This is a genomic window from Microbacterium sp. AC145 (genome assembly GCF_979258505.1).
Map to the genome: position 1 here is coordinate 2,999,781 of NZ_OZ409859.1, position 55,808 is coordinate 3,055,588.

The following is a 55,808-nucleotide window of genomic DNA, read 5'->3' on the forward strand; positions in this document are numbered from 1 at the left end:
CCTCGAGGCATCCGTCCCCGACCTGACCGTGCCCGACCTGACCGTGCTGCTCGTGCTGGGCGACCCGACGAACCTGCACTTCGTCGACGAGGTGCAGGGCCTCTCGGGCTTCGGCGGCATCAGCGGATACATCAGCTTCACCCTCTGGCCCACGCCCCGAGTGCTCGACCAACTCGAAGCCATCGCCGTGCACGAGCTGCACCACAACGTGCGCTACTCGCCCGGCGGGGTCGTGTGGGATCCGGCGACCGTGACGGTCGGCGAGCACGTCGTGTCCGAAGGTCTCGCCGACGTGTTCGCGACCGAGCTCTACGGCGATGCCGGGTACACCCACTTCGTCGCCGACGAGACCCGCACTGACGACGCTGTGCTGGCGAAGGTCGCGAGCGGACTCGACGTCACCGGCATGCAGGACTTCGCCGCGTGGGTGCTGGGCGACGCGACGGCCCGGATGTTCGACTCCGCGCCCGTCGGGCTGCCGACCGGTGCCGGTTATGCGGCGGGCGCCCGGATCGTCGAGGCATACCGCGACGAGACAGGGCGGAGCGCGGCCGAGGCGGTGCACGTTCCGGCATCCGAGATCCTGGCCATCGCGTTGCCGAGGCTAGGACTCGGGCCCGGAGGATCCCGCACCGTCTGACCACCATCCGACCTCTGGAGCGCTCGATGGAGTGGACCGTCAACGAACTCGCCGAACGGGCGGGCATCACCGACCGCGCCCTGCGGCACTATCACCGCATCGGGCTTCTCCCTCCCGACCGCATCGGCGCGAACGGTTACCGCTACTACGGACCCGACGCGGTCGCGCGGCTGCAGCGCATCCTGCTGCTGCGAGACACCGGCATGGGTCTTGCCGAGATCGCCTCGGCGCTCGACGCACCGGCTCAGCCCACGAGCGAGGTCGCCGCACTGCGGTCGCATCTCGACCAGCTGGCGGCGGAACGGGATGCGGTCGACCGCCGCATCGCCGCAGTCGAGCACACCCTGTCGATGCGCGAGCAGGGACTCGAGCCTCGCATGGACGTGATGCTGCAGGGGTTCAACGACGCGTACGAATCAGAGGTCGTCGAACGGTGGGGGCGTGACGCCTTCGATGCGTCGAATCAGTGGTGGCACGGCAAGTCCGTGCGCGCGCAGCGCGAGTGGAAGGAACGGGCCGAGGCGCTCGTCGCCCGGTGGCGCGAGCTGGAGGAGGCGGGACACCCGGCGGATGCTCCGGCTGCTCGAGAGCATGCCGCCGCGCACCTCGCCTGGTTCGCCGAGATCCCCGGAACACCCACGCACGCCGGCGATGCCGAGAACTCCCGAGCGATGGTGCTCGGCATGGCCGAGATGTACGAGAGCGACCCCGCGTTCCACGTCACCTTCGGGACGGCCGCCGCGGCGCGTTTCGCGGCGGAGGCGCTGCGCCGCGCTCTCGAGTCGGATTGATCCGGTCGTTGAGCGAAGACGACGACGTCGATTGAGACGAAACGTAGAGAGCCGACCCCGGAAGGTCACCACGTTTCGTCTCGCTCGGCTCCGCCGGGCTCGCTCAACGACCGGGGAACGCACGGTCGTTGAGCGAAGACGACGCAGTCGACTGAGACGAAACGTCGCGAGCCGACCTCGGAACCTCACCACGTTTCGTCTCGGGCCGCTCCGCGGTCCTCGCTCAACGACCGACGCACGGTCGTTGAGCGAAGACGACGAGGTCGACTGAGACGAAACGTCGCGAGCCGACCCCGCAACCTCACCACGTTTCGTCTCGCTCGGCTCCGCGGGCCTCGCTCAACGACCCGGGAACGCACGGGCGTTGAGCGAAGACGACGAAGTCGACTGAGACGAAACGTCGCGAGCCGACCTCGGAACCTCACCACGTTTCGTCTCGCTCGGCTCCGCCGGGCTCGCTCAACGACCGGGGAACGCACGGTCGTTGAGCGAAGACGACGAAGTCGACTGAGACGAAACGTCGCGAGCCGACCCCGGAAACCTCACCACGTTTCGTCTCGGGCCGCTCCGCGGTCCTCGCTCAACGACCGGGGAACGCACGGTCGTTGAGCGAAGACGACGACGTCGACTGAGACGAAACGTCGCGAGCCGACCCCGGAAGGTCACCACGTTTCGTCTCGCTCGGCTCCGCCGGGCTCGCTCAACGACCGACGCCCGGTCGTTGAGCGAAGACGACGAAGTCGACTGAGACGAAACGTCGCGAGCCGACCCCGGAAACCTCACCACGTTTCGTCTCGGGCCGCTCCGCGGTCCTCGCTCAACGACCGGGGACGCGCGGATGTGAGAAGAACGTAACGCGGGGAGTACGACGCAGATACACCGCGGAAACATGGATACCGAACGATGTCCATCAATGGATACATCATTGGCCACATCGCAGGATCCGGGCTCCGAGCGCCGGCGTCCCGCCCGCATCCGCGTCTATGAGCAGCTGCGGGCCGAGCTGCTCACCGCGGCGTATTCGCCCTTCCACCGGTTCACCGAAGAGAACGTCGCCGAGCGCTTCGAGCTGTCTCGCACCCCGGTGCGCGACGCCCTGGCGCGACTCGAAGCAGACGGCCTCCTCGTCAAGCGCGACGGAGCGCTGTACCGCTACATGCCCACGCTCGAGGAGTTCACCGACCTCTACGAGCTGCGCATCCTGCTGGAGTCGCAGGGCATCGATCGCGCCCTCGACGACCCGACGATCACGCATGAGCGGGCTCAGCTCACCGCCGAGCAGGACCTCTGGATCTCTCGGCTCGAGGCGGGCATCACCCCCGATCCCGGTTTCGTCGACGCCGACGAGCACTTCCACCTCGCGCTCCTGGGCGCCGCGGGAAACCGCGAGCTGGTCGGTGCGCTGGAGCGCGTGAACCGCCGCATCCGCCCGATCCGCATGCACGACTACCTCACCCAGGACCGGGTCGACGCGACCATCACCGAGCACCTCGAGATCCTCGAGCTCGTGCTCACCGGGCGCCTCCGCGAAGCCCGAGACTTCCTGCGCACACACGTCGGCCAGTCGCAGTCGATCGTCGAGGCCCGCGCAGCCCGCGCCATGCAGATCTCCCACATGAACCCCGGATTGGACCCGCACCGATGATCACCCTCTCCTCTTCCGAATCCGTCTCCGCAAACATCGCGGCACTCGAGACCGCGCTGGACGCGGCGCCGGCCAGCATCTGGATCACCCGCCGCAGCGCCGAGGAGATCCAGGCGGATGCCGAGAGCGTGCGCGCCCGCGTCGCCGAGGGAACGGCTCTCCCTCTCGCCGGTCTGACGTTCGCCGTCAAGGACAACATCGACGTGGCCGGCATCCCGACCACCGCCGCACACCCCGCCTTCGCCCGGGTCCCGGCGAAGAACGCGACCGTCGTCGCTCGGCTGCTCGACGCGGGTGCCGTCCTCGTCGGCAAGACCAACATGGATCAGTTCGCCACGGGACTCGTCGGCACACGCAGCCCCTACGGCATCGTCACGAGCGCGCTCGACCCCCAGCGTGTCTCCGGCGGATCGAGCTCGGGATCCGGCGCCGCCGTCGGGCACGACCTCGTCGACTTCTCGCTCGGCACCGACACCGCGGGCTCGGGGCGGGTCCCGGCCGCCTTCAACGGCATCCTCGGTGTGAAGCCCACCCTCGGACTGCTGCCCCTCGACGGAGTGCTGCCGGCATCCCCCTCGTACGACACGGTCTCGGTCTTCACCCGCACCACCGGCCTGGCCGCCCGCGTGATGTCGGTCGTCGCAGGCCCGTCGTCGAGTGATCCGAAGAGCAGGCCGTGGGCGCTCGACGCCCCGCAGGCGGCACCTCCGCGACCGGTGATCGCCGTGCCCCGACGCGCCGACCTCGCCTCTCTCTCACCGGCGGTCCTGACCGCGTTCGACGAGACGATCGCGCGCTTCGAGGCGCTGGGCGCCGAGACCCGCACGATCGACATCGCTCCGTTCCTGGCCACCGCCCGGCTCCTCTACGGCGGCGGCCTGGTCAGCGAGCGGGCCTGGTCGTACGGCGCCTTCCTCGCCGCACATCCGGAGGAGGCCGATCCCTCGGTCGCCACGATCGCCGCCCGCGCCGGAGAGATCGACGGCACGACGGTGATCGATGCCCAGCAGGCCGTCGCCGCCGCGACGCTCCTCGCCCGGGAGGTGCTCGACGGCACGGATGCCCTGATCATCCCGACCGCGCCGATCCACCCGACCGTCGCCGAGGTCGCGGCCGACCCGCTCGGCGTGAACAGCGCCGTCGGCACCTTCACGAACTTCGTGAACCTCATGGACATGGCGGCCGTCGCCGTGCCGACGGGCGAGGTCGCCGGCGAGGGCCACTTCGGCATCTCGATCGTGACGCCGACCTTCCACGACCAGGTCGCACTCGATCTCGCAGCCCGCCTGCTCGGCGAGTCGGAGCCGGATGCCGCGCTCGACGTCCCGGGCGTCGACGTCGCCGTCTTCGGTGCGCACCTCAGCGGCGAACCGCTCAACCCGCAGCTGCAGGCTCTCGGCGCCCGGCTCATCGGCGAGGTGCGCACCTCGGACAGGTTCCGGATGCTGCTGGTCGAAGGCGCTGTCGACCGACCGGCGGTCATCCGCTCGACCGAGGGCGCAGAGCTCCCCGGCGAGCTGTGGCGCCTGTCGCCCCTCGCGCTGTCGACGCTGCTGCGCAGCATCGCCGCTCCTCTCGCGCTCGGCGAGATCGAGCTCTCCGACGGCTCGTCGGCACTCGGCTTCACCGCATCCGTCGACCTCACCGAACGAGACATCACCGCCTTCGGCGGCTGGCGCGCCTATCGCGCGGCATCCGCACTCCCCGTGACCGCCTGACCCCTGCACCAGACCGCCCGACTCTGCACCAGACGTCCTGCCTGACCCCGCCCACACCAGGAGAACACATGACCTTCCGCACTCCCTCCCGCGCTTCCTTCCGCACGCCGTCGCTCGCCGTCGCCTCCCTCGCCGCCGCGGCGCTCGCGCTCACCGGCTGCTCCGCCGCATCCTCGTCCGCCGACTCCGAGAGCGGCGACGGCGGCGGACAGTCCGTCACCATCGGGACGCTGCGTGCGCAGCCCCACCTGTTCAGCCCGTTCTTCTACGAGGAGGTCGCCGAGGAGGGCATCGACGTCGAGATCGTGCTCTTCGACACCTCCAGCGACATCAAGAACGCGATCGTCTCGGGCTCCGTCGACTTCGGCGTGACCGGCGCGGCATCCGTCATCTCCGGCGTCGCCGAGAAGCAGGATGTGCGCATCGTCGCCTCGGCCGCCGACGGCGGCACCCGCATCGTCGCCACGGAAGACATCGAGACGGCAGACGACCTCATGGGGGCGAAGGTCGGCTTCCCGATGGGCGCCACCCAGGAGATCCTCCTCAAGCGCACGCTCGAGGCACAGGGCATCGACCCCGCGAGCGACGTCGAGCTGGTCAATCTGCCCTTCGCCGACATGGCCACCGCGTTCGCCTCCGGGCAGATCGACGCGTTCATCTCCGCCGAGGTCGGCCCGTCGATCGCGATCGAGGGCGGCGCTCACGAGCTGATGTCGGCCTACGACACCCCGATCGGACAGACGAACATCGTGCTCGCCACGAGCAACAGCCTGATCGAGTCCGACCCCGAGCTCGTGCAGTCCGTCGTCGACACCCACGTCGCGGCGGTCGAGCACATGGCAGACGACACCGCAGCCTGGGCCGACGGCCTCGTCGAGGAGTTCGCCCTCGACCCCGCGATCGTCGACCTGGCCATCGAGAACATCTGGCCGCGCTGGGATCTCGACGCCGACTACCTCTCGACGCTGGCCGCGATGAGCGAGGAGATGCTCGCCTTCGACCAGGTCTCGGCCGAGGTCGACCAGGATCTCCTCACCGACGCCAGCTTCGTCGAGACCGCACGGACGGAGTGATCGTGACGACGACCGCACTCGCCGATCCGCCCCAGGGCGTCGCGAACTCCGAGACACCGCCCGACGGCATCCGCACCGCCCGGCCGCGCCGCCGCCTGTCGTTCGGATGGGCCATCGCGCTTCCCGTTCCGATCCTCATCCTCATCGGCTGGCACCTGGGCGTGCAGAACGCCTGGACGCTGCCGTTCGACATCAAGATGACGTTCCTGCCCACCCCCGGAGAGGTCGCGCTGAGGGGTGTTGACTTCGCCATCGGCGGCGTCTACGACGACTCGTTCAGCGGAACTCTGTGGGGCCACCTCGGCGCCTCGACGCTGCGCGTGCTGCAGGGCTTCGGCCTCGCGGTCGCCGTGGCCGTGCCGCTCGGCGTGCTGATGGGCCGATCGAAGCTCCTGTTCCGCATGCTGGAGCCGACGATCAACCTCGTGCGCCCCATCCCGGTCACCGCCTGGGCGCCGCTGACACTGCTCATCATCGGCTTCGGCGACCGCTCCACCGTGTTCCTCGTGTTCATCGCCGCGGTGTTCCCGATCCTGCTGAACACCATCAGCGGGGTCCACCAGGTGCCGGGGCGTCTGCTCGAAGCCGCCGCGATGCTGGGCACACCCCGCCTGCAGTCGCTCTACAAGGTCGTCATCCCGGCTGCCGCACCGCAGATCATCAGCGGCATGCGCATCGCGATGGGGCTCGCGTGGGTGATCCTCGTCGTCGGCGAGACGGTGGGTATCAGCACCGGTCTCGGCGCGCTCATCACCCAGGCCAGGGAGCAGTCGCGCACCGACCTCATCATCGTGGGCATGGTCGTCATCGGCCTGGCCGGCTTCATCGCCGACCGCCTGCTCACGCTCATCTTCGCCATCGCCTTCGGGCGCCGACCGATCCAGAAGTGAGAGATCGCATGAGCATTCCTCCCCAGCACGCCGCCGACATCGTCATGACCGGTGTGGGCAAGAGCTACCCCGGCTCGCCGATCGCCGCCGTCGACGGTGTCGACATCACGGTCGCTGCCGGCGAAGTGGTCTGCATCGTCGGCGCCTCCGGATGCGGCAAATCGACGCTGCTGCGCATGGTCGCAGGCTTCGAGACGATCACCGAGGGCTCCCTCACCGTCGCAGGCACCGAGGTCACCGGCCCCGGCCCCGACCGGGGCGTCGTCTTCCAGGACTACGGGCTGTTCCCCTGGCTGACGGTGCGCGAGAACATCGAGTACGGCCCGAGGCAGGCTCGCCTCCCCCGCGCGGTCGTGAAGGAGCGAGCGACCGCCGCGCTGGACTCGGTCGGACTCAGTCGCGTCGCGGCATCCTTCCCGCACCAGCTGTCGGGCGGCATGCAGCAGCGCGTCGCGATCGCGCGGCTGCTCGCGAACACTCCGTCGGTGATGCTCATGGACGAACCGTTCGGCGCACTCGACGCGCTCACGCGCACCGAGATGCAGCACGAGCTGCAGCGCATCCAGCGGGATGCCGGCATCACCGTGCTGTTCGTGACGCACAGCATCGAAGAGGCCGTCTACCTCGGCGACCGCGTCATGGTCATGGCGGGCGGCACGGCCCACGGCATCTCGGGGCACGTGCGAGAGATCGTGACAGTCGACCTCCCCGGCGAGCGCGACGTGAACTCCCCGGAGTTCAACGCCATCGAGCGCCGGATCGACGCCCTCGTGCACGCCGGCAACGATCACCGGGTGGATGCCGCGCTGGTCTGAGTCCGGTACCCGGTCGTTGAGCGAAGACGACGAAGTCGACTGAGACGAAACGTCGAAAGCCGACCTCGACCCGTCACCACGTTTCGTCTCGCTCGGCTCCGCCGGGCTCGCTCAACGACCGCCGCCTCCCGGTCGTTGAGCGAAGACGACGAAGTCGACTGAGACGAAACGTCGAAAGCCGACCTCGAAACCTCACCACGTTTCGTCTCGCTCGGCTCCGCCGGGCTCGCTCAACGACCGGGGAGGAGCCGCTCCGCGGGCCTCGCTCAACGGACCGGAAGAGTCCCGGTCGTTGAGCGAAGACGACGAAGTCGACTGAGACGAAACGTCGAAAGCCGACCTCCGACACCTCACCACGTTTCGTCTCGCTCAACGACCGGGGAGGAGCCGCCCCGCGTGCCACGCTCAACGACCGAAGCCCGGTCGTTGAGCGAAGACGACGAAGTCGACTGAGACGAAACGTCGCGAGCCGACCTCGAAACCTCGCCACGTTTCGTCTCGCTCGGCTCCGCCGGGCTCGCTCAACGACCGGGAAGTAGCCGCTCCGCGGGCCTCGCTCAACGACCGGGAAGGAGCCGCTCCGCGGGCCTCGATCAACGACCGGGGGCCGTCACTCCGACTCGGCCTTGCGCGCACCCGCCTCCAGCACATCGCCGGCAGGCAGCTCCTGGTGTCCGCCGAACTGCAGGCGCATCGCCGACAGCACCTGGTTCGCGAAGTGGTCTTCATCGCGAGACGCGAAGCGCTCGAACAGTGACGCCGCGAGCACCGGAACGGGCACTCCCACATCGACGGCGGCCTTGACCGTCCAGCGCCCTTCCCCCGAGTCCGAGACCCGACCGGCCAAACCGTCGAGCTTCGGGTTCTCGGCGAGCGCGGCGGCGGTCAGGTCGAGCAGCCACGACGAGATGACCGAACCCCGGCGCCACAGCTCCGCGACCTTCGAGGTGTCGATCGGGAACTGGTAGAACTCCGGCTCTTCGAGCGGGGCGATCTCGGCCGAGTGCTCGGCCTCGCGCACTCCGGCATCCGCATTGTGCAGCAGGTTGAGCCCTTCGGCGATCGACGCCATGATGCCGTACTCGATGCCGTTGTGCACCATCTTCACGAAGTGTCCGGCACCCGAGGGACCGCAGTGCAGGTAGCCCTCCTCCTCGGGGGTGAGGTCGCCGCTGCGACCGGGCGTGCGCTCGATCTCGCCGACGCCCGGGGCCACCGAGCGCAGGATCGGCTCGATGCGCTGCACCGCGGCATCCGGTCCTCCCACCATCAGGCAGTAGCCGCGCTCGAGGCCGAAGACGCCGCCGCTCGTGCCGACGTCGACGTAGTGGATGCCGCGCTCGCGGAACGCCTTCGCCCGCCGCACGTCGTCGCGGTAGTTCGAGTTGCCGCCGTCGATGATGATGTCGCCCTCGTCGAGCACGTCCGCGACCTGGTCGGCCACGGTTCCGGTGAGCGAGGCGGGCACCATCATCCACACGGCCCGCGGCGCCTCGAGCTTCGACGCCAGGTCGGCCATGCTGTCGGCGCCGGTGGCTCCCTCGGCGACCAGCGCCTGCACGGCATCCGCGTTCACGTCGTAGACCACGCACTCGTGTCCCGCGCGCATGAGTCGGCGCACGATGTTTGCGCCCATCCGGCCGAGTCCGATCATCGCCAGCTGCATGAGATTCCCTTCGTCCCCGCCCCCGGTGAGCCGAGTCGGGGCAATCCTGGCACGGGTGGCGAGGGGGCTCAATGGTGGGGCGCGTGTCGGGCGGCCGGTGCTGCGGGCACAGGCGCAGCTGCAGGCTCAGATCACGGATGCAGGTCCGAATCGCCGTTCTCGGCATGCATCCGTGATCTCGACCTGCAGGTCGAGCCGCTGCGGGTCACCAGGTGACCTCTCCCCGATCGTCGTCGATGAACGTCAACGAGTGATTGCCTCCGCTGCGGTAGCCGGCCAGCATCACCTGGCGCTGTCCGCGCATCCACGCTTTCCTTTCGGTGATGTACGGCGGCGGCACCTCGGCCTCGCCGATCAACCCTGAGAAGTACTCGGCGAGCGCCGCGCGCCGCTGCGGCAGATCGTTCACGACCACGCCGACGGGATGCAGTCCCGCACCCAGGTCGACGGCGAACGACATGCGCTCCGGACGTTCGTGCACGAGCGGCGCGCGAATCAGCCGCTCGGTCGGATGCATGATGCCGGCGCCTTCGGCATTCGCCCACTCGGAGAACGGCACCCCCGACATCCAGGCGACGACTGCCGCTCCGACGGATTCGAGCGACCGCTGCGGACGCGCCGCCACCGTGACGATGTCGTCCACGCGCAGCTCGCAGATGAACGGACCCGAGCTGTAGACCTTGTCGGTGCCGGTCGGCTTTCCGAGCGCCTTCGAGATCGCGGAGCGCAGCTTTCGACTCACGCCGACGGCATCCTCTGAGTGCTGAAGTCGCAGAGAGCGCCGGTCGTCGATCCGCGAACGAGGGAAGTGTTCCAGCCCCTCCTCGAGCGCGATAGCCCGCATCCGCTCGATGTCGTACTCGGCGACTTCGCTGAGCCGGGAGAGCGCCGTGGGAAGTCGGGCCACGAGCTCGTCGCCGGTGTACGCATGCGCCATCGCCCCATCGTATCGACGTGATCTCGGGCCGGGCTTGGCTTCCGTGAGTGCAGCTGCAGGCTCAGATCACGGATGCAGGTCCGATTCGCCGTTCTCCGCATGCATCTGTGATCTCGGCATGCAGGTCGGGCCGAGGCACCCGGTCGGGTGAAAGGATTGAGTCATGACATCCGGCGCCTTCGATCTGCTCACCGAACACGACCTGCGAAACGCCGGCAGCCTTAAATGGACCACCTTCCCCGACATGATCGGGGCTTTCGTCGCCGAGATGGACTTCGGACTCGCGCCCGCGATCAGCGGGGCACTGAAGGATGCTGTGGATGTCGGCCTCACCGGATACCTGCCTGCCCGAGTCGAGACCGAGCTCTCCGAGGCGACGTCGCAGTGGTACGCCGATTCGTATGGGTGGGAAGTGCCCGCCGACCGCATCCACCACGTTCCCAATGTGATCGCCGCGTTCCGGCTGGCGATCGAGAACTTCACCGCGCCTGGAGCCGCCGTGATCGTGCCGACGCCCGCATACATGCCGTTCCTGCTCGTGCCGCCGATGCACGACCGTCGCGTCATCGAGGTGCCGAGCATCGAGGTCGACGGCCGCTGGGTCATGGACCTGGATGCCGTGGCACAGGCGTTCCGCGACGGCGGCGAGATGCTCGTGCTCTGCAACCCGCACAATCCCCTCGGCACCGTCGCGACCCGCGACGAGCTGCTCGCGATCGAGGCTGTCGTGACGGAGGCGGGCGGGCGCGTGTTCTCCGACGAGATCCACGCACCCATCGTCTACGCGCCGGCTCAGCACATCCCCTACGCCTCGGTGTCGGAGGCCGCGGCGTCGCACACCCTGACCGCGACATCGGCCTCGAAGGCCTGGAACCTCGCCGGGCTCAAGTGCGCGCAGATCATCCTGTCGAACGACGCCGACGTCGAGCTCTGGGCTCGGATCGGCTTCTGGGCGGGAAACGGAACCTCGACCCTCGGCGCGATCGCCAACACCGCGGCGTACACGGACGGACGCGAGTGGCTCGAAGAGGTCGTCGACTACCTCGACGGCAACCGGCGGATGCTCGCGCAGCTGGTCGACGAGAAGCTGCCCAACGTGCGGATGATCGTGCCCGAGGGCAGCTACATCGCGCTGCTCGACTTCCGCGAGACGGGCCTCACCGGCGACCTCGGCGAGTGGTTCCGCGAGCACGCCGGCGTCGCGATGACCGACGGCGCCGCGTGCGGCGAGGCCGCGATCGGGTACACCCGCTTCGTGTTCGCCCTGCCCCGCCCTGTGATGGTCGAAGCTGTCGAGCGCATCGCCCGGGCACTGGGCGAGCGGGCTGGGGCTGGGGCTGGGACTGCGGCGTAGGTCGCGCACCCGGGGCTCGAGCGGGGCCAGTTGCGCATCCGCTGCGCGAGCGGGGCCAGTTCCGCATCCGCTGCGCGAGCGGGGCCAGTTCTGCATCCCCCGCCCGAGTCGGCCTACGCGATCACCCCGAGGGCGACCCGCAGCTCATCCTTCGCCCGCGCATATCGCGATCGCGCCGTGGCCGCCGGGATGCCGACGATGCCCGCGACCTCCGCGAGGGTGAAGCCGTCCCAGTGCACGAGTTGCACGATCTCGGCGAGCTCGGGCTTGAGGCGCGACATCGCATCGCGAACCTCGCCACCCTCATCCGCGGCGGCCGCAGCCGCACGCCCCGGCATATGCGCGCGCACCCTGTCGACCAGAGCCGAGCGGCGGCGCTGGCCCCGCGAGTGGTTCAGCAGCGTTCCTCGAGCCAGCCCGAACAGCCACATCCGCGCCTCGACCGCATCGTCGGGCAGATCGTCGACCCGCCGCCACGCGATCAGCAGGGTCTCTCCATACAGATCTGGCGCGTCGTCGGACCCTACCCGTCGATGCAGGAACCGCAGGATGTCTCCCTGGGATTCTCGGAGCGTCGACGTGAGCAGTCGTTTCTTCGCGGCGAGCGATGTCATGGCGTCACGACCTCGCAGTGCATCGCCTGCTCACCGGTGAAGCCCCACACGACTCCGGCCTCGGTCGCCTGCTCGCCGACCTCCTCGCCGAACGCGACCCAGTGCGCGGCCGCATACAGGTCGTCTTCCGTCGGTGTGCCACCGGGGCCCGGGTCGTACCATTCGCCGTCAGTACCGAGCATCTGGATGATCGCCTGGTCATCGGAGCGGATCTCTTCGGCCCAGCGCTCGACAGCGGCGTCGTCGACGGCGAGCAGCCCGACGTTCGCGACGAACGCGTTCCAATCGCCGACGTTCTCCAGGGGCTCGACGACCGAGCGGATCTCGCATTCGCGGCCGCTCGGCAGTGTGAAGACGTAGGCGGCATCCGGATCCTGCGCCCAAGGCAGCCAGTCGAAGCCACCCGACGCCACGGCAGCACCGGCACCGCCGGTCAGCAGCACGGCGAGGCCGACGCCGGCGACGACGCGAGGCATCCGTCGGGAAGGTCGCCGCTCCGACGCGACCTGAGACCGGGCCGCGAACGCGACCTGATCGAGATCGCGAGCCAGGTCGTCGCCGATGTGCAGTGCCGTCGGCGCTGAGCGCTCGAGCATCAGATCGAGAGGGTCTCGGGTGTCCATGTCATTCCCATCGTGAGGTGTCGTCACAGGGGATATGTCCGGCGACGCGGCAGATGATGACGGATGCCGGAGATTCAGCGGCTCTTCGCCTCGAGCGGCATCCGCACGACCGTGCCGACGATCGCGATCCCGAGTGCTGCGACGACCGTGTCCAGCACGTCGAGGCGGTGTCACCCCTCGGCGGACTCCTCGCGCTCGAACCACGCCGCGCAGAGACCGGATTCTCCGGCCTCTCGGAAGACCGGATCCTGCCAGTCGAGAGAAAGGGGAGCGCTCCAGCCGGGGAACATCTCCGGTCGCTCGGCCATGGCCTCATTCACGCGCGCGAGCAGGTGATCCGCCTGTGCGACATCGCCGGCATCGACCGCCGTCCACGCGGACAGGAGCACGGCACATCCCCACCATGCGTAAGCGAGATCGTCGCCCCATGACGTGCTCATCGCGAATCCCGTTTCCGGAGCCTCGGCGGGGAACTCGTATCCCGCCGGCATCTCGTAGGGAAAATCCGTGATCGCGCCGGGCCACCGCGAATCGCGGTACGCGTTCGACGTCGACCCGTCATTCGCGGGCGCCGACGGGGTCGACGCGACCGGGCTCGGACTCTGCGACGGCGGCTGCGACGGACCCGCTTCGCCGGTCGGCGCGCAGGCTGTCGTGACAGACAGGATCAGCGCGGCGCCGAGAACGGTGACCCACCGACGCGAAGGAACGTGAACGGTCCGATCCCGGCAGGAGATGCTCCCGTGCGCTGCGACAGGAGCGATCATGCGGATTCGCGGCCGGTCGAGCCCTGCGGAACGGATGCCGGATGCTCTCGCTCGACCTCGCGTCCGCCAGCACGCCCGACCAGCATCCGCACGACAGTGCCGACGAGGGCGATCACCAGCGCGACGACGACCGTCAGCGCGCCGTCTTCTGCGAGCAGGGCCGGGAAGATCCCGACGCCCGTGGCGACCATCTCGGGGAAGTCGCCGAGGATCAGCCGGAACCCGAGCGCGGACAGGATCGACATCAAGACCGCCGGCAGCAGCCACAGAACCAGCAGCGACGCCGCCCAGACGAGGAGCCGCTGGAGCGGACGCATCCCGCACCAGACGAGTGCCAGGCCGACCACGATCGCGGGAACCCACTGCACCACGGCCGGCAGGAACACCGGCGGGAAGACTTCGCCGGTGAACGCGAGAAACCAACGCCCCACCCACTCGCCGAACGGCACCGCGGCGAGCGCGACGCCGAACGCGGCGATGCCCACGGATCGGTGCGACGTCATCCAGAATGCGAGCTGCGCGAGGGCCGCGACGACGACCGTGCCGCCGAGCAGCCCTGCGAGATAGATGACGGCCTGGGGGTCGGAGCCGAGGGCGAGGCCGGATGCCGTCATGCCGAAGCTCTCGACGATCGCGAGCACGTGCACTGCCAGCACACCGAGGGCTGCAGGCCACACGGCGAGGGTGCGACTGCGCGCGGCGATGCGCAGTGCGAGGCCGGCGAAGACCCCGCCGAGCAGCACGATCGAGAACAGCACGATCACGTAGTACTGACTCACCGGCAGCAGCACCAGCGGCATGTCGTCGGGCATCGTCGAGAGCACCCACAGGTTCTGCAGCGGCAGGCGGGCACCGCCGACGATCCACGGCAGGAGTCCCAGGATGCCGCCGCCGACCCCGATGAGGAACGGCAGCAGGCGCGAGGGCGGCGTCGCCGCGTGGGCGGCGGTGTCGGCAGTCATGACAGTCAGGCTGGCACAGGATGCTCGTTCGGGCGGCGAACCCCGGGCGGTCGTGTCGTGGGCCGGTTCGCGATCGGGTCAGGCGGGGTCACACACGCACCGGGGCGCACCCAGCCGGGGCCAGAAACGCACCGGCACATCCAGCCGGGGCCACAAACGCACCGCAACGGGCCGATTCCGATGGTTCATCGACCCCGCACAGATGACCAGCCGCGCCGCCGCGATTGAATCGTTACTTGTCCAGTGCGTCTCGTAACCGATATACAGGTCGAGGCGCTCTGGGGGCGCCGGCGATTCGTCGCCTCATCGTTGAGGGGAACCTTCATGTCTCAGCCGCCTGCCGCGTGGCATCCCGATCCGGAGAACCCGAACCAGCTGCGCTGGTGGGACGGGCATCAGTGGAGCGCCGCCACCGCGCCGTCACCTGCTGCGGCGGTGACCTCGCAGCTGCAGCAGCATCCTGCACCTTCCTCTGAACCGACTCCCGCGAAGCGCCGCACCGGATGGCGCATCGCCGGGGTCGTCGCAGGATCGCTCGCGGTCGGCAGCATCCTCGGACGATTCGCCCCCGTCGTCATGATCTTCGCGATCGTCGCGGCGGTCATCGTGGCGCTGTTCGTGCTGCTGGTCAGGCCTGCGCCCGCGCTCGGACTGCGGTCGCGGCCATCGGGATTCGTCGCCCTCGGCGTCGCCGCTCTGCTCGTCACCAGCGGCGGCATCGCGAGCGCCAGCACGGGCTCAACGACACCGACGGCATCCGAGGCCCAGACGTTCGCGGCGCTGCCGACGGCCACCGCCACCGCGACGCCTTCGGCCACTCCGACGCCGACTCCCGTTCCGACGACCTTCCAGACGGCGACCGAAGAGGTGCTCGTGCCGTTCGAAGCCACGACCACCGACGATCCGAACCTCGACCAGGGTGCGACCGCGCTGGTCGCCGCCGGCGTCGACGGGCTGAAGGTCATCACATATCGCGTCACCGTGGTCGACGGCGTGGAGACCGCGCGCGAGATCGTCAGCGAGGTCGTTCAGACCGCGCCGGTGAACGAGGTGACGGCCATCGGAACCAAGGCGCCCGCTCCTCCGCCCGTCGCGGCGGCACCGGCACCCGCGCCCGAGGTCGTTCCTGCGGCGCCTGTTCCGGCTGCCCCGGTTCCGGCGGTCCCCCAGCCAGGTGGATGCGACTCGAACTACGCGGATGCCTGTGTGCCCGTCGCGAGCGACGTGGACTGCGCGGGCGGCAGCGGCGACGGCCCCGCGTACGTGCAGGGTCCCGTGCGGATCGTTGGATCCGACATCTACGACCTCGACCGCGACGGAGACGGCATCGCCTGCGACAAGTGAGGGCGGGGATGCCGAGACGCACCCTGCGGTGCGGGCAGCGTGATGCGGTGCGGTGCGGTGCGGTGCACGGGGATCAGGCCGCGCGGAATCAGACCGTCACGTGTCGGGCCAGAGATGTACCGCCGACACCATGCGGGGCCAAAAGCGCACCCCGCCGCCGTGCGGGGCCAAAAACGCACTGCAAACGGCCGAATGCGACGGTTCATCGACCCCGCACGAATGAGCAGCCCGGGGTCAGGCCGACTACGGATCGCGCGGAGACGCCCCTCCACAACCGTGCGGGGCCAAGAACGCACCGTTGACACCCGTGCGGGGTCAAAAGCGCACTCTCGCTGCCGTGCGGGGTCAAGAACGCACTGCAAACGGCCGAATGCGATGGTTCATCGACCCCGCACGAATGATCAGCCCGGGCGAGGGCGAATCCGGATGCGGAGTGGGCCCCGGCATCAGCCGAGACCCACTCCTGTGATCAGACCTTGCGCCGGCGGAGAGCGAAGGTGATGCCGAGTGCCACCGCGCCTGCTCCGAGCGCGATCCAGAGGAGCGCCCAGTCACCGTTGATACCGGTCGTGGCGAGTGGATCGCCAGCGGCATCCGTTCCGTTGCCTGAGGGATCCGGAGGGGACGGGGCAGTCGGATCCGAAGGCGCACCTGGATCGCTCGGGGTTCCGGGCTCACCCGGCGTTCCCGGCTCACCCGGCGTTCCCGGCTCACCCGGCGTTCCCGGCTCACCCGGCGTTCCCGGCTCACCCGGCGTTCCCGGCTCACCCGGCGTTCCCGGCTCGGCCGGCGTTCCCGGCTCACCCGGCGTACCCGGCTCACCCGGCGTACCCGGCTCGGCCGGCGTTCCCGGCTCCCCAGGCGTACCCGGCTCCCCCGGCTCAACCACCGTCACGGTCTGCCATCCGACGATCGTCCCGTCCGCGGCGTACACCGCGAGCTTGTGCGCACCGACCGGCACGGTCGCCGGAACAGTGAACGCCACCGCATCCGCGGCCACCGTCGCCGTTCCGAGCGCGATCGGCGTCGAGAACAGGTACCCGTGGACCGACTGACCGTCGAGACCCGCCGGCAGTGACACTGTCACGGTCGACCCTGCAGCGAACGATGCCGGGTCGACGGTCACGACGCCCTCGAGCTCGGCCGTCAGGTCGGCATCGCTCGGCGCCCAGGGCTCGGACGCTTCACCGATGGTCAGCACTCCGGCGAACGCGGCGCCCGAGCGGCTGCCGATCGACTGCGCGACCGACACCGCGTGTGCTCCCGAGCCTGCGATCGGCGTCGTCAGCGGCACGCTCCACGAGCCGTCGGACTGAACCTCCGCTGCGCCCGCGGCGACGCCGTCGACCGTGACCGACACCGAGGCGCCGGTGTGGCCGGTGCCCTCGAGGGAGGGGATCACCGCATCGGAGGGACGCACGGTCGCGAGATCGGTCGTCACGGCCAGCGACGAGTCGAGGTCGACGCGCTGGTAGAGGAACTCGCTCGACGTCAGCGCATGGTCGACCACGCGGGTCTCGCCGACGCAGCCGTGCCAGCCGTGCTCGACCTCGGTGTTCCAGGTCGAGGCACCGATGATCCAGGGCATGAAGTCGGCGGCCATCATCCCGCCGACCTTCGAGGCGTTGCGCAACACCGGCACACCGTCGACGTACATGACGGCCGTGTCCGCGGCGGGATCGTTGACGATCGCGACGTGGTGCCACGAGCCCTGCATGATCTCGCCCGACCACAGCGTGTACGAGTTCTTGGTGTCGGTGTCTCCGGCAGACCACTGGTACTCGCGCAGGCTCGAGATGCCGAGCCATGCGGCACCGGCTCCCGGGTCCGACGAGTCGTTGATCCCGATCCACTGGCGCGCGCCGCCGCGGGTGAGCGCGGCGCTCCAGCGGTTGGCCGCCTCGGTCCAGTTCGCGTCGAGCTGCAGGAACGCCTCGACCGTGTATCCCGACGACGAGGTCAGGTCGGCGAAGGTCGCGGGGGCTCCGTACTCGGTCGAGATGTACGACATGTTGTCGGGGCCGCTCGCGTTGCGGTGCACGTCGGCGAAGCACACGGCGCCGCGGTCGGCCGAGTAGAACGGCACGTTCGAGTGCGAGACCTGCACGTCCTCGAGCTTCTCGGGAGCATCCGTCTTGTCGATCGCGCTGCGATACATCGGGCTGGCTCCCTCGACATCCGGGATCACGGTGTTCTCGTCGACGACTCCCTCGTCGACCGTGCCGAAGCGCCAGTGCGCCACGGTGCCGTCGACGTCGATGTAGTCATCGGCTCGTCCGGCCGCTGCCCACTGCTCGCCGACTCCGTCGCCGTCCCAGTTCTCGAGGACGATCTCTTTCGCGCGCTCCGACAGGTCGAATCGGGTCGCCGGGGCGGGTTCGTATCCGAACCGCGCCTCGAAATCCATCGGGATGCTGAATGACTGCCACTGCCCGTCGAGCACCGGGGTGTCGTTGGCGGTGAGTGACTGTTTGTCCTTGACGGGCACCCACGGCGACACCGATTCGACGTCGATCGAGTCGTTCGTGAGGTCGAACTCGAACAGCGTCATGTAGCCGTTCCCGCCGTCGGCGGCCATCTGGTAGTCCGTCAGCACCTGGTAGACGGGATTGCCGAAATCGTTGGTGCGCTCTCGCATCGTGGTGCCGTGGAAGTGCCCGTTGACCGTGACGATGATCTCGTCGTTCGTGCGGATCAGCCGGTTCCACAGCTCTTCACCCCACCACCAGTCGGCGGGCGAGGTCTGGTCCTGCGCGATGTTGATGATCGCGTGCGACGACAGCACGACGGGGATGCCGGGATGCGCGTCGAGCACGCCCTGCGCCCAGGCGAATGTGTCGTCCGAGGCGTTCCAGGCGAGCGCGAGCGACATCCACTCGTGGCCCTCGGCCTCGAAGATGTAGGCCGTCGAGAGGCCGTTCTGATAGCTGTCGACGAACGTCGCACCTCCCTGCGCCTGCATCTTCGCCGCGTCGAAGCGCTGCAGGTACTGCCACGAGTTGCCCTCCGACGACCGCGCGTTCATGTCCTTCACATCGTGGTTACCGGGAACCACCGAATACGGCACGCCGCCGTCGGTGAGGATCTTCATGGCGCGAGCCGCGGCATCCCACTCGCCCGTCACCCACTCCTGGTCGACGACGTCGCCGACGTGCACGGCGAACGGCACGTTGAGCTCGTCTTGGTGGTCGACGATCCACTCGGTCTGCACCTCGAACGGGTCGGTGCCGTACTTCGGGTAGAACTGCGACTCGCTGTAACGCGAGTAGAACTGCGTGTCGGGGATCACCGGCAGCACGAAGCTCGAGCGCAGCTCGGCCGCAGCGGTCTGGGCGCTCGCGGACAGCGCGCCGGATGCCGGCGCATCGGATGCCGGAATCTCGGCGGATGCCGCGGCGGCGGGGGCCACGGCGGTCGCCAGCAGACCGGCCGCGAGGGCTGCGGCGGTGAGGGTTCGCCATGAACGGCGAGGGGCAGCGGAAATCATCGATCGTCCTCGGATCTCGGTTCGGATGCGGGTCAGCCGGCGAGTCCGGGGCCGTAGGCCTCGACCTCGGACAGGCTCATCCAGTTGTCGTTCGACTTGTTCGTGATGACGACGCGCAGTCCCGTGGCGAGCACGGGAGCGCTGTCGAACTCGAGCGCCAGGTTCGGCGTCGCGTTCGCGTAGGGCCACGACGTGGCATCCGTCGGCATGCTCGTCCAACCGCCGATGAGGTCGCGGTACTGCACCGTGACGCCGCCGATGTTGTTGCGGCCGTTGTTGTCGAACACTGCAGCGCCCGTCAGCTGGCGTGGCTGGTCGAAGTAGAACGACACCGTGTTGGGATTCACGCGGTTCGTGGCCCCGCCGCTGCGCCAGTCGTCGAAGCCGGCGACGTCGCGGTTGCCGTCGGTGAGGGCGAAGTTCGTGCCGTTGAGGTGGGTGTAGTCCCAGTGGATGCCGGGTCCGCGCAGAATGTTCTCGCTCTCCGCCTGCGTGATCGTGATGACGAGGCGGGCATCGAAGCCGGTGCTCGCTGTCGCGGGCACCGCGATCACTCCCGCCTGGCTCGTGGCATCGGGGGTGACCGTCGCCCAGTCCCACGTGACCGGACTCGTGACCGTGGTGGTCGAGCCCGAGATCGTGCGCTCGACGGTGGTCGGCGCGTGCATCTGCAACTCCTTGAGCGTCATGCCGACGTAGCCGGTCATGGCGGCATCCGCGGCCCCGCCGAGTGAGCCGACCAGGTACTCGGCCCTCACCTGCACCGTCTCGCCGAAGTAGCCCGTGGCCGTGCCGTCGACGGTCACGGTGCCGTCGACCGTCCATATCTCGGCGGCGGGCGGGTTCCAGACGATGTTCGCGAGCGGTGTGGTCAGGCCCCAGCTGTAGCGACCGGTCAGCTCGGTCGGGAAGATCGGAGCCTTGCCGGTGTCGACGCGCTGCTCGACGGTCGAGACCTCCGCGGTCAGCGGATGCAGTCGCCACTTCTGCACGTTCGCGCCGCCCGCGTCATAGGTCTGCACCTCGGAGCCGGCCGCCGTCGCCCAGTTGTACATGTCGAGGCCCGCGACGGTGCCGTTCGCATACGCCTGCGCGTTGCGCAGATACGCGTACCCCCCGCCGGCATCGCTCATCGTCCACTGCGCCGCGGGATCGGCCGCTGCCTCATCGAGCGTCAGACCGGGAATCACGAGGTATCGGTAGTTCGGGTCGTCGTTCGTGCGACGCGCCAGCACCTCGCCCTCGGCGTTCGCAAGCACGAACCTCTCGGGCGACGCCTCGACCGGGTATGCGAGCACGGCCTGGGCCTGCAGAGCATCCGCCGTCTTCGCGAAGGGAAAGACGGCCGCGGCCGCCGGCGTGTTGTCGGGGATCGTGGCCTGTGCCGCCGGGTTGCCGATCTCGACGATCTTCCCCGGGGCCGAGAGGCTTTCGATCAGATACGGCGTCGGGTCGCCGAGCAGTTCGGGGTCTTGATCGGCCTGGGCGACGGCGACCGTGGGAAGAAGTGCGACGGCGGTGAGCGCGGTCACTCCGAGCGCTGCGATGGCACGCCGACGGGCACGCCGAGTGGGGGGTCTCATGCGGGGGGTCCTTTCGACGGCGCGCGCGATCAGGGTCTCGCCGCGCCGACGACGAAGCTAGTGACGCCGGATGCCGATCGGGGACGCCCGCGTGAATGAAAGGTGAACTCGGTTCGGCATTCACGTGAATCGGGGCGGTGCCCCCCTCGCGTCTGAATGTCCGAGGCTGCGCCCATGATCATGTGACGCGAGGCCGGGGATAGATCTACTACTTCTACTAGTTCGAGCGTAGAATCGGAGAATGGCCACGGTGTCGAAGACTGAGCTGAACCAGCAGACCGCGAAGGTCCTGGCTCGCGTCGCCGCGGGCGAACGCCTGACCATCACCGATCGGGGCCGCCCGATCGCCGAGCTGAGCCCCCCGTCGCAGAACCCGTGGGAGCGACTCGTCTCGTCAGGTCGCGTGTCCCTCCCCTCGAAGACCGGGGCTCTCCGCATCCTTCCGACGAGCAGTGATCACACGACCCGAGAGATCCTGCACGATCTCCGGAGCGATCGCCTGTGATCTACCTCGACACGTCCGCAGCAGCCAAGGCGCTCATCGAGGAGGACGGAAGCGATGCGGTGCGACAGGCCTTCGCTGACGGCGTCCCCTTCGTCTCGTCACGACTCCTGGCCGTAGAGTTGCACGCCGTCGCCGACCGCCGCGCGGTCAGCGCCGATGCCGCACAGGAACTCCTCGACAGGGTCGCTCTCGTCTCGCTCGCAGACGACACCCTCACACGTGCGGTGGACATGCACAGCGGTCTGCGCACACTCGACGCGCTGCACCTCGCGACGGCGATCGAGATCGGAGAAGCGCTCTCGAGCATCCTCACGTTCGATGTCGAGTTCGCCGCGGCGGCGACTCGACTCGGCATCCCGGCATCGTCCCGTATTCCGGGGTAGCGACTCCCGCCCTTCGCATCGACCTCAGTGCGACGCGATCGCGTCACCCATCGCGGCGAACGCCTCACGCAGGATCGGCCGGGGCGTCGCGAACACGACCCGCACGAAATCCTCGTACCCACGCCCGAGCAGCGCCCCCTCGGTGAGCACGACGCCCGCGCGTTCGCGGAAGAAGGCCGCCGGCGGTCCGTCGATCCCCAGCGCACTCGTGTCGATCCAGCCGATGTAGGTCGCTTCCGGCTGTCGATACTCCGCGCCCGGCAGGTGCTCTGCGACGAGCGATGCCACGACCTCGCGCGATTCCGAGAGGTAGTCGATCACCCCGTCGAGCCAGGGCTTGCCCTCAAGATATGCGGCGGTCGACGCCACCACCCCGAGCGTCGCTGCGCCGTGCTGCACCGAGAACCCGAAGCGGCGATAGAGCTGCTGGTCGGCCTCGTTCGACGTGATCAGCTGTGCGGTCTTGAGCCCGGGGATGTTCCAGGCCTTCGACGCGCTCGTGCCGGTGACGGTGTGCGCGGCCGTCGCCTCCGACAGCGAGGCGTACGGTGTGAACGGCCGACCGTCGAAGCGCAGCGGCGCGTGGATCTCATCCGCGAACACCCGACCACCGTGCCGCTCGACGATCTCGGCGAGCGCTTCGAGCTCCGAGCGCTCGACCACGGTTCCGGTCGGATTGTGCGGGTTGCAGAGCACGAGAGTGCGGGCGCCGGCGGCGAAGGCCTCGTCGATGCGCTGCAGATCGTGATGCCAGCGGACTCTGCCGCTCGGATCCTGCACCGCGACACCGGGAATCTCGATCACCGGATGCCCGATCGCAGGCAGATATGTCAGAAACGGCATATATGCCGGAGTCGGCACGATGACGGGCGAACCGGCGGGGGCGTATTCCTCGACGGCGACCCGCAGGGCTGCCATCACATCCGACACCGGATGCACGCGCTCGGGATCGATCGTCCAGCCGTACTCGCTCTGCATCCACCCGGCCGTCGCTTCACCGAGCCTGCTCGCCAACGGCGGCGACAGATATCCGAGGTTCTCCTCATCGATCGCTCGATGCATCGCCTCGGCGATCACCGGCGCGACGCCGAAGTCCATCTCTGCGACCCAGGCCCCGATACTCCCCGGATGCAGGCTCCACTTTCGACTCTCGGGTCGATCGAGGGCGAACCTCGTGCGGGAATCGAAGGGATGCGGATCGATGTGCGCTCGGTCGGACACAGCTGCTCCTTCACGGCATCATTCACGGCGGGAGCTTCCAGACTAAAGATGTCTCCTGTGGTCTCGTGATTCTCGTGTCAGTGAGTGACGGTCTCGGTCCGGTTGCTCGGTACGGTCATCCGACCCTCAGGAGGCGGACGTGAACCCGGATGCCGCGCGCACCAGCGCCGCGTTGTCGGGTGCGCTGCGTCCGTCGGGCAGCACGAGCGTGTCTTCCAGTCCGATGCGGGAATCGAACCCGAGCTCGACGGCGAGGGCGAGAGCCGGCCACGCAGACCGCTGCTCCCCGTGCAACAGGATCGGCATGCTCGGCTCGTCGAGCCGAACATGTGCGATCAGCCCCTCCGCGTGATGCCGCACCATCTCGGCGGCCTCATCGGGCAGCTCGATCAGCACCCTCGTGCACTCCGCGCGCGACGGCGAGCCACTCCAGGCGTCGAGCCCCGCGGCATCCCAGATTCCCGCCTCGACCCCGATGCCGCGGCCCAGCAGCAGCGCGGCGACGCGATCGGCTCCTGCCTCATGCCAGTTCACCGACGCATGATCAGGCAGCTCGGTCCACTCGGCGATCAAAGCCAGACGCTTCTCGACGTCCGGCTCGATCCATGCTCCCGTCGTGACCCCGATCGGCACTTCGGGACAGGCCGATCGCAACGCCCGCAGCCAGGCCGCGACGGCATCGGCATCCAGCGTGTCCCGACCCTCAGCATCCTTCGGGTGCACATGGATCTCTTGCGCCCCGGCCGCCACCGCTCGTGCCGCATCAGCAGCGGCGAGCGATGCATCGGCGCTCAGACCCGGATGCTCGGTCACATCACGCGCTCCGTTGATGCATGCCTGCACCAGCATCCGTCGCTCCGATTCGTCGGGAATCGCCCCCATCAGTTCATGAGGTCGCGCGGATGCCAGTCGTGCAGGTTGCCGGAGTCCGAGGGCCCTTCCTCGGCACGCACCGTGTGCACGACCTGCCGCGCAGCGGCTGCTCCGCGCCCGACCCGGACGGCCTGTTCTTCGGTCTCGAAGCTGGACCCCAATGTGCGGGATTCGCCCTCGATGCGGTTGAACCAGATCCCGTCACGTTGGAACGTCTCGATGTCGCCTGCGGCCATGACCACCCTTTCGATCTTCCCCATTCATACCCGGGGGTTCGGACACTGTGAGAGGCCCTTGACAGCTTTCGCTGCGGGCTCCGTGCGCCTCATCGAGGCGCCGACGCCTGGGTCGCACGGCGTGCGATGCCGGCGCGCGAGAGTCGGATCGCCGAGTTGGCGTACGCCGCACCGATCACCAGCAGGACGACCACAGCGACGGCGCCCGGCACGACCAGTGGCGGCGACCACGTGCTGAAGAACGAGAACGCTGACTGAGCCAGGAATGCCGCAGAGAGCAGCGCGCTGGAGAGGGGGGCGTCCGTCATGCGCCACCACGGCCGCGGCGCCGTCGACTCCTGCGCACCGCGGAATGTCCGGGCCGCGAAGACCACGAGCGCCGTCATCGAGACGAGCATCCAGACGGCGCCCCACCAGGGCGTCACCACCGTCAGTGCCACGCCGATCATCGGCATCAGGACCACCGCGACGACCACGATTCCTGCCTGAACTGACCCGGCATATATCCGCATGAGAGCTCCCTTGCGGTTCGCGGCGTTGATAGGGAGCGTAGCCAGGCGAGGTCGCGGTCTCCACCCCTGCGGGGCGCCGTCATCGCGCATACCGGAATGGGATGCCGGCAGGAGCTTTCACCGATTCGCGCGCGCGTCAACCCCGATGACGACCCCGATACTCAGACGTAGATTGATGTGATGCATTACCCGGATGCAGCCATGAGGAGCGCTCGATGACGTTGGAAGTGATGTCGCCGACCGCGGCACTGCTCGATGGACGATACGTGTTGCACGATCGCGTCGGCCGTGGCGGCATGGCGACGGTCTATCGCGCCGAGGACTCGCATCTGGGGCGAACCGTCGCGATCAAGATGATCCACGAGGGCGAAGGGCCCGTCGCGTCGATCGAGCGCGCCCACACCGAGAAGGCTCTGCTCGCCTCGTTGAGCCACCCATCGCTCGTGACGCTGCACGACGCGCAGCTCGTACCCGGCCGGCCGCAGTACCTCGTCATGGAGTTCGTAGACGGCCCGACTCTCGCCGAGCGCATGGCCGCCGGACCACTGCCCCCGCGCGATGTGGCCCGCATCGCCCGCGACCTCGCCGAAGGACTCGCTGCGGTGCATGCCGCGGGAATCGTGCACCGCGACGTCAAGCCGTCGAACGTGCTGCTGGCCAAGGGCCGCTCCGGTCGCCCCGTCGCGGCGAAGCTCGCCGACTTCGGCATCGCGTGCTCGGTCGAGAACCCGCGACTGACGACGCCGGGCATCGTGCTCGGCACACTCACCTATATGGCACCCGAGCAGCTGCGCGACCTCGACCCCGGCACGCCGGTCGATGTCTTCGCCCTCGGGCTCGTCGTGCTCGAGGCGCTCACCGGAGAACCCGGGTACCCGTCGCTGATGTCGGGGCGTGCGGCGGCGATCGCCCGACTCGCAGAACCGCCGACGATCTCCGAGACGGTGCCCGAGGAGTGGCGCGACCTGCTGACGCGCATGACCCGACTCGAGCCGACTGAGCGTCCGGCGGCAGACGAGGTCGCGCGGGCTGCGCGCAGCCTGCTGCGTGGATACTCCTCAGACACCGAAGGAACGGCCGTCGCGGCGGCGGCCGCGGCGATCGTCGCCTCCGCCGGGACGACCCCTCGTGCGGCGGATGCCACCACGGCCCCGGCGACGCCTCCAGAAGCGACGGCTGCAGAGTCGACGGCCGTGATGCCGCAATCGGATGCTGCGGCGACGCCGTCCACCCGCGCAGATGCGTCGTCGACCGACGCCACTGCGGTTCTCCCCGCAGCCGGCGCCAGCGAGCCGCGGTCGAGCACGGAATCCCGCACTCGCAACCGCAACCGCAACCGCGTGATCGCCGGTGCCGCCGGGCTGGCCGCGACGGGAGCGCTCGTCGTCGGACTTGCCGCCTTCACCACGCCGGCCTCCGATATCGGGCGCGTCGCCTCGGGAACGCTCGTGCGCACCGCATCGGTACCTGTCGACACCGCCCCGGAGGAGGCCCCTGCGGCACCCGTCGAGGTCGTCAGCGAACCGAGCAACAACGGGAATTCCGGGAACAACGGCAACTCGGGGAACAACGGGAACTCGGGCAACTCCGGGAACTCCGGCAACAACGGCAACTCGGGCAAGGGCAGCAACGGCAACTCCGGCAAGAACTGAGCCGCACGGCCCGTTCACGTCGAGCGCCCAGCGGGTCACGCCGAATCTGTCGCACCGGACCTCATGCGGGGCCAGAAACGCATCCAGAAATCCAGGCGGGGTCAAGAACGCATCCCGATCGAGCGAATCAGATGCACAATCGACCCCGCACGAAACCGGCCTCGCCGCCACCCTCGCCGCCCGCATCGCCGCCGCATCCTGACCGGCCATCGACCGCAGCATCCCCCGGTAGACTGGCCATGCCCCGCCGGCCCCTCATCTAGGAGTGCGCGTGACCACCGCCCCTGCACCTGCCCACAAGCACGTCCCCGACTCCGTCGAGAACGCCACCGCGACTCCGGAGAAGGAGCAGCCGTACGCAGCGCTGGGCCTCAAGGACGACGAGTACGCCCGCATCAAGGAGATCCTGGGCCGCCGCCCGACCTCCGGCGAGCTGGCCATGTACTCCGTCATGTGGTCGGAGCACTGCTCGTACAAGTCGTCGAAGAACTACCTGCGCCGCTTCGGCCAGAAGGTCTCCGACGAGATGAAGGAACGCCTCATGGTGGGCATGGGCCAGAACGCGGGCGTCATCGACGTCGGCGAGGGCTGGGCCGTCACCTTCAAGGCCGAGTCGCACAACCACCCCTCGTTCATCGAGCCCTTCCAGGGCGCGGCGACCGGCGTCGGCGGTATCGTCCGCGACATCATCTCGATGGGCGCACGCCCGGTCGCGGTCATGGACGCCCTGCGCTTCGGCGCGATCGACCACCCCGACACGGCTCGAGTGGTGCACGGCGTCACCAGCGGCATCAGCTTCTACGGCAACTGCCTGGGCCTGCCGAACATCGGCGGCGAGACGGTCTTCGACTCCGTCTACCAGGCCAACCCGCTCGTCAACGCGCTCGCGGTCGGCGTGCTCCGCCACGAAGACCTCAAGCTCGCCAACGCCACTGGCGTCGGCAACAAGGTCGTGCTGTTCGGCGCTCGCACGGGTGGCGACGGCATCGGTGGCGCCAGCATCCTGGCATCCGACACCTTCGCCGACGGCGGGCCCACCAAGCGCCCCGCGGTGCAGGTGGGCGACCCGTTCGCCGAGAAGGTGCTCATCGAGTGCTGCCTGGAGCTCTACCGCGACGAGCTCGTCGAAGCCATTCAGGATCTCGGTGCCGCAGGCATCTCGTGCGCGACCAGCGAGCTCGCAGCCAACGGCAACAGCGGCATGAAGGTCTCGCTCGACAACGTGCTGCTGCGCGACCCGTCGCTCACGGCTGAGGAGATCCTCATGTCGGAGTCGCAGGAGCGCATGATGGCGATCGTCGCCCCCGAGAAGCTCGACGCGTTCCTCGCCGTCGTGAAGAAGTGGGACGTCGAGACGTCGGTGCTCGGTGAGGTCACCGGAGACGGCCGCCTCATCATCGACTGGCAGGGCGAGCGCATCGTCGACGTCGACCCCTCGACCGTCGCGGTCGACGGCCCGGTCTACGACCGCCCGGTCGCGTACCCGACGTGGATCGACGCCCTGCAGGCGGATGCCGCCGAGAACCTGCCCCGCTCGAACGACCCCGAGGTGCTGCGCGAGCAGTTCCTCGACCTGGTGGCCTCGCCGAACCTCGCCGACACCCGCTGGATCACCAACCAGTACGACTACTACGTGCTCGGCAACACGGCCCTCTCGTTCCCCGACGACGCCGGCATGATCCGCGTCGATGAGGAGTCGGGACTCGGCTTCGCGATCTCGACCGACGCCAACGGCCGCTACTGCCAGCTCGACCCGTATGCCGGTGCGCAGCTGGCCCTCGCCGAGGCGTACCGCAACGTCGCCGTCACCGGTGCCGTGCCGACCGCGATCACCGACTGCCTGAACTTCGGCTCTCCCGAGAACCCCGAGGTCATGTGGCAGTTCGGGCAGACCGTCGACGGCCTGGCCGACGGATGCTACGAGCTCGGCACCCCCGTCACCGGCGGCAATGTCTCGTTCTACAACCAGACCGGCGACGTGCCGATCCACCCGACTCCGCTCGTCGGCGTGCTCGGCATCATCGACGACGTCTCGCGTCGCATCCCCTCGGGGTGGCAGGACGAAGGCCAGAACATCTACCTGCTCGGCACGACCTCGACCGAGCTCTCGGGTTCGGCATGGGCCGAGACCGTGCACCAGCACCTCGGCGGACTGCCTCCCAAGGTCGACCTCGCGGGCGAGAAGCGCCTCGCGGGTCTGCTCGGCGCCGCCCGTGACGAGTGGCTGATCTCGTCGGCGCACGACGTGTCGGAGGGTGGCCTCGCGCAGGCTCTCGCCGAGGGCGTCTCGCGCTTCGGCGTCGGCGCACGCGTCTGGCTCAACGAGATCATCGATCGTGACGGTGTGGATGCTGCATCCGCTCTGTTCTCCGAGTCGACCGGTCGCGTCATCGTGACGGTTCCGCGCGAGGACGACGTCAAGTTCCGCGGGCTCTGCGAGGGCCGGAACTACCCGGTGATGCGCATCGGTGTGACCGACTCCGAGGGTGCCAAGCTCGAGGTGCAGGACGTCTTCACCGTTCCGATCGCCGAGATCCGCGAGCGTTCGCAGGCGACCCTGCCCGCAGCCTTCGGCCCGACAGTTTCCGAGCCGGTCGACGCATGAGCGGTGACGGCCTGAGCGAGGACTACGGCGACCTCGGCGAGAAGCGCAACCGGCGCATCCGCATCGTCGCCTGGACCGTCATCATCGCCCTGATCCTCGGTGGTGGCGGCGCGACCGTGCTGACCCTCATCTTCGGCTGAGTTCCCGATCCTCGTGGCCGGCGGCTGGACCGGCCGCCGGGGTCCCTGAGCTTGTCGAAGGGTCCCAAGCGGGCACAACCTCGGACCTGACGGACGACACCCCGGTGACTCCGGCGTCATGACGGCGTGTCGGCGTGCGGATCCGAAGCTGTGCCCGGCCGAGCGCCGGCATCCTTCCCTGCACCGGCATCCGTGATCTGGCGTTCTGCACAGGCACCGGAAACCGACGTCCGAATGTAGGTGCTGCCGTGGAACATTCAGGGCATCACGAACCCAGGGGGATGCCATGACCGAAGCCAAACTCGACCTGATCGCCAAGCTGCTGGCGAAAGCCGAGAGCACGACGCCTGAAGAGGCAGAGGCCCTGACCGAACACGCCGAACGCCTGATCGTCAAATACGGGATCGAGCAGGCGCAGATCGACGAGCGGCGTGGGCGTCTGGGGCAGACGCAGGAGCAGATCGTCACAGAGCGGATGCTGTTCCGCGGCGTCTATGCGAAGGATCTGCGCGAGATCGGCATCGGCGTGGCCAGAGGTCTCGGCGCCGTGCAACCGCTCCTGGCCGAGTATCCGCCGATCGCCGGACTGCTGCTGGTCGGCCACGCGTCCGACGTCGCTCAGGTGCAGACTCTGACCGCCAGCCTGCAGGTGCAGGCGATGGTCGCGATGCGCAGCTGGTGGCTCGAGCACCGCCACTTCTACGTCGAGCAGCGCGAAGGGGTGAAGCGACGTGCGCGCAGCGGGTTCCTCCGCGGCTTCGCCGTCGGTGCCATGAGCCGCATCGAAGAGAGCCGTCGAGTCACCGTCGAAGAGAGCAGCGCGGGCACGGAGCTCGTTCTCGCGTCTCGCCGGAGCCGCGTCGATGCGGCGGTCGACGCGATGCACACCTCGCACGCGAGACGTCGACGCACAGCGGATGCCGGCTCGTGGTCGTACGGGCATCGATCGGGGCGGCAGGCGCAGACCGGTGGCCGTTCGGTGGCGGCGGGATGACCTCGTGTCCGCGCGACGATTCCGACGTATGCCCGCGGTCGTGCGAGCGCTACCCTGCACAGATGGACGAGTCCGGATTCTGGTTTCTCGGCGGGGCATCGGCCCTCGGGGCGTCGATGCTCATGCTGCCGACCGTGCAGCCCGAGTGGTGGTCGATCCTGACCATCGTCGTGACACTCACCGGCGCTGCGGTGATGTTCACCCGCGGTGCAGCGGACTGGCGTGCCGCACGACGTCGGGCCGCCGCGTGCTCGGGGGCGCCGTCGACGTGATGCCGGAATTCCTCGGTGGTCGGCGTCAGCGCCGGAAGAGGTAGCGCGTCAACTCCACGATCGACTCCGGCTCATGGGCCTCTCGACCGAGGGATTCGACGATGATCGCGCCGAGGATGGCCCGACCCAGCTGTTCGACGGGGGCGTTCTCGGCGACCTGTCCATCGCGGATGCCACCACGGATGCGCTCGGTCAGGTACTTCTCGACCCCGAGGCTCTCACCGAGGTGCGCTCCGACTCCGGCGTCCTCGGTCGCCGCGGCGACGAGAGACCGGAGGAGGGCTCCACCTTCGGGAGCTTCGAGGATCGAGAGCACGCTGCGCAGCCAGGTCTCGACGTCGGCGGCGATGTCGCCCGTGTCGGGCACGACGAAGTCGACGGGAATCAGACGCCCCTCCGCGAGGCATTCACCGATCAACGCGCCGCGGGACGGCCACCACCGGTAGATCGTCTGCTTGCCGACGCCGGCCTCTTTCGCGATCCCCTCGATCGTGAGACGGTCGTATCCCTGATTGTGGAAGAGCCTCGCGGTCGCGGCGAGGATCGCCTCGCGCGCAGCCGTGCTGCGCACAGGTCCGCTCCGATGCTCGTTCACCACACGTTCAGGATAACCACAGAACGCTAGACGATACGCACCGTATGATCTATGAGTCTGAAGGAGATGATTCGTGGCTTCACTGCTCTACCGTCTGGGTTCCCTCGCTGCGCGCAAAGCGTGGACGGTGATCGTCTCGTGGATCGTGATCCTCGGCCTCGGGGTCGGCGCGTTCCTCACGCTCGGCGGCACGCTCAGCAACAGCTTCGACATCCCGGGCACCGCCTCGGGCGCAGTGACCGATCAGCTCGCCGAGAAGCTGCCCGACACCGCCGGCGGAACGGGCACGGTGGTCTATCAGACGACCGACGGCTCGGCCTTCACCGATGAGCAGAAGCAGCAGATCTCCGAGCTCGCGGCAAGCGCAGAAGACCTCGAGGGCGTCGCCTCGGTCGTCGACCCCTTCGATGCGCAGCAGCAGCAGGCCGATCAGGCGCAGCAGCTGGCCGATGGCGAGACGCAGATCGCCGACGGTCGCACGCAGCTGGATGCCGGGCAGGCCCAGCTCGATGCCGGGCGCGCTCAGCTCGACGCCGGCCTCGAGCAGCTCACCGCCGCGCGTTCGCAGGCGGAGGCCGCGGGAGCCCCCGCCGAGCAGCTCGCCGCACTGGACGCCCGGATCGACGCACTGAACGCGCAGGCCGCCGAGGTCGACGCGCAGCAGAAGACCATCGACGAGTCGCGCGCCGAGCTCGACGACAGCGCCGAGCAGGTCGACCTCGGATCCACCCTCCTCGACCTCACGAACGGCATCGGCGTGGTGTCGGACGACGGTTCGACCGCCATCGTCAACGTCTCGTTCGAAGATCCCCGCCTCGAACTCTCCGAAGAGGTCAAAGAAGGCACGATCGAGCACTTCGAGTCGTCGCCGATCGACGGCGTCGAGGTCGACTTCGGCACCGACATCGCGCAGGGCGTGCCCGAGATCTTCGGCATCGGCGAGGCCATCGGGCTCGCATTCGCCGCGGTCGTGCTGATCGTGATGCTCGGCTCGCTCATCGGCGCCGCCCTGCCGATCGTCACGGCAGTCGTCGGCGTGGGCGTCGGCGTGACCGCATCCCTCGCCTTCTCGGGTGTCGTCGACATGGCATCCGTCACTCCGGTTCTGGGCGTGATGCTCGGCCTCGCGGTCGGCATCGACTATTCGCTCTTCATCGTCAACCGACACCGCAAGCAGCTGCTCAACGGTGTTCCGGTGCGGGAGTCCATCGGGCTCGCCACCGGCACCTCGGGCACCGCCGTCGTGTTCGCGGGAACCACGGTCATCGTGGCGCTCCTCGCTCTCAACGTGACCGGTGTGCCGTTCCTCGGCCTCATGGGCACCGTCGGCGCCGTCTGCGTCGCAGTCGCCGTGCTCGTCGCGATCACGCTCGCGCCGGCGATCCTCGGTCTCGTCGGCACCCGCCTGCTCAGCGGCAAGGCCCGCGCGACGATCGGCCAGCCGCACGCCGCGGGCAAGCCGGTGAAGCGCATGTCGACGCTGCGCGCGATCGTCACCGTGCTCGTCAGCGTGATCGCGCTGCTGATCGTCGCGATCCCCTCGATGTCGATGCGCCTCGGGCTGCCGGACGGCGCCAGCGAGCCCTCCGACTCCACAAGCTTCCGCGCGTTCCACGTCGTCGACGAGCAGTTCGGCGAAGGGGCGAACGGTCCGCTGCTTGTGACCGCGACGCTCGACGACGCGGTGGGCGACGACGATCTGCTCGCCACTCAGGTCGAGGTCGCCCAGACCATCTCCGACCTGGATGACGTCGTCGCGGTCGCCCCTGTCGCGGCATCCGACGACAACACCCTGTTGGCGTTCCAGGTGCTGCCGGAGGAAGGCCCCAACAGCGCGTCGACCGAGAAGCTCGTGCAGGACATCCGCGCGCTGCCGCAGCTCGACGGCGGCATAACTCTCGGCGTGGCCGGGCAGGCCGCGACCAACATCGACATCTCCGAGGCTCTCGCCGGCGTCCTGCCGCTCTACCTCGTGGTCGTGGTCGGGCTCTCGCTGCTCATCATGATCGTCGTGTTCCGCTCGCTGCTCGTGCCGATCATCGCGACCGGTGGCTTCGTGCTCTCGCTGTTCGCGACCTACGGCCTGATCGTCGCCGTGTTCCAGTGGGGCTGGGGGGCCGACCTCATCGGGCTGGACAGCCCGGGGCCGATCCTGAGCTTCCTGCCGGTGATCCTCGTCGGCATCCTGTTCGGGCTGGCGATGGATTACCAGCTGTTCCTCGCCTCGGGAATGCGCGAGGCGTATGTGCACGGAGCCTCGGCGAGGGATGCCGTCGCGCAGGGCTTCCGTGCCGGACGCTCGGTCGTCACCGCCGCTGCCCTCATCATGGTCGCGGTGTTCGGCGGGTTCATCTTCTCGGAGTCGACCATCATCCGCTCGATCGGCTTCGGCCTCGCCTTCGGCGTGCTGCTCGACGCCTTCGTCGTGCGCATGCTGCTCATGCCGGCGCTCATGCACCTGCTCGGCCGCTCGGCCTGGTGGCTGCCGCGGTGGCTCGACCGCATCCTCCCGAATGTCGACATGGAGGGTGCCGCGCTCGAGCGAGACCACCCCGGTGTGCGGACGGATGCCGTGCCGGTCGTGCCGAATTCGGAGACGCCCGCAGCGCGCTGACGTCGCTCTCGCTCTCGCTCTGAAGGAGATCTCGCGCAACGAAGGAGTCCCCATCAGGACTACTTCTTCGTTGCGTGAGATCTCCTTCGCAGCACGCGGTGCCGCGCGAACGTGCACGAGTGGAGCGCACCCGCGCAGATGCATGCCCAGATCACGGATGCAGGCCGGATCTGGGGTTCTCGGCCTGCATCCGTGATCCGAGCATGCAGATGTGCACCGAATCGGGTCAGGCGACCATCCCGCGCCACATCACCTCGACGGCCGCCCTCAGCCGGGCGGCCACCGCGGGGTCATCCATCCGATCGCCACGCACGACGATCTGGTAGTACGCGGTGCCGGCGATCGCATCGAAGCACGCCTCGACGTCGAGATCGGCCCGCAGTTCTCCGCGCGCGATCCCGGCGCGCAGCGCATTCAGCAGCGGTACCCGCCGTCGCGAGACATGCGACTGCCAGTAGGCCTTCTGCAGGGCACGGTCCGACATGACGAGACGGATGCGCTGCCGAAAGCGTTCTTCCGAATACCCGGACACCGCCAGCGCGACGCTGCTGCCGCCGAGGCCGAACCCGTCGACCAGCGCCTCACGCAGATCGACGCCATCCGGGTACTCCGGCGGGATCGTGCGACCCACGTCGAGGGCTGCCGCGATCAGCGTCGTGAGAGACGGCCACCGTCGATACAGCGCCGCCCGGCTCACACCGCTCCGGGCGACCACCCGGCTGACCGTCACGTCCTCCCCCGCATCGATGATCTCGAGGGTCGCGGCGACGATCTGCCCGTCCATGTCCTCGTCGCGCGGACGGCCGGGACGGCGGCGAACCGCAGCCCCGGCATCCAACGCGCCCGCAGCTCCGGTCCCGGCACGCACCTCCACGACTGTCACGCGTCGAGCGCCCGCTCGCGAAGCCGCGCAACAGTCGCATCCGACAACCCGGCCGCACGCAGCGGCGCGAGCGCGTCGCCGTGCTGCGCGCGAAGGGTGTCGAGCAGGGTGCGCATCGACACCTCCATGGACCCCTCCAGCAGCGACGACGTCGACGCCGCAGCGGAGGCGTCGAACCCGAGCGCCTTCCACATCGCGCCCATCACGGGAGCCGTCCGCTGCATGATCGCGACCATGTTGCCGCCGGTGAGGGCGTAGTCGGCGACGATGTCGTCATCCGCCGCTCCGAGCGCGAGCAGCAGCATCGCCGCCACCACCCCGGTGCGATCACGCCCGGCTGCGCAGTGGAACGCCGCGGTTCCCGGGGTGTAGGCGATCACGTTCAAGGCGGTGACGAGCTGGGGCGCCGCGACCTCGACCATGCGCAGGTACATCCGGCCCATCGCGTCGTGGCTGAGCTCGGGTGCGTCGCGGTTCATGGACTCGCCGACATCCGCGATCAACGGCAGGTGGTGGTACGCGACCGGGTAGTCGGCGAGCGGTCCTCGACCGGTGACCGACACCTCGAGCGGCGAGCGCAGATCGATGATCGCGGTGAGGCCTGCGGCGACGAGCTGCGAGGCGATCTCGGTCGTGACGTAGGCGAGGTCGTCGGTGCGGATCGCGAGCCCTTCGCGCAACACTCCGCCGTCGATCGGGATTCCGCCGAGATCGCGCAGGTTGACGGGGGCGCTGAGCACCAGGTCGATGTCGGCGATGGTCATGTGATTCTCCTTCGGATGAGGGCGCTGCCCTGGTCGATCGCCGTGACGAGCACGATGATGCAGATGATGATGGCGCTGAGGTGCCCGTAGTCGTACATGCGCATGGCGGTGGTCAGCTCGAGGCCGATGCCGCCGGCGCCGACGAGACCGAGGATGGTCGCGCCGCGCACGTTGCCTTCGAACAGCAGCAGTGTGTAAGAGGTGAGCAGCGGTGCGCTCTGCGGCAGGATGCCGTACTGGATGACCTGCCTCTTCGAAGCGCCGACCGCTTCCATGGCGACGACGGGTCCACGGTCGACCTGCTCCATGGCCTCGGCGAAGATCTTGCCGATCGAGCCGATGGACCCGAGGGTCATGGCCAGGATGCCGGCGAACGGGCCGAGCCCGACGGCCGAGACGAACATGAGCGCGAAGACGAGGTCGGGCACCGAGCGGATGATGTTCATCACCCAGCGCGTCGGGTAATAGACCCACTTCGGTGCGATGTTCGACGACGCCCCGAACGCGGCGAACAGCGACAACACGGCGCCGAGCACCGTGCCGACGACCGCCATCTGGAACGTCTCGAGCAGCAGCGCGAGGATCGTGCCGATCTTCGAGAAGTCCGGCGGGAACAGGCGCGACAGGAACTCGCCCATGTTGACCGCGCCGTCGCCCAGCTTGATGAAGTTGAACTCGGCGCCGTTGAACGACCAGATCAGCAGCAGCGCGGCGATCGGCAGTCCGATGAGGAACCTCGCCCGCGGAACGCGGAAGGCGCGCTCGAGACGCGAGCGCTCGGCCGCGTCGAGCGTCGGGCGGGTGGTCGAGCGAGCCTTGCCTCCGGTCGCACCTGCCGAACCGCCCGAACCGCCCGTCGAGCGGGGGTCAGTGGTGAGCGTCATCGTCGTGCTCCTCGTCGTCGTAGAGCGGCGAGAGCGCCGCGGCATCCAGCTGCGATGTGGCGCCGGCGACCAGCATCCGTCCGTGCCGCAGGCCGATGATGCGGTCGCTGTGCGCGAGCGCGAGCGGCAGCACGTGCAGGCTGACGAGCACCGGGATGCCGTCATCGGTGGCGATCTCGCGCAGCAGTTCGAGCACCGAGTCGGCGAGCTTGGGGTCGAGAGATGCCACCGGCTCGTCGGCGAGGATCACCTTGGGCTGCTGCATGAGGGCGCGCGCGATCGCGACGCGCTGCTGCTGTCCGCCCGACAGCGAGCGGGCGGGGTCATTGGCCTTGTGGGCGATGCCGACCCGGTCGAGCAGCTCGAGTGCACGGCGGCGGTGCGCGCTCGAGAAGCCGCCGATCAGGTTGATCGCGCCCGCTCCGTGCAGGGCACCGGAGAGCACGTTCGTCATGACGCTCAGGCGCGGGATCAGGTTGAACTGCTGGAAGACCTGACCGACATCCGACCGCAGGGTGCGCAGCTCGCCGCGCGCGAGATTGGTGACGTCATGCCCGGCAACCCGGACCGAGCCTGCCGAGATCGGTGCGAAGCCGGTGAGGCTGCGCATCAGAGTCGACTTGCCCGAACCCGAGGCACCGAGCAGCGCGACCATCTCGCCCGGGAACAGGTCGAGAGCCACACCGTCGAGCACCGTGGTCGTGTCGTAGGCGACGCTCAGATCGCGCACGGTCACGAGGGGCAGGGCCTGGCGGAGTTCGGCGGTGGGGGTGCGGGGGGCTTCCGTGGCTGAAAAACCCAGGCCATCGGATGCCGGTGCGGCGCGTCGGGATGCGACATGCCGACCGGCTGACGAACCGTCTGGGTTTTCCGACGAACCGAGGGCGGAGATCGCCGGACTCGTCACTTCAGGTCCTTGAGCTCGACGCCGGCGACAGCGGCGATCTCGGCGAAGGACTCGAACGACGATCCGTCGGGGTCGACCGTCTGCGGTGCCGCCGCGAAGGCGCCGTAGGCTCCGAGAGCTTCGGCGTTCTCGGGCGAGAACACCTCGGCGATGCCCTCCTGGATGACCTTGCGGGTCTCGGCGTCGAGCGACTGGCGGCCGAGCACCGCGCCCTGGATGTCCATCGCCGGGCTCTCGCCGACCGCACGCCATTCCCCATCGGCGAACGGGAACATCGGCGCCCCGAGCTCGGTGAGCATGACGGCGGTGCAGGCGGCATCCACCTGTCCCTGCTCGAGCGCCGCGAAGCTGCCCTCGTGTCCGCCGGCGAAGATCGCCTCGTAGTCGGTGCCCTGCTCGAGGCCGGCCTCGTGCAGCATGTACACCGGCATGAAATACCCCGAGCTGGATGCCTGGTCGGCGAAAGCGACCGTCTTGCCCTCGAGGTCCTCGACGGTCTGAATCGGCGAGTCGTTGAGCACGACACAGGTCGAGACGGGCTTGCCGTCACCCTGGAACGCGACGAGTGCGTCGACTTCCCCCGTGTTCACGGCCAGCGCCGACGGGAAGCCGCTCATGATGCCGATGTCGACGTGGTCGGCGCGGATCGCCTCGACGACGCTGAGATAGTCGGGCACGTCGGTGATCTCGACGTCGCGGCCGGTGGACTCCTCGAGGAGCTCGGCGAAGACCTCGATCGGGTTCTCGGCGGTGGGGTCGTCTCCGACGGGAAGCGTGGCGATCGTGATCGGAGCATTCGGGTCGGCGGGAGCCGCTTCGGCGGACGGGCTCTGGCAGCCGGTCAGGGCGAGGGCGGCGACGCCGAGGAGGCCGACGGCGGGCAGGGTGAAGCGGCGCATGATGACCTTTCGGGAGGAGACGTTCCCGAATTCCGAGAACAGGAGTATTCCAACTCGCGAAGGTGACAGGCAATTACGAGACCGCCGTACTCGAAAAGGAACGCTGGATGAACGACTGGTGACGGTGGTTCGGGGTTGCGCGCACACATGCATGCTCAGATCACGAATGCATGCCGAGAAACCGGCTTCCCGACCTGCACGTGTGTTCTGGACCTGCAGATGTGATCCCGAGTGCCCTCTCCCCGGGCGACCGCCCCACCGAGCCGAGACCGGATGTCGGAGCCGCGGCCTAGAGTGTGCGGATGACGTCGGATGCCCGCTCTCGCCTCGCGCTGCTGCGCGCCGAGGCGGCGGCCCGGGTCGCCGCGACAGGGGCGACCCTCGCCGAGCTGATGCACGACCGCGAGGGTTCGAACGACGACGACGAGCACGACCCCGAGGGCGTCACGCTCTCATCGGAGTGGTCCCGGCTGACAGGGCTCGCCGAAGCCGCGGCATCCGAACTCCAGCAGGTCGACGACGCGATCGCACGATTGGATGCCGACACCTACGGCGTCTGCGCGAACTGCGGCCGGCCGATTCCGGCAGGGCGCCTCGAAGTGCGCCCGTTCGCCACGCACTGCGTCGCGTGCGCCGAGAAGCTCGGTCTCTGAGGCAGGGCCGGCCCGGGGTCAGGCCCCGACGGGTGCCCAGGATGCCGCGCGGATGCCGTCCCACAGCCGACCCAGCCGAGCCGCCATGTCGATCGACGGGTCGAGCAGCCACTGCACCTGGAGTCCGTCGGCGGCGGCGATGATCAGGTCGGCAGCGTACGGTGCGTCGACGTCGGGCCCCATCCGCTCGGCCGCCTGCTCGACCTCGATCGCTTCGACCATGAGGGTTCGCACCCATCGGAAGCGTTCCTCGAAGAACGCCCGCGCCGCGTGTCCCTCGATCGTCGCCTCGGCCGAGTACTCGACATAGAGTCGCACGAGTCCTGGCACGGTGGCGTTGTGGGCGATCACGTCGAGAAAGCTCTGAAACCCGTGGTCGGCCGAGTAGTACTGCTCGTGGTCACGCGCATCCCGCGCCCTGAGCACCTCGACGAAGAGGTCTTCTCGGGTACGGAAGTAGTGCATGAGGCCCGGTTGCGTGAGCCCGACCCGAGAAGCGATCTCGCGATTGGACGACTTGCGGGTGCCCTGTTCGGCGACGACCTCGAGCGCGACCGCGAGGATCTCGGCTCGCTTCGCCGCGCCCTTCGCGTACTGTCCCCGTCGAGTCATCACGTCAGTCTAGGAGAATCCGATGAATGGCTCCGGCAGCGAGAGGTGGGAGCCGGACGACTCCCCCGAGCATCCGGCCCCACCTCTCGCCCCAGCTACTTCACGCTCTTGATCGGGAAGATCACGACCGCGCCTATCAGCGCCAACACCCCGCATATCGAGAACCACAACCCGTAGTTGCTGCCGTTCTCGCTGCCGAGGTAGACGATGATCCCGCCGACGAGCGGTGCGAACGTCTGCGGCAGGGCGTTGGCGATGTTGAAGACACCGAGGTCCTTGCCGGCATCATCCGGGTTGGGCAGCACATCGACGACGAGCGCCAGGTCGACGCCGACGTACATGCCGTAGGCGATGCCCATGAAGGCCTCGAGGATGTAGAAGGCGGTGATGTCCTGCACGAAGATGAGACCGACGGTTCCCGCTGCGAACAGAACGGTCGAGCTCCAGACGAAGACCTTGCGACGCCCGAGCTTGTCCGACAGCCTTCCCGCGACGATGCTGACCACGACGAGGGCGACGGTGTAGATCAGCACGCTCGTCGAGATCACCGCGGGGATGTCGACCTCTTCCACTCCGACGTGGTTCAGCAGATAGAAGTAGCGGAAGGTCGTGAAGCCGAAGCTCGCGAACGTGATGAGGAATCGCGACCACCACGCGAGGGCATAGTCGGGGTGCTGCACCGGGCTGACCCAGAACGTCTCCCACCAGTCCCGGAAGGTTGCCCGAGGAGGCTTCGTCGGCAGCACCTTGTCGGGAAGGACGATCACGAACACGACCATCACGATGATCGCGAGGACCGACGGCGCGACGAACATGATCACCAGATCGTTCACGAAGTACTGGGCGACATAGGTGCCGCCGAGGATGCCGACGTTCTGCGCGATGCCGAGTGACGCGGTGATGGTTCCGCGCTGGAACTTCGGCACCTGGTCGGCGACGGTGGCGACGAACGGGGCGAAGGTCATGTTGGCGCCGAGCTGAGCGAGCGCCCAGCCGATCGTCGCGACGAGCAGGCTCGGCGCGAGCGCCATGATGAGGAACGCCACCGTCATGATGACCGTGCCGAGCACGATCCAGATGCGTCGGCGTCCCCACTTGCTCGTCGTGCGATCGGAGACCCGCCCGAATACGACGTTCGCGAGCGTCGCGAACAGCGCTCCGACGCCTCCGAGCACAGCCGCCGCACCCGTGGCACCGTTCTCCGGGATCACTCCGGCCGCCACCAGCGACTGGATCTTGATGCCGATGCCGACGATCGCGGGGCCGAGCAGTGCGATGAAGAACACCAGCTGCGCGATGAGCAGCCAGGCGACATAGCCCTTCTTCGCCGGTTCGGTCGGTTCCTTGAACCAGTGATGCTCGCGTGCGACTGCCGTCGCCGTCGTCATTCCCGACGGCATACCCGCTGCGGAACCGCTCATACCTGCCTCCTTCGGCCGGTGGGAGTCCGAAGGCATCGCTACGCTGCGACGCCGGTATTTCGCTCCCGTGGCTGAAAACCTAGACCTTTCAGGTTTTCAGCGCAACAGATTTCTTTTCCGATGACGGCGGCGGCTTGTGTGCGAAAATCTAAGGAGATAAAGTTTTCACATTCGAGCGGACTCCGCACCATCCGATGCGGCACGGAACCGACTCAACGGCGAGAGGAATCACATGTCCGAGCCCACCGGCGCGAGCGCCCAGGACCTCACCCTCGACGAGAAGGCGTCGCTCACCAGCGGGGCCGACTTCTGGACCACCAAGAGCGTCGATCGCGTCGGCATCCCCTCGCTCATGCTGACCGACGGCCCTCACGGCCTGCGCAAGCAGGGCGGCGCCACCGACCACCTCGGCCTCGCCGGCAGCGTGCCCGCCACCTGCTTCCCGCCCGCCGTCGGACTCTCGGCGACCTTCGACCCCGCGCTCGCCGAGCGCGTCGGCGTGGCTCTCGGCGTCGAGTCGGCGATCGAAGACGTCGCGGTCATCCTCGGCCCCGGCATCAACATCAAGCGCTCGCCGCTCTGCGGACGCAACTTCGAGTACATGTCCGAAGACCCGATCGTCTCGGGTGCGATGGGCGCGGGACTCGTGCGCGGCATCCAGTCGCAGGGCGTCGGCTCGTCGCTCAAGCACTTCGCCGTGAACAACCAGGAGACCGACCGTCTGCGCGTCTCGAGCGACGTCGACCCGCGCACGCTGCGCGAGATCTACCTGCGCGGATTCCAGCGGGTCGTCGAAGACGCCCAGCCCTGGACCGTCATGTGCTCGTACAACCGCATCAACGGCGTCTACGCCTCGGAAGACCCGTGGCTGCTCACGACCGTGCTGCGTGACGAGTGGGGCTTCGAGGGCATCGTGGTCTCGGACTGGGGCGCGGTGAACGACCGCGTCACCGGCCTCGTCGCCGGCATGGACCTCGAGATGCCCTCGTCGGGCGGACGGACGGATGCCGAGATCGTCGCCGCCGTGCAGGATGGCAGCCTCGCCGAGTCCGATCTCGACACGGTGGTCGACCGTCTCGTCGACCTGACCCGCAAGGCGCAGGCGCGCCCCGCGGCATCCGGTCCGCTCGATGTCGACGCGCACCACGCGCTGGCCCGCGAGGTCGCCGGACGCTCGATCGTGCTGCTGCGCAACGAGGGCGGCATCCTGCCCCTGCAGCCGACCACGTCGCTCGCCGTGATCGGCGAGTTCGCCCGCACCCCGCGTTTCCAGGGCGCCGGATCGTCGCAGATCAACCCGACCCGCATCGACACCGCGATCGACGAGATCCGCGCACTCAGCGGCGCCGACGTCTCGTTCGCCGCCGGGTACACGATCGGGACCGACGCGGATGCCGACGCCGCCACCGACGCAGCGGCGCTGCGTGACGAGGCCGTGGCCGCCGCATCGGCCGCCGCCGTCGCCGTGGTCTTCCTCGGCGTGCCCGCGCACGAGGAGTCCGAGGGCTTCGACCGCGAGCACATCGACCTGCCCGCAGCCCAGCTCGAGCTGCTCGACGCCGTTCTCGAGGCGAACCCGAACGCTGTCGTCGTGCTCTCGAACGGTGGCGTCGTGGCGCTGCCCTTCGCCGACCGCGTGCCCGCGATCGTCGAGGCCTGGCTGCTCGGCCAGGCCGGCGGTGGCGGCACCGCCGACGTGCTGTTCGGCGTCGTGAACCCGTCGGGTCGCCTGGCCGAGACCATCCCGCTGCGCCTCGAAGACACTCCCGCCTTCGGCAGCTTCCCCGGCGAGCACGGCCACTCCGTGTACGGCGAGGGGCTGCTGGTCGGATACCGCTGGTACGACGCGCGCCGCATGGCGGTCGCCTACCCGTTCGGTCACGGCCTGTCGTACACGACGTTCTCGTACGGCGACGCGACCGCATCGGTCGACGCCTCGGGCGATGTCATCGTCTCGGTGCCGGTCACGAACACCGGATCCGTCGCCGGCCGCGAGGTCGTGCAGGCGTATTCGAGCCTGCCCGGATCGTCGGTGCAGCGCGCGCCGCGCGAGCTCAAGGCCTTCGCCTCGGTGCTGATCGAGGCCGGCGAGACCGCACAAGTCGAACTGCGCCTGCGCCGCGCCGAGCTGGCCTACTGGGACACCCGCGTCGACGCATGGATCGTCGAGAACGGTGAGTACGTGATCGAGGTCGGATCGTCGAGCCGCGACCTGCGGGCACGCACGACGGTCGCCGTCACGGGCGACGAGGTCGTGCTGCCGATCACTCTCGGCTCATCGTTCGAAGAGCTGCTCGGCGACCCGGTGGTCGGTGCGGAGTTCGGTGCCGTCATCGACGAGAAGTTCGGCGCAGAAGGCAACGAGATGCTCAAGATGCTCGGCAACTTCCCCGTCGGCCGCCTCGACGGCTTCCCGCTGCCGCGCGCCGAGCTCGTCGCCCTGGTCGAGCGCGCTCAGCGCGGCTGAGCCCGGCTGAGCGCGGCTGAGCCCGGCTCCGTCACGGGCACAGCTTCGGAGCGGATGCCGGGACACGCCGGGTCCGGGTCGCCCGACCCGGCGTGTCGGCGGCGAACTCCGAACCTGTGCTCGGGCCTGAAGCCCGGGCCCGGGTGACCCACGACACCGCGAAGCCCGAGAAGTAGGCTGAGGGCATCATGGACGAGTTCATCCGGGGGTTCTGGAACTTCGCAGGCGACTACTGGTGGCTCGTGTTCCCCATCATGGGCATGGCCGGCGGCGCCGCGAAGGCCTGGGAGAGCAGCTCGAAGCGCCGCCATGAACGACGCATCGAGACCCTGCGCCTCAAGGCCGAGATCAAGGCCGCCCAGCTCGAGGCTCGCGGCAAGACGTTGCATCCCGGCCCCGTGATCCTCGACACGACGGCATCCGTCGCCCCGAACGCCCTGCTCGAGCGACTGTTCTCCGAGCACGACGAGATCACCGCGCGCTGGCTCGACTACGAGCTCGACGTCGCCAAGCTGATCGCGTATCCGGCCATGAGCGACGGACGCCAGCCGCTGGTCGCCGCGTTCCTGCGGGCGAAGAAGACGGCGGATGCGCTGCGACCGCCGTCCGCCGATTCGTCCGTCTCCGAACGCCAGGTGTCGGAGTATCTCGACGCGGTGGGCGCCTACGCCGTGGCTTTCGAGATCGCCGAGAAGGATGCCCGGCGCCTGCGCGACTCGACCTTCACCGAGCCCGAGCGCAAGCGCCTCGATCGCGCGCAGCAGCTGCTCAAGGTCGCGGTCGACGAGTCGGCCACCCAGGCCGAGCGCAACGTCGCCTACCGGCGCGTGCGCGATGAACTCGAAGGACTCATCCTGCTCAGCGACGAGGCGGTGCAGGTGCTCGAGAAGCAGGTCGCGCGGGAGCTGACAGCGCCGACTCGAGAGGCGACGCCGTCAGCGGAAACGGGACCGGAGAGCACCCCGGAGCCGGGGCGGATGCCGCTGCGCCGAGCAGACGAGGCGTCGTGACACCCGAGAACGTGACCGGCCCGATCTGCGTGCACGCCGAAGCACCCGCATGGTCGACCGCCTGGGGTGGACTGCGCTGGGTCGACGGCGATGCGGCCGACCTGGTGACGCTGCGCGACGACGGCATCCACCGCCTGCACCTCGACGACGAGTACGCCGCGTTCGTACGCCCACGGGCAGGCGGCGGCTTCATCGCGATGGGCGCTAGTCGTGTGCACCTCGCGGATTCCGCTGACGGACCTGCCCGCATCGCCGCGACATTCGACCTGGGTTCCGCTCGCTTCAACGACGGCACTGTGGATCCGCAGGGGCGCCTGCTGGCAGGGTCCATGGCCCTCGACGGTGCCGGCAGGGTGGGGCGCGTGCTTCGGCTCGGCCCCGACCTGACGCCGACCGAGGTGCTCACCGGGGTGGAGTGCTCGAACGGCGTCGGCTTCGCCCCCGATCACCGCCTTGCGTACTACGTCGATACGGTCACCGCACGCATCGACGTGTTCGATGCCGAGGCCGGCGCACTCGCGAACCGGCGCCCGTTCGTCACGATCCCCGACGGTCAGGGTCTGCCGGACGGGCTGACCGTCGCCGCCGACGGCTCGGTCTGGGTCGCACTCTGGGGTGGCGGGGCCGTGCACGGATACGCGCCGGACGGCACGCAGATCGCTCGCATCGACCTGCCGGTTCCACAGGTGACCGCATGCACGTTCGGCGGAAACGACCTGGCGACGCTCTACATCACGACCTCGGCACAGGGACTCGGCGCCGACCACGGCACCGAGGCGGGTTCGCTGTTCGCCGTCAGCCCCGGCATCCGCGGCCTCGCACTGACGCCCTTCGCCGGCTGACGCCCTTCGCCGGCTGACGCGTTCGAGGCGTTCGGTCAGACCAGGGTGCCCCTCTCGACGCGCTGCGTCTGCGCGCCGAGACCGTCGATCTCGATGCGCATCTCGTCGCCGTCGACGAGATATGGGAATCGTCCGGACAGCGCCACCCCCTGCGGCGTGCCGGTGTTGACCACGTCTCCCGGCTCGAGCACCATGTACTGGCTGAGATCGCGGATCAGCTCGTACACGGGGAAGATCATGTCGGCGGTCGACGAGTCCTGCCTCGGCGAGCCGTTCACGCTCGATCGCAGTCGCAGGCCCTGCGGATCGATCTCGTCGGCGGGGATCAGCGCCGGGCCCAGCGGATTGAACGTCTCCGCGCACTTGCCCTTCGACCACTGACCGCCGGACACCTCGATCTGGAACGCGCGCTCGGACACGTCGTTCGACACTGTGTAGCCGGCGATCACCTCACGCGCCGCCTCGGCCGACGGCAGGTAGCGGGCCGTGCGGCCGATGACCACCGCGAGCTCCACCTCCCAGTCGACCTTGTCGGCGCCCGGCGGCAGCAGCACGACGTCATCCGGGCCCACCACCGTGTTCGGATGCTTGAAGAACACGACCGGATGCTCGGGCGGCAGAGCACCGGACTCCGCGGCGTGCGCGGCGTAGTTCATGCCGATGCAGATGACAGCCGAAGGTCGCGCGACAGGCGCCCCGATGCGCTGCCCGTCGACATCGGCGACGGGCAGTTCGCCGGCGGCGAGCGCCGCACGAGCCCGGCGGATGCCGTCGGAGGCGAGGAACGCGCCGTCGATCTCGGCGGTCAGCGGGGAGAGGTCATAGGTGACGCCCGACTCCCGCACGAAGGGTCGCTCGTCGCCGCGGGGGCCGAGTCGCAGAATTTCCATGGATGCCTTTCGGAACAGGGCGGAGGCCGCTCAGCGCGCGTCGGCGTAAGCGGAGTTCAGCAGGGGGATCGATTCGCCGGCGAGGTGACGGATGATGTTCTCTGCCGCGTGCACGGGCAGGTCGGCGAGCGCCTCGGGCGAGAACCATGCGGCATGCGGGGTCAGCAGCACGTCGTCCAGATCGCGCAGGGGCGAGTCGGGGGTGAGGGGTTCGCCGTCGAACACGTCGAGTGCGGCGGCACCGAGATGACCTGAGCGCAGAGAGTCGGCCAGGGCCGTCTCGTCGATCAGCGGCCCCCGGCACGTGTTGACGACGACCGCACCCGGCTTCATCGTGGCGAGCGCGGCCGCATCGATCAGATGACGGGTGGCATCGGTCAGCGGCACGTGCAGGGTGAGGATGTCAGCCCGGGCGACAGCGTCGTCGATCGCGACGGGTTCGCATCCAGCCTCGCGCACGGAGTCGACGGAAGCGTAGGGATCGGCCACCAGCACGCGGAACCCGAGCGCTCGGCATCCCCTCGCGACGAGCGACCCGATCCGCCCGAACCCGAGCACCGAGACCGTCGTGCGCGAGGGGCGTACCGCCATCGGTCGCGCATCGACGGCCTTCCAGGTGCCCGCCCGCACAGCGCGGTCGTAGGCGGGGAGGCCACGAGCCTGCGTCATGATCATCGCGATCGTATGCGCGGCCACCTCTTCGATGCAGTAGTTCGGGGTGTTCGCGACGGCGATGCCGCGAACGGTCGCGGCGTCGACGTCGATCATGTCGCAGCCGATGCCGATGCGGCTGATCACCCGCAGCTTCGGCATCCGGTCCATGATGTCGCCGGTGATCGGCGCCCACTGCACCACGAGCCCCTCTGCCTCGGCGCCGGCGCGCGCGATGTCGTCGGCATGCGACGAGGCAGCGCGAGCGGCCCGGAGTCCCGCGGCGCGGAGGGTGTCTTCTATGACGGTCCCAGGGAGGTCACAGTCGCTGACGAGGATGAGCGGAGCGGTCATGCACAAATGCTATAGCATCTAGCGCTTGCCCTCTCCCCTCTCGTACAACCCGCTCACGTGCCCCTCGGCGAACGCCACCAGCTGCCCCACCACCTCCCGGATGTCTTCCCGGGCGTAGTGCGTGCGCTCCCAGCTCGCGTAGAGGGCGCACTGCATCGGCTCGCCGCGGTGATGCAGCGTGCGCGAGACCAGGCCGAATCGAGGGGGCTCGACGACGACGCACGGACCGTGCCCCGCTGATGAGCGCGCCTGGATGATCGGAGCATCGGCGCCGAATCCCGCCATCTCGGTCGACCACCCCTCGCTCTCGGCGGCCCGTTGGATCTGCGTCCAGGCGGCCGACCCCGCACCCGAGGTGAGGAAGGGCGCAGCGAGCATCTCCTGCAGCTCGGGGTGTTCGTGCACCGCGAGCGGATGCGACGCCGGCATCTGACACAGCAGCGGCAGCGTCATGATGCGCACGCTGCTCAGCCGCGCATCCGGCACGCTCGTCGTCACGGCGAGGTCAGCGCCGGTGCGAAGCCGATCGTAGGTCTCGGGCGGGGTCGCGACGACCACGTCGGAGATCGGCCCCCCGGCCGCGATGAACGGTGCGAGCACGAGCACGCTCGTCATCTCGGGCGCCGCGGCGACGAAAGAGCGCTCTTCCAGCACGATGCCCGTCATCACCTCACGGGCGCGCCGTCCGCGACGCACGAGGTCTCTGGCCATGGGTTCGAGGCGGTCGCCGGCATAGGTCTTGACCATCCCGTGCGGCATGCGTCGGAAGAGAGATGCCCCCACCTGCCGCTCGAGCAGGGAGATCTGGCGAGAGACCGTCGGCTGGGTTCTGATCAGGCGTTCTGCGGCCAGACTCACCGATCCGCAGTCGATGACTGCGACGAAGGCTTCGAGCTCGCGTTCCCCGTACATACGTAAAGCGTATGCCGTCACCCGCTTTCTTCATTGGACGAGCATGGGTCGAGACGGTGAGGATGGGCACACCCGCTCCACCCCGACTCCCCCCGACAGAGAGAGCCTTCCCGATGGCCAACTCGCGCACTGACATCAGCACTGCCCGGCAACGTCGTTCGATGGTGGGTGCCTTCGTGGGCACCGCGATCGAGTGGTACGACTTCTACATCTTCGGCACGGCGGCCGCCCTCGTCTTCGGCCGCGTCTTCTATCCCGAGGTCGCGCCCGGCGCCGCCCTCCTCGCCTCGTTCGCCACCTTCTGGGTCGGATTCCTGATGCGCCCCGTCGGCGGTCTGGTGTTCGGCCACTTCGGCGACAAGTTCGGTCGTAAGAACGTGCTCGTGCTCACCCTCATCCTGATGGGCAGCGCGACCACTCTGATCGGCCTCCTCCCCACCTACGCACAGATCGGCATGCTCGCTCCGATCCTCCTCGTCGCGCTCCGCGGCCTGCAGGGCTTCGCCGTCGGTGGCGAATGGGGCGGAGCCGTGCTGCTCTCGACCGAGAACGCCCGAGCCGAGAAGAAGGGCCTCGCCGGGGCCTGGGTGCAGCAGGGCTCGCCCGCCGGCTCCATCCTCGCCACCCTCATGTTCCTGCTCGTGGGCCTGCTGCCCGACGAGCAGTTCATCACGTGGGGCTGGCGCATCCCGTTCCTGGTCTCGGCCATCCTCGTGATCGTCGGACTCATCATCCGTGTGAAGGTCGAGGAGTCCCCCGACTTCGTCGCCGCGAAGGAGAGCAAGGAGGTCGTGAGCGCCCCGGTGCTCGTCGCCCTCCGCACCGCTCCGCTGCTGATCGGGCTCGGCGTGCTCGCCTCGGTCATGGGAATCTCGAACGCCTACTTCTCGAACACCTTCCTGCTCGCGTGGACGACGGGATCGCTCGGCATCGACCGCCAGCTGATGCTCAACATCCTGCTGGGCATGGCGATCCTGCAGTTCATCTGGCAGCCCATCGCCGCGAAGATCGCCGAGCGTCTCGGCATCGCCCGCGTCATGCTCGCGGGCCTCGTGCTCAGCGTGCTGCTGACGGTGCCGTACTTCCTCGCCATCCAGGCGGCATCCCCGCTGTGGATCACCGTGTCGCTGTACGCGACGATCATCGGCAGCACGGCGTACTACGCGCTGCTCGCGACCCTGCTGGCCTCGGCCTTCCCCGCGCGCATCCGCTACTCGGGCGTCTCGCTGGCCTATCAGCTGTGCGCGACCGTCTTCGGCGGCTCCACGCCGCTGGTCGCCCAGTGGATCCTCAACTCCAGCGGCGGCAGTGTGTGGGGCGTCGCCGTCTTCTACGCCGCGATGATCCTCGTCACGATCGCCGGCGTCTGGGGCCTGCAGCGCCGGATCACCCGCACGGTCGAGGCCGAGACCGCGGCCGTCAGCACCGTCTGATCGCCGCCTGACAGCTGCCCGACCGCCGCCCGCCGGCGGTCGGGCTTCCACCGCACGTCATCGAAGTCCGGAGAGACCATGCGCGTAGACGCGATCTTCACCAACGCCCGCATCCGCACCCTCGACCCCGAGCGGCCGACGGCGCACACCATCGGCACGCTCAACGGACGCATCGTCGGCTTCGACGACGACCTGCACGGCGTCGACGCCGGTCGCGTCGTGGATCTCGGCGGCCAGCCCGTGCTGCCCGGTTTTCACGACGCGCACCACCACCTCTCGCTCACGGGCTTCCGGCTGGCATCGCTGAACCTGCGCCCCGGCGTCGTGAACTCCCTCGCCGAGCTGTACGAGGCGGTACGAGTGCATGCCGAAGGACTGGCACCGGATGCCTGGGTGCGCGGATCCGGCTACGACCAGAACTTCCTCGAGGGCCACCCCACGGCCGAGGAGCTCGATCGGGTGTCGGGCGGTCGACCGGTGATCCTCGAACACGTCTCGGGACACATGATGGTCGCGAACACGCGGGCCTTCGAACTCGCCGGCTACTCGCGGCGCGAAGGATTCCCCGAGATCGCCGGCGGCGGCATCCCCCGCGACGGCGACGGCCGACCGCAGGGCCTGCTGCAGGAGTCGGCGATGGCCCCGATCTTCGCCCTGGTGCGGCCCATGAGCCTCGACGAGGTGCAGCGCAACCTCGGGCTCGCGAGCGACCAGGCCCTGAGCTACGGCCTCACCTCGGTGACCGAACCCGGCATCGGCGAGATCCGCATGGTCGGCAACAGCCCCCTCGACTATCACGCCTATCAGACCGCGGTCGAGCAGCGTCTGCTCCGGGTGCGGACGACGCTGATGCCCTACATCACCGTGCTGCACCCGTTCTCCGATCTGCCCGACAAGCGGATGCTCGGCCTCGACCTCGGCATCCGCACCGGCCTCGGCGACGACATGCTGAGCGTCGGCCCGGTGAAGATCGTCGCCGACGGCTCGTTCATCGGCCGCTCTGCCGCCATGCACGCGTGCTTCCACGGCGAGGCCGACAACTTCGGGGTGCTGCTGCACGAGCCCGAGGCGCTGCGCGACTACATCGTCGGTGCACACCTCGCGGGGTGGACCGTCGCGACCCACGCGATCGGCGACCGCGCGATCACGCATGTGCTCGACGCGATCGAGCACGCCCAGAGCATCGCACCCCGGCCCGACGTGCGGCACCGCATCGAGCACTTCGCGCTCGCAAGCGACGCCGACATCGCCCGCGCCGCGGCACTCGGCGTCATCCCCGTGCCGCAGGGAGTCTTCGTCTCGGACTTCGGCGACGGCATGGCGGCGGCGGTCGACGCGGAACGACGTGACGACATCTATCGGGTCAAGTCGCTGGCGGATGCCGGGATCGTGCTCAACGGATCGACCGACTCGCCGATCTCCGACGCGAACCCGCTCGTCTCGCTGCGTGACATGGTGGTGCGCCGCACCTCGAGCGGAGAGGTGCTCGGCTCTCGCGAGCGCGTGAGCATCGACGAGGCCATACGCGCCTACACCCACGGCTCGGCGTATGCCGTCGGGCAGGAACAGCAGAAGGGCACGCTGAAGGTCGGCATGCTCGCCGACTTCATCGCCCTGAGCGACGACCTCCACGAGATCGAGCCCGAGCGGATCGCCGACCAGCAGGTCACCACGACGGTCGTCGGCGGCGAGATCGTCTTCGGCGACGGGGCCTGATTCGGCCCTCGGCAGGGCGGACGGAGACGAACCGATGCTTTTGCTATAGCGTTTACTCATGACTTCTCGCCGCGCACTCATCACCGGCGCCAGCTCCGGTATCGGAACAGCCGCCGCCCTCGAACTCGCCGCCGAGGGCCTCGCGCTCTGGCTGACATACAGCGGGCGGGAAGCCGAAGCGGCACGGGTCGCAGACGAGTGTCGCGCGGCCGGATCACCCGAGGTGCGGGTCTCCCGACTCGACCTCCGCGACCCGGATTCGATCGATGCGCTGACCGCCGAGATCACCGATGCCTGGGGCGATCTGCATGTGCTCGTCAACAACGGCGGCGTGTGCCCGTACACGCCCTATCCGGACATCGACATCGAGGAGTGGGACGGCGTCCTCGAGACCAACGCCCGCGGCACCTTCCTGCTCACCCGCGCGTCGTTGCCGCTGCTCCGCGCCGCAGACGGCGACCGTTCGGTCGTCAACATCGCCTCGATCGCCGGCCAGGTCGGAGCGCTGCAGACCGGCATCCACTACGCCGCGAGCAAGGGCGCGCTGCTCGCGATCACGCGCAGCTTCGCCCGCCACCTCGCCGCCGAGGGCATCAGGGTCAATGCCGTGACCCCGGGACCGGTCGCGAGCGCGATCACCGATCAGCTGCAGGGCGAGGGCCGACAGAAGCTCGAGGCGTCGATCCCGCTCGGATCATTCGGGCAGCCCGACGACGTCGCCTGGATCATCTCGTCGCTCGCCTCCGAGCGCGCCCGATTCATCACCGGGGCCACCTACGACGTCAACGGAGGAGTCCGCATTGACTGACCGCACCGCCCTCGAGACCGTCCAGGCACAGCTCGACGCCTTCAACGCACACGACCTCGACGCGTTCGTCGCCACCTATGCCGCGGATGCCGTGATCACCGGTGTCGCCGCAGAGCCGGTCATCGGCACCGCCGCGATCCGCACCTTCTACGAGCCGCGCCTGCAGAACCCCCACCTGTCGTGCGTGATCGACACCAGCGTGCTGTTCGGCACGCGCTGGGTCGTGGCGCAGGAGCAGGTCTTGAACGCGGGCGTCGCGACGGAGACCATCGCGACGTTCGACGTCGACCGCGGCCTGATCGTCCGCGCCTCGATGCTCAAGGCCTGACCGGGTCAGCTCTCGAAGCGCTCCCGGAGTGCCGGGTCGACGACGATCTCGCCGAAGGAGACCGTCCACGCACCGTCCACCGCGATCGACTGCCCCGACAGATACGGCGCCTCGTCGGACAGGAGGAACGCGGCGAGCGCGGCGACCTCCTCGACCCGAGCTATGCGACCCATCGGCGGCCCCTCGGCGAGCGCGCGCTCGGCCGCGGCCGGATCCGCCGCGCTCGCGATCTGCGCCTCCAGATGTGGGGTGCGGACCCCGCCCGGGGCGACCGTGTTGGCTCGGATGCCGAGTCCGCCGTATGTCACCGCGACGCTGCGGCTCAGAGCGTCGATGCCGCCCTTGGTGAACTCGTACGCGGCGTGGTCGATGAAGCTCGACCGACCGTGGATGGATCCGATGTTGACGATGGCTCCCGCTGTGCCCTGATCGATGAAGGCCGACACCGCTGCCGAGCATCCCCAGATATAGCCGAGTCCGTTGATGTCGAGGATCTCGCGCACCACGCTCTCGTCGACCTCGTGCAGCGGCGTGCGCTTCGTGATGCCTGCGTTGTTCACCCACCCTCCGAGCGGTGCGCGAGCACGAGCGGCAGCGGCCGCCTTCTCGTGCACCGCGCGAGAGGAGGCATCGCCGAGCACGACCTCGGCCACGACGCCGTCCTCGACGGTGCCGGACCCCGGAGACCGTTCCAGTCCCACGACGATCCACCCGTCGGCGGTGAGCCTCTCGGCGACAGCCCGTCCGATGCCCTTGCCGCTGCCGGTGACGACGGCGCTGCGCACAGTGTTCGCCATGTCAGCTCCTCTCGAATCGGAAGACGGACTCGGCGAGACCGAAGCCGAGCCCCGGACCCGTCGACGGTCGCACCCGCCCGTCGAACAAGGGGCCACCCGTGATGAACGACGGAGCAGGGTCGTACGGATTGACTACGCGCGCGAAGGTCTCGACGCCGATGCCGAGATGCGCGGTGACCTCCGGGTACACGTGCCCCGACACCGGCACTCCTCTCTCCCCCGCCCACGCGATGATCTCGCGCGCCGGTGTGATGCCGCCGATCGCGACCACGTCGAGTCGCAGCACGTCGACGCCCCCCTCATCGACCAGCGCACGCAGCACTGCGGGGTCGGTCACCTCATCGCCGACGGAGACCGAGAGCCCGGACTCACGACGGATACGAGCGCACCCAGCCGCATCCTCCGGCAGCAGAGGGTCCTCGAGCCAGGCGAGTCGCGGCTCACCCCACTGCGCGATCTCGGCGATCGCCGTCTCGGCATCCGGCCAGCCGAAGCCGACGTCGACCACGAGGCCGGTGTCGTCCGGCAGCTCGCGATTCAGCGTCGCGATGAGCTCGCGCATGTACGCCGGGTCGGGCGTGCGCGAGATCTTCACCTGAGACCACCCGGCGCACTGCGCGAGCACCTCGTCTGCGACCGCTCGGGGTGTTCGATCCGGTGAGGGATACGCAGCCACGAGCATCGCGTCACGAGGGGCATCGCCGGTGCCGAGCATCCGCCACAGCGGTGACCCTGCGCGCCGTGCGGCGATGTCCCACAGGGCGATGTCGACGAGACCGATCGCGCGACGCACGAGTCCGACTCGTCCGACGATCGCGCTGCCCCGCAGCATCCGCTCCCAGGTCGAGGTCGGATCGTCGGCATCCGCCCCGACGGCATGCCGGGCGACGAGCCTCTCGACGATCTCGGCCATCGGCGCCTCTCGTGACAGGCAGTACGAGACTCCGGAGACTCCGTCGGCGTCGATCGCCCGCACCGCGCTGTACTCCCGGCGCTCCACGGTCATCGCCCCCAGACGCAGCGGTGCCGGGAGCGGGAGCACGGCGGTCGCCGTGTCGATCCGCGTGATCGCGCTCATGCGGGCTTCTTCGCGAGCGGCACGCCGTAGTCGATCATGAAACCGCCGTCGACGTACAGGGTCTGCCCGTTCATGTAGCGGGACTGATCCGAGACGAGGAAGCTCACGGCCGCTGCGATCTCCGTCGCGTCGGCCAGACGCTGCGCCGGGATCCTCGACAGGATGGTGTCGAGGCTGAGCGTGCCCTGCACGACCCCCTGGCGGAAGACGCCGGTGTCCACGTAGCCGGGCGCGACCGCGTTGACCCGCACGCCGCGCGACGCCCATTCGGCGCCCGCGGTCGAGGTCAGTCCGATGACCGCGGCCTTCGTGGTCGCGTAGGGCGCCCGTCCCGCCGATCCACGCGACGAGATCGACGAGATGTTCACGATGCGCCCCTCGCTCCGAGCGAGCATGAGCCTGCCCGCCGCCTGCAGCGCCGAGAAGACGCCGTGCAGGTTCACATCGACCACGGCCGCCCACTCATCCCAGCTCAGGTCCTCGATGCCACGGTGGCGTTGGATGCCCGCGTTGTTGACGAGCACCTCGATCGGCCCCAGGTCGGACTCGATCTCGCCGAACACGCGTTCGACAGCGACGTGGTCGGTGACATCGAGTTCGCGCCACACGATGCCGGGGTTGTCATCGGCCGCAGTGAGCCCGGGCACCCGGTCGGCGGCCACGACGAGATAGCCGTCGTCGACGAGGCGGCGGCCGATCGCCCAGCCGATTCCGGCCGAACCTCCGGTGACGATGGCGACGGGTGCGGGGTTGGTCATGTCTCTCCTTGTATGTCAGGTGTCGAGCAGCGCGGCGACCGCCCTGCAGGCGTGCTCTTCGAGCAGGTCGAGCGCTCCCGGCGCGAGCGGGGTCTGCCAGGCCTGGTAGGCGCCGCGTTCGTATGCCTCGCGCGTCGGCAGATACACGAAGCCGGGACCGTTGGTCAGGTTCATCACCACGATCGGCGTGCCCGGGAATCGGGCACGCAACGTGGTCTGCAGTCGCGAGTACGCCTCACCCGGGTGACCGACGATCACCGCGTCGCCGAGACGCCACATCCAGACCGGATGCTGCACGGTCGGCCCCTCGATGTATCCGGTGCGCAGGTTGCGGGCGCGTCCGAGACGCTCCTCCCTCGAGCGTTCGTCGATGCCGCTCCATTGCGCCGCGAGCTCGTCGAGGGTCGGCAGGGGCCGGAGCGGAAGCTCGACGCTCGTCAGCGATCCGCTCACGGACCCCACCCCGGATGCTGCGCGCCCCCGCCAGATCGCCAGCGGCGCCCCGGATTCCACCACCCCGTCGAGGGTGAGATCCTCTCCGGGCGCGGGCAGGGACTCGAGGGCGGCGAGTACGGCATGACCGAGGGAGCGGCCATGCCGATCGACCACGCCTGTGTCTCCGGTGTACTGCTCCCGGGGCGCGAGCTCGCCGGAGGCCCCCTGCACGAAGAGGCAGGGCGCACGGGTCGTCGCCTCGACGACCTCGCGCATGGCACCGACATAGTCGGGCGACACCTTTCGGCTCTGCCACGCGAGCGTGGTCGGGTGGCACGCGTAGTTCACGAGCGTCGCCCGCACGGCCCCGCCGACCGTCGCCCGACCGACGAGCACCGTGTCGTCTGCGGTCACCGCGGGGTTGAATCCCACGAGCGCCCGCCCTTCGACGTCGAGCTCTCGATCGGCCGCCAGCGTGCACCGACCCGTCGTCCATTCGATGAGACCCGGCTGCGCGTTCTGCAGCGCCTCACGCCCCGCGTCGACCCCGGCCGCCGCCATCGACTCGAGGTAGCCGGGGATCAGCTCCCCGCCCGGGAGGTGCTCGTCGGCGGCGCACAGCACGGCCCCGGCGTGGGTGTGCGACAGCGACAGCATCACCTGGTCCGCGTCGAGCCCGAGCCCTGCGAGGATCGCCCCGCGCACCGCTCGTTCGTCGGCCACCCGGCGCCACCAGGTTCCATCGACCGCGAGCAGCAGTCGCGGTCGCTCATCGTCACCGACGAGCGCCAGCGC

General features: G+C 68.9%; 53 protein-coding genes (2 of these 53 cut by a window edge). 26 read left to right on the forward strand and 27 right to left on the reverse strand.

Going from position 1 to position 55,808, the window contains the following annotated elements; genetic code table 11:
• From ACZZZN_RS14390 to ACZZZN_RS14420, 7 genes are all read left to right on the forward strand, one after another.
• Window positions 1–640, forward strand: partial view of a DUF2268 domain-containing putative Zn-dependent protease gene (locus tag ACZZZN_RS14390; protein ID WP_463505819.1) — the 3' portion only. It extends 287 nt beyond the left edge of the window; only the last 640 of its 927 coding nucleotides appear in the window; the start codon falls outside the window, past its left edge; the stop codon is at window positions 638–640.
• Window positions 641–666: 26 nt separating this feature from the next.
• On the forward strand, window positions 667–1,431 hold the full coding sequence (locus ACZZZN_RS14395) for a MerR family transcriptional regulator (protein WP_463505820.1): 765 nt from the start codon (window positions 667–669) through the stop codon (window positions 1,429–1,431).
• A 925-nt stretch (window positions 1,432–2,356) separates the two neighbouring features.
• Entirely contained in the window at window positions 2,357–3,076 is a 720-nt protein-coding gene (locus tag ACZZZN_RS14400; RefSeq protein WP_463505821.1) for a GntR family transcriptional regulator, read from the forward strand.
• A complete protein-coding gene (atzF, locus tag ACZZZN_RS14405) occupies window positions 3,073–4,794 on the forward strand; it encodes an allophanate hydrolase (protein WP_463505823.1) in 1,722 nt (573 codons plus the stop codon). The genes ACZZZN_RS14400 and atzF overlap by 4 nt, the downstream gene beginning before the upstream one ends.
• Before the next feature lie 68 nt (window positions 4,795–4,862).
• Entirely contained in the window at window positions 4,863–5,867 is a 1,005-nt protein-coding gene (locus ACZZZN_RS14410) for an ABC transporter substrate-binding protein (RefSeq protein ID WP_463505824.1), read from the forward strand.
• 2 nt (window positions 5,868–5,869) lie between these two features.
• On the forward strand, window positions 5,870–6,757 hold the full coding sequence (locus ACZZZN_RS14415; protein ID WP_463505825.1) for an ABC transporter permease: 888 nt from the start codon (window positions 5,870–5,872) through the stop codon (window positions 6,755–6,757).
• A gap of 8 nt (window positions 6,758–6,765) precedes the next feature.
• On the forward strand, window positions 6,766–7,572 hold the full coding sequence (locus ACZZZN_RS14420) for an ABC transporter ATP-binding protein (RefSeq protein WP_463505826.1): 807 nt from the start codon (window positions 6,766–6,768) through the stop codon (window positions 7,570–7,572).
• Between the two features lie 610 nt (window positions 7,573–8,182).
• Here ACZZZN_RS14420 and gnd read toward each other — a convergent pair.
• Window positions 8,183–9,238: a phosphogluconate dehydrogenase (NAD(+)-dependent, decarboxylating) gene (gene gnd / locus ACZZZN_RS14425; RefSeq protein ID WP_463505827.1), complete on the reverse strand. Its 1,056-nt coding sequence runs from the start codon at window positions 9,236–9,238 to the stop codon at window positions 8,183–8,185.
• 205 nt (window positions 9,239–9,443) lie between these two features.
• Window positions 9,444–10,175, reverse strand: a complete 732-nt coding sequence (locus tag ACZZZN_RS14430) for a hypothetical protein (protein ID WP_463505828.1) — start codon at window positions 10,173–10,175, stop codon at window positions 9,444–9,446.
• 163 nt (window positions 10,176–10,338) lie between these two features.
• Here ACZZZN_RS14430 and ACZZZN_RS14435 point away from each other — a divergent pair, with 163 nt between their 5' ends.
• Window positions 10,339–11,529 carry a MalY/PatB family protein gene (locus ACZZZN_RS14435; protein ID WP_463505829.1) on the forward strand — a complete coding sequence of 397 codons (1,191 nt, stop codon included), beginning with the start codon at window positions 10,339–10,341 and terminating at the stop codon, window positions 11,527–11,529.
• A 113-nt stretch (window positions 11,530–11,642) separates the two neighbouring features.
• Here ACZZZN_RS14435 and ACZZZN_RS14440 read toward each other — a convergent pair whose 3' ends face one another.
• The 3 genes from ACZZZN_RS14440 to ACZZZN_RS14450 all read right to left on the reverse strand — a co-directional run bounded on the left by ACZZZN_RS14440 (window position 11,643) and on the right by ACZZZN_RS14450 (window position 13,206).
• Window positions 11,643–12,143: an RNA polymerase sigma factor gene (locus ACZZZN_RS14440; RefSeq protein WP_463505830.1), complete on the reverse strand. Its 501-nt coding sequence runs from the start codon at window positions 12,141–12,143 to the stop codon at window positions 11,643–11,645.
• Window positions 12,140–12,766, reverse strand: coding sequence for a hypothetical protein (locus ACZZZN_RS14445; protein WP_463505831.1), 627 nt, complete (start codon window positions 12,764–12,766; stop codon window positions 12,140–12,142). The genes ACZZZN_RS14440 and ACZZZN_RS14445 overlap by 4 nt, the downstream gene beginning before the upstream one ends.
• Before the next feature lie 170 nt (window positions 12,767–12,936).
• A complete protein-coding gene (locus tag ACZZZN_RS14450) occupies window positions 12,937–13,206 on the reverse strand; it encodes a hypothetical protein (protein WP_463505832.1) in 270 nt (89 codons plus the stop codon).
• Between the two features lie 67 nt (window positions 13,207–13,273).
• Between ACZZZN_RS14450 and ACZZZN_RS14455 the strand changes: the two genes are divergently transcribed.
• Window positions 13,274–13,480 carry a hypothetical protein gene (locus ACZZZN_RS14455; protein WP_463505833.1) on the forward strand — a complete coding sequence of 69 codons (207 nt, stop codon included), beginning with the start codon at window positions 13,274–13,276 and terminating at the stop codon, window positions 13,478–13,480.
• Between the two features lie 49 nt (window positions 13,481–13,529).
• On the opposite strand, the gene ACZZZN_RS14460 is transcribed toward ACZZZN_RS14455, so the two are convergent.
• The gene (locus ACZZZN_RS14460) at window positions 13,530–14,495 is read right to left on the reverse strand and encodes a hypothetical protein (RefSeq protein ID WP_463505834.1); all 966 of its coding nucleotides are present in this window, start codon (window positions 14,493–14,495) and stop codon (window positions 13,530–13,532) included.
• Between the two features lie 324 nt (window positions 14,496–14,819).
• On the opposite strand from ACZZZN_RS14460, the gene ACZZZN_RS14465 reads away from it, so the two are divergent.
• Window positions 14,820–15,839: a G5 domain-containing protein gene (locus tag ACZZZN_RS14465; RefSeq protein WP_463505835.1), complete on the forward strand. Its 1,020-nt coding sequence runs from the start codon at window positions 14,820–14,822 to the stop codon at window positions 15,837–15,839.
• A 469-nt stretch (window positions 15,840–16,308) separates the two neighbouring features.
• On the opposite strand, the gene ACZZZN_RS14470 is transcribed toward ACZZZN_RS14465, so the two are convergent.
• Entirely contained in the window at window positions 16,309–19,326 is a 3,018-nt protein-coding gene (locus tag ACZZZN_RS14470) for a LamG-like jellyroll fold domain-containing protein (protein WP_463505836.1), read from the reverse strand.
• A 32-nt stretch (window positions 19,327–19,358) separates the two neighbouring features.
• Window positions 19,359–20,909, reverse strand: a complete 1,551-nt coding sequence (locus ACZZZN_RS14475; protein ID WP_463505837.1) for a hypothetical protein — start codon at window positions 20,907–20,909, stop codon at window positions 19,359–19,361.
• A gap of 250 nt (window positions 20,910–21,159) precedes the next feature.
• Here ACZZZN_RS14475 and ACZZZN_RS14480 point away from each other — a divergent pair, with 250 nt between their 5' ends.
• Window positions 21,160–21,414 (forward strand): type II toxin-antitoxin system Phd/YefM family antitoxin, encoded by a 255-nt coding sequence (locus ACZZZN_RS14480; RefSeq protein ID WP_463505838.1) that lies wholly within the window; start codon window positions 21,160–21,162, stop codon window positions 21,412–21,414.
• Entirely contained in the window at window positions 21,411–21,797 is a 387-nt protein-coding gene (locus ACZZZN_RS14485; RefSeq protein WP_463505839.1) for a type II toxin-antitoxin system VapC family toxin, read from the forward strand. The genes ACZZZN_RS14480 and ACZZZN_RS14485 overlap by 4 nt, the downstream gene beginning before the upstream one ends.
• Before the next feature lie 24 nt (window positions 21,798–21,821).
• On the opposite strand, the gene ACZZZN_RS14490 is transcribed toward ACZZZN_RS14485, so the two are convergent.
• From ACZZZN_RS14490 to ACZZZN_RS14505, 4 genes are all read right to left on the reverse strand, one after another.
• Complete coding sequence (locus ACZZZN_RS14490; protein WP_463505840.1) at window positions 21,822–23,018, reverse strand: MalY/PatB family protein; 1,197 nt, start codon at window positions 23,016–23,018, stop codon at window positions 21,822–21,824.
• A 126-nt stretch (window positions 23,019–23,144) separates the two neighbouring features.
• Complete coding sequence (locus ACZZZN_RS14495; RefSeq protein ID WP_463505841.1) at window positions 23,145–23,900, reverse strand: 3-keto-5-aminohexanoate cleavage protein; 756 nt, start codon at window positions 23,898–23,900, stop codon at window positions 23,145–23,147.
• A complete protein-coding gene (locus tag ACZZZN_RS14500) occupies window positions 23,900–24,127 on the reverse strand; it encodes a hypothetical protein (protein WP_463505842.1) in 228 nt (75 codons plus the stop codon). The genes ACZZZN_RS14495 and ACZZZN_RS14500 overlap by 1 nt, the downstream gene beginning before the upstream one ends.
• Before the next feature lie 89 nt (window positions 24,128–24,216).
• Complete coding sequence (locus ACZZZN_RS14505; RefSeq protein ID WP_463505843.1) at window positions 24,217–24,639, reverse strand: hypothetical protein; 423 nt, start codon at window positions 24,637–24,639, stop codon at window positions 24,217–24,219.
• Window positions 24,640–24,854: 215 nt separating this feature from the next.
• Between ACZZZN_RS14505 and ACZZZN_RS14510 the strand changes: the two genes are divergently transcribed.
• The 5 genes from ACZZZN_RS14510 (at window position 24,855) to ACZZZN_RS14530 (ending at window position 30,302) form a co-directional block, all read left to right on the forward strand.
• Window positions 24,855–26,291, forward strand: coding sequence for a serine/threonine-protein kinase (locus ACZZZN_RS14510; RefSeq protein WP_463505844.1), 1,437 nt, complete (start codon window positions 24,855–24,857; stop codon window positions 26,289–26,291).
• 271 nt (window positions 26,292–26,562) lie between these two features.
• Window positions 26,563–28,896, forward strand: coding sequence for a phosphoribosylformylglycinamidine synthase subunit PurL (gene purL / locus ACZZZN_RS14515; protein WP_463505845.1), 2,334 nt, complete (start codon window positions 26,563–26,565; stop codon window positions 28,894–28,896).
• Window positions 28,893–29,036 (forward strand): hypothetical protein, encoded by a 144-nt coding sequence (locus tag ACZZZN_RS14520; RefSeq protein WP_463505846.1) that lies wholly within the window; start codon window positions 28,893–28,895, stop codon window positions 29,034–29,036. Before purL ends, ACZZZN_RS14520 begins: the two co-directional genes overlap by 4 nt.
• A 286-nt stretch (window positions 29,037–29,322) precedes the next feature.
• Window positions 29,323–30,030, forward strand: a complete 708-nt coding sequence (locus tag ACZZZN_RS14525) for a DUF2786 domain-containing protein (protein ID WP_463505847.1) — start codon at window positions 29,323–29,325, stop codon at window positions 30,028–30,030.
• Between the two features lie 62 nt (window positions 30,031–30,092).
• Window positions 30,093–30,302 (forward strand): hypothetical protein, encoded by a 210-nt coding sequence (locus ACZZZN_RS14530; RefSeq protein WP_463505848.1) that lies wholly within the window; start codon window positions 30,093–30,095, stop codon window positions 30,300–30,302.
• A gap of 25 nt (window positions 30,303–30,327) precedes the next feature.
• Here ACZZZN_RS14530 and ACZZZN_RS14535 read toward each other — a convergent pair whose 3' ends face one another.
• A complete protein-coding gene (locus ACZZZN_RS14535) occupies window positions 30,328–30,873 on the reverse strand; it encodes a TetR/AcrR family transcriptional regulator (protein WP_463505849.1) in 546 nt (181 codons plus the stop codon).
• 97 nt (window positions 30,874–30,970) lie between these two features.
• Between ACZZZN_RS14535 and ACZZZN_RS14540 the strand changes: the two genes are divergently transcribed.
• Window positions 30,971–33,511 (forward strand): MMPL family transporter, encoded by a 2,541-nt coding sequence (locus ACZZZN_RS14540; RefSeq protein WP_463505850.1) that lies wholly within the window; start codon window positions 30,971–30,973, stop codon window positions 33,509–33,511.
• Window positions 33,512–33,737: 226 nt separating this feature from the next.
• Here the strand turns inward: ACZZZN_RS14540 and ACZZZN_RS14545 are convergent, their stop codons facing one another.
• From ACZZZN_RS14545 to phnD, 5 genes are all read right to left on the reverse strand, one after another.
• Window positions 33,738–34,379 carry a TetR/AcrR family transcriptional regulator gene (locus ACZZZN_RS14545; protein ID WP_463505851.1) on the reverse strand — a complete coding sequence of 214 codons (642 nt, stop codon included), beginning with the start codon at window positions 34,377–34,379 and terminating at the stop codon, window positions 33,738–33,740.
• An 11-nt stretch (window positions 34,380–34,390) separates the two neighbouring features.
• Window positions 34,391–35,158 (reverse strand): tyrosine-protein phosphatase, encoded by a 768-nt coding sequence (locus ACZZZN_RS14550; RefSeq protein WP_463505852.1) that lies wholly within the window; start codon window positions 35,156–35,158, stop codon window positions 34,391–34,393.
• The gene (gene phnE / locus ACZZZN_RS14555; RefSeq protein ID WP_463505853.1) at window positions 35,155–36,042 is read right to left on the reverse strand and encodes a phosphonate ABC transporter, permease protein PhnE; all 888 of its coding nucleotides are present in this window, start codon (window positions 36,040–36,042) and stop codon (window positions 35,155–35,157) included. The genes ACZZZN_RS14550 and phnE overlap by 4 nt, the downstream gene beginning before the upstream one ends.
• Window positions 36,026–36,778: a phosphonate ABC transporter ATP-binding protein gene (locus tag ACZZZN_RS14560; protein WP_463505854.1), complete on the reverse strand. Its 753-nt coding sequence runs from the start codon at window positions 36,776–36,778 to the stop codon at window positions 36,026–36,028. Before ACZZZN_RS14560 ends, phnE begins: the two co-directional genes overlap by 17 nt.
• 167 nt (window positions 36,779–36,945) lie before the next feature.
• Complete coding sequence (phnD, locus tag ACZZZN_RS14565; protein WP_463505855.1) at window positions 36,946–37,848, reverse strand: phosphate/phosphite/phosphonate ABC transporter substrate-binding protein; 903 nt, start codon at window positions 37,846–37,848, stop codon at window positions 36,946–36,948.
• Window positions 37,849–38,150: 302 nt separating this feature from the next.
• On the opposite strand from phnD, the gene ACZZZN_RS14570 reads away from it, so the two are divergent.
• On the forward strand, window positions 38,151–38,501 hold the full coding sequence (locus tag ACZZZN_RS14570) for a TraR/DksA family transcriptional regulator (RefSeq protein WP_463505856.1): 351 nt from the start codon (window positions 38,151–38,153) through the stop codon (window positions 38,499–38,501).
• 18 nt (window positions 38,502–38,519) lie between these two features.
• On the opposite strand, the gene ACZZZN_RS14575 is transcribed toward ACZZZN_RS14570, so the two are convergent.
• Window positions 38,520–39,113: a TetR/AcrR family transcriptional regulator gene (locus tag ACZZZN_RS14575; RefSeq protein ID WP_463505857.1), complete on the reverse strand. Its 594-nt coding sequence runs from the start codon at window positions 39,111–39,113 to the stop codon at window positions 38,520–38,522.
• 95 nt (window positions 39,114–39,208) lie between these two features.
• Window positions 39,209–40,534 (reverse strand): MFS transporter, encoded by a 1,326-nt coding sequence (locus tag ACZZZN_RS14580; RefSeq protein WP_463505858.1) that lies wholly within the window; start codon window positions 40,532–40,534, stop codon window positions 39,209–39,211.
• Window positions 40,535–40,766: 232 nt separating this feature from the next.
• Here ACZZZN_RS14580 and ACZZZN_RS14585 point away from each other — a divergent pair, with 232 nt between their 5' ends.
• From ACZZZN_RS14585 to ACZZZN_RS14595, 3 genes are all read left to right on the forward strand, one after another.
• Window positions 40,767–43,001 (forward strand): glycoside hydrolase family 3 C-terminal domain-containing protein, encoded by a 2,235-nt coding sequence (locus tag ACZZZN_RS14585; protein WP_463505859.1) that lies wholly within the window; start codon window positions 40,767–40,769, stop codon window positions 42,999–43,001.
• Between the two features lie 188 nt (window positions 43,002–43,189).
• Window positions 43,190–44,011 carry a hypothetical protein gene (locus tag ACZZZN_RS14590; RefSeq protein ID WP_463505860.1) on the forward strand — a complete coding sequence of 274 codons (822 nt, stop codon included), beginning with the start codon at window positions 43,190–43,192 and terminating at the stop codon, window positions 44,009–44,011.
• A complete protein-coding gene (locus ACZZZN_RS14595) occupies window positions 44,008–44,853 on the forward strand; it encodes an SMP-30/gluconolactonase/LRE family protein (RefSeq protein ID WP_463505861.1) in 846 nt (281 codons plus the stop codon). The genes ACZZZN_RS14590 and ACZZZN_RS14595 overlap by 4 nt, the downstream gene beginning before the upstream one ends.
• Window positions 44,854–44,888: 35 nt before the next feature.
• Here the strand turns inward: ACZZZN_RS14595 and ACZZZN_RS14600 are convergent, their stop codons facing one another.
• The 3 genes from ACZZZN_RS14600 to ACZZZN_RS14610 are packed head-to-tail and all read right to left on the reverse strand — an operon-like array spanning window position 44,889 to window position 47,660.
• Entirely contained in the window at window positions 44,889–45,743 is an 855-nt protein-coding gene (locus ACZZZN_RS14600) for a fumarylacetoacetate hydrolase family protein (RefSeq protein WP_463505862.1), read from the reverse strand.
• Between the two features lie 30 nt (window positions 45,744–45,773).
• Entirely contained in the window at window positions 45,774–46,748 is a 975-nt protein-coding gene (locus ACZZZN_RS14605) for a C-terminal binding protein (RefSeq protein WP_463505863.1), read from the reverse strand.
• A gap of 18 nt (window positions 46,749–46,766) precedes the next feature.
• Window positions 46,767–47,660, reverse strand: coding sequence for a LysR family transcriptional regulator (locus ACZZZN_RS14610; RefSeq protein WP_463505864.1), 894 nt, complete (start codon window positions 47,658–47,660; stop codon window positions 46,767–46,769).
• A gap of 161 nt (window positions 47,661–47,821) precedes the next feature.
• Between ACZZZN_RS14610 and ACZZZN_RS14615 the strand changes: the two genes are divergently transcribed.
• The 4 genes from ACZZZN_RS14615 (at window position 47,822) to ACZZZN_RS14630 (ending at window position 51,945) form a co-directional block, all read left to right on the forward strand.
• A complete protein-coding gene (locus tag ACZZZN_RS14615; protein ID WP_463505865.1) occupies window positions 47,822–49,093 on the forward strand; it encodes an MFS transporter in 1,272 nt (423 codons plus the stop codon).
• A 78-nt stretch (window positions 49,094–49,171) separates the two neighbouring features.
• Window positions 49,172–50,809 (forward strand): amidohydrolase, encoded by a 1,638-nt coding sequence (locus ACZZZN_RS14620; RefSeq protein ID WP_463505866.1) that lies wholly within the window; start codon window positions 49,172–49,174, stop codon window positions 50,807–50,809.
• A 58-nt stretch (window positions 50,810–50,867) separates the two neighbouring features.
• Window positions 50,868–51,617, forward strand: a complete 750-nt coding sequence (locus ACZZZN_RS14625; RefSeq protein WP_463505867.1) for an SDR family NAD(P)-dependent oxidoreductase — start codon at window positions 50,868–50,870, stop codon at window positions 51,615–51,617.
• Window positions 51,610–51,945, forward strand: coding sequence for a nuclear transport factor 2 family protein (locus ACZZZN_RS14630; RefSeq protein WP_463505868.1), 336 nt, complete (start codon window positions 51,610–51,612; stop codon window positions 51,943–51,945). The genes ACZZZN_RS14625 and ACZZZN_RS14630 overlap by 8 nt, the downstream gene beginning before the upstream one ends.
• A 5-nt stretch (window positions 51,946–51,950) precedes the next feature.
• Here the strand turns inward: ACZZZN_RS14630 and ACZZZN_RS14635 are convergent, their stop codons facing one another.
• The 4 genes in view from ACZZZN_RS14635 to ACZZZN_RS14650 are tightly spaced (at most 15 nt apart) and all read right to left on the reverse strand, a layout consistent with a single transcriptional unit that may run on beyond the window.
• Window positions 51,951–52,742: an SDR family NAD(P)-dependent oxidoreductase gene (locus tag ACZZZN_RS14635; protein ID WP_463505869.1), complete on the reverse strand. Its 792-nt coding sequence runs from the start codon at window positions 52,740–52,742 to the stop codon at window positions 51,951–51,953.
• A gap of 1 nt (window position 52,743) precedes the next feature.
• Window positions 52,744–53,820, reverse strand: coding sequence for a mandelate racemase/muconate lactonizing enzyme family protein (locus tag ACZZZN_RS14640; protein WP_463505870.1), 1,077 nt, complete (start codon window positions 53,818–53,820; stop codon window positions 52,744–52,746).
• Entirely contained in the window at window positions 53,817–54,578 is a 762-nt protein-coding gene (locus ACZZZN_RS14645; protein WP_463505872.1) for an SDR family NAD(P)-dependent oxidoreductase, read from the reverse strand. The genes ACZZZN_RS14640 and ACZZZN_RS14645 overlap by 4 nt, the downstream gene beginning before the upstream one ends.
• A gap of 15 nt (window positions 54,579–54,593) precedes the next feature.
• Window positions 54,594–55,808: the 3' portion of a hypothetical protein gene (locus ACZZZN_RS14650; RefSeq protein ID WP_463505873.1), read on the reverse strand. The gene runs 162 nt beyond the window's last position; 1,215 of the gene's 1,377 nt are visible here — the last part of the coding sequence; its start codon lies beyond the right edge, outside the window — the gene reads right to left on this strand; its stop codon occupies window positions 54,594–54,596.

What these genes read in the sequence shown, in the direction of transcription:
- ACZZZN_RS14530 (WP_463505848.1), top strand. Translation starts at nt 30,093, where the DNA reads ATGGACGAGTCCGGATTCTGGTTTCTCGGCGGGGCATCGGCCCTCGGG.
- ACZZZN_RS14430 (WP_463505828.1), bottom strand. Translation starts at nt 10,175, where the DNA reads ATGGCGCATGCGTACACCGGCGACGAGCTCGTGGCCCGACTTCCCACG.
- ACZZZN_RS14635 (WP_463505869.1), bottom strand. Translation starts at nt 52,742, where the DNA reads ATGGCGAACACTGTGCGCAGCGCCGTCGTCACCGGCAGCGGCAAGGGC.
- ACZZZN_RS14470 (WP_463505836.1), bottom strand. Translation starts at nt 19,326, where the DNA reads ATGATTTCCGCTGCCCCTCGCCGTTCATGGCGAACCCTCACCGCCGCA.
- ACZZZN_RS14615 (WP_463505865.1), top strand. Translation starts at nt 47,822, where the DNA reads ATGGTGGGTGCCTTCGTGGGCACCGCGATCGAGTGGTACGACTTCTAC.
- ACZZZN_RS14550 (WP_463505852.1), bottom strand. Translation starts at nt 35,158, where the DNA reads ATGACCATCGCCGACATCGACCTGGTGCTCAGCGCCCCCGTCAACCTG.
- ACZZZN_RS14575 (WP_463505857.1), bottom strand. Translation starts at nt 39,113, where the DNA reads ATGACTCGACGGGGACAGTACGCGAAGGGCGCGGCGAAGCGAGCCGAG.
- atzF (WP_463505823.1), top strand. Translation starts at nt 3,073, where the DNA reads ATGATCACCCTCTCCTCTTCCGAATCCGTCTCCGCAAACATCGCGGCA.
- ACZZZN_RS14475 (WP_463505837.1), bottom strand. Translation starts at nt 20,909, where the DNA reads ATGAGACCCCCCACTCGGCGTGCCCGTCGGCGTGCCATCGCAGCGCTC.
- ACZZZN_RS14450 (WP_463505832.1), bottom strand. Translation starts at nt 13,206, where the DNA reads ATGAGCACGTCATGGGGCGACGATCTCGCTTACGCATGGTGGGGATGT.
- ACZZZN_RS14520 (WP_463505846.1), top strand. Translation starts at nt 28,893, where the DNA reads ATGAGCGGTGACGGCCTGAGCGAGGACTACGGCGACCTCGGCGAGAAG.
- ACZZZN_RS14505 (WP_463505843.1), bottom strand. Translation starts at nt 24,639, where the DNA reads ATGCGGATATATGCCGGGTCAGTTCAGGCAGGAATCGTGGTCGTCGCG.
- phnE (WP_463505853.1), bottom strand. Translation starts at nt 36,042, where the DNA reads ATGACGCTCACCACTGACCCCCGCTCGACGGGCGGTTCGGGCGGTTCG.
- ACZZZN_RS14620 (WP_463505866.1), top strand. Translation starts at nt 49,172, where the DNA reads ATGCGCGTAGACGCGATCTTCACCAACGCCCGCATCCGCACCCTCGAC.
- phnD (WP_463505855.1), bottom strand. Translation starts at nt 37,848, where the DNA reads ATGCGCCGCTTCACCCTGCCCGCCGTCGGCCTCCTCGGCGTCGCCGCC.
- ACZZZN_RS14645 (WP_463505872.1), bottom strand. Translation starts at nt 54,578, where the DNA reads ATGACCAACCCCGCACCCGTCGCCATCGTCACCGGAGGTTCGGCCGGA.
- ACZZZN_RS14435 (WP_463505829.1), top strand. Translation starts at nt 10,339, where the DNA reads ATGACATCCGGCGCCTTCGATCTGCTCACCGAACACGACCTGCGAAAC.
- ACZZZN_RS14590 (WP_463505860.1), top strand. Translation starts at nt 43,190, where the DNA reads ATGGACGAGTTCATCCGGGGGTTCTGGAACTTCGCAGGCGACTACTGG.
- ACZZZN_RS14510 (WP_463505844.1), top strand. Translation starts at nt 24,855, where the DNA reads ATGACGTTGGAAGTGATGTCGCCGACCGCGGCACTGCTCGATGGACGA.
- ACZZZN_RS14525 (WP_463505847.1), top strand. Translation starts at nt 29,323, where the DNA reads ATGACCGAAGCCAAACTCGACCTGATCGCCAAGCTGCTGGCGAAAGCC.
- ACZZZN_RS14445 (WP_463505831.1), bottom strand. Translation starts at nt 12,766, where the DNA reads ATGGACACCCGAGACCCTCTCGATCTGATGCTCGAGCGCTCAGCGCCG.
- ACZZZN_RS14460 (WP_463505834.1), bottom strand. Translation starts at nt 14,495, where the DNA reads ATGACTGCCGACACCGCCGCCCACGCGGCGACGCCGCCCTCGCGCCTG.
- ACZZZN_RS14605 (WP_463505863.1), bottom strand. Translation starts at nt 46,748, where the DNA reads ATGACCGCTCCGCTCATCCTCGTCAGCGACTGTGACCTCCCTGGGACC.
- ACZZZN_RS14570 (WP_463505856.1), top strand. Translation starts at nt 38,151, where the DNA reads ATGACGTCGGATGCCCGCTCTCGCCTCGCGCTGCTGCGCGCCGAGGCG.
- ACZZZN_RS14640 (WP_463505870.1), bottom strand. Translation starts at nt 53,820, where the DNA reads ATGAGCGCGATCACGCGGATCGACACGGCGACCGCCGTGCTCCCGCTC.
- ACZZZN_RS14610 (WP_463505864.1), bottom strand. Translation starts at nt 47,660, where the DNA reads ATGTACGGGGAACGCGAGCTCGAAGCCTTCGTCGCAGTCATCGACTGC.
- gnd (WP_463505827.1), bottom strand. Translation starts at nt 9,238, where the DNA reads ATGCAGCTGGCGATGATCGGACTCGGCCGGATGGGCGCAAACATCGTG.
- ACZZZN_RS14500 (WP_463505842.1), bottom strand. Translation starts at nt 24,127, where the DNA reads ATGGCCGCAGGCGACATCGAGACGTTCCAACGTGACGGGATCTGGTTC.
- ACZZZN_RS14585 (WP_463505859.1), top strand. Translation starts at nt 40,767, where the DNA reads ATGTCCGAGCCCACCGGCGCGAGCGCCCAGGACCTCACCCTCGACGAG.
- ACZZZN_RS14580 (WP_463505858.1), bottom strand. Translation starts at nt 40,534, where the DNA reads ATGAGCGGTTCCGCAGCGGGTATGCCGTCGGGAATGACGACGGCGACG.
- ACZZZN_RS14600 (WP_463505862.1), bottom strand. Translation starts at nt 45,743, where the DNA reads ATGGAAATTCTGCGACTCGGCCCCCGCGGCGACGAGCGACCCTTCGTG.
- ACZZZN_RS14440 (WP_463505830.1), bottom strand. Translation starts at nt 12,143, where the DNA reads ATGACATCGCTCGCCGCGAAGAAACGACTGCTCACGTCGACGCTCCGA.
- ACZZZN_RS14495 (WP_463505841.1), bottom strand. Translation starts at nt 23,900, where the DNA reads ATGGGGGCGATTCCCGACGAATCGGAGCGACGGATGCTGGTGCAGGCA.
- ACZZZN_RS14625 (WP_463505867.1), top strand. Translation starts at nt 50,868, where the DNA reads ATGACTTCTCGCCGCGCACTCATCACCGGCGCCAGCTCCGGTATCGGA.
- ACZZZN_RS14465 (WP_463505835.1), top strand. Translation starts at nt 14,820, where the DNA reads ATGTCTCAGCCGCCTGCCGCGTGGCATCCCGATCCGGAGAACCCGAAC.
- ACZZZN_RS14410 (WP_463505824.1), top strand. Translation starts at nt 4,863, where the DNA reads ATGACCTTCCGCACTCCCTCCCGCGCTTCCTTCCGCACGCCGTCGCTC.
- ACZZZN_RS14395 (WP_463505820.1), top strand. Translation starts at nt 667, where the DNA reads ATGGAGTGGACCGTCAACGAACTCGCCGAACGGGCGGGCATCACCGAC.
- ACZZZN_RS14420 (WP_463505826.1), top strand. Translation starts at nt 6,766, where the DNA reads ATGAGCATTCCTCCCCAGCACGCCGCCGACATCGTCATGACCGGTGTG.